This window comes from Aeromonas rivipollensis, assembly GCF_010974825.1.
Taxonomy (GTDB): domain Bacteria; phylum Pseudomonadota; class Gammaproteobacteria; order Enterobacterales; family Aeromonadaceae; genus Aeromonas; species Aeromonas rivipollensis.
Genome location: NZ_JAAILA010000008.1, coordinates 1 through 57,200, shown reverse-complemented (window position 1 = coordinate 57,200; position 57,200 = coordinate 1). Strand labels below are relative to the sequence as shown.

General features: G+C 63.1%; 49 protein-coding genes and 2 tRNA genes (1 of these 51 running past the window's edge). 20 read left to right on the top strand and 31 right to left on the bottom strand.

Translation table 11 applies throughout. The annotated features are described in order from the left end of the window. The 3 genes from cmoB to G4923_RS05500 form a co-directional block, all read right to left on the bottom strand. Positions 1-360, bottom strand: the beginning of a protein-coding gene (gene cmoB / locus G4923_RS05510; protein WP_163135958.1) for a tRNA 5-methoxyuridine(34)/uridine 5-oxyacetic acid(34) synthase CmoB. It extends 618 nt beyond the left edge of the window; the window shows 360 of its 978 coding nt (coding positions 1-360); the start codon lies at positions 358-360; its stop codon lies off the left edge, out of view. Next, positions 357-1,097 carry a carboxy-S-adenosyl-L-methionine synthase CmoA gene (cmoA, locus tag G4923_RS05505; protein ID WP_163135955.1) on the bottom strand — a complete coding sequence of 247 codons (741 nt, stop codon included), beginning with the start codon at positions 1,095-1,097 and terminating at the stop codon, positions 357-359. Before cmoA ends, cmoB begins: the two co-directional genes overlap by 4 nt. Positions 1,098-1,480: 383 nt before the next feature. Beyond that, positions 1,481-2,329, bottom strand: coding sequence for a DUF72 domain-containing protein (locus G4923_RS05500; protein WP_163135953.1), 849 nt, complete (start codon positions 2,327-2,329; stop codon positions 1,481-1,483). 432 nt (positions 2,330-2,761) lie between these two features. Here G4923_RS05500 and aspS point away from each other — a divergent pair, with 432 nt between their 5' ends. From aspS to G4923_RS05480, 3 genes are all read left to right on the top strand, one after another. Further along, on the top strand, positions 2,762-4,540 hold the full coding sequence (gene aspS, locus G4923_RS05490; protein ID WP_163135951.1) for an aspartate--tRNA ligase: 1,779 nt from the start codon (positions 2,762-2,764) through the stop codon (positions 4,538-4,540). Between the two features lie 69 nt (positions 4,541-4,609). Further along, the gene (locus G4923_RS05485) at positions 4,610-5,350 is read left to right on the top strand and encodes a YebC/PmpR family DNA-binding transcriptional regulator (RefSeq protein WP_005325689.1); all 741 of its coding nucleotides are present in this window, start codon (positions 4,610-4,612) and stop codon (positions 5,348-5,350) included. 270 nt (positions 5,351-5,620) lie between these two features. Continuing rightward, positions 5,621-7,246 (top strand): phosphoethanolamine transferase, encoded by a 1,626-nt coding sequence (locus tag G4923_RS05480; protein ID WP_163135949.1) that lies wholly within the window; start codon positions 5,621-5,623, stop codon positions 7,244-7,246. 186 nt (positions 7,247-7,432) lie between these two features. Here the strand turns inward: G4923_RS05480 and nagC are convergent, their stop codons facing one another. Genes nagC through nagB form a run of 3 tightly spaced genes read right to left on the bottom strand, consistent with a single transcriptional unit; the run spans position 7,433 to position 10,607 of the window. Then, on the bottom strand, positions 7,433-8,647 hold the full coding sequence (gene nagC / locus G4923_RS05475) for a DNA-binding transcriptional regulator NagC (RefSeq protein ID WP_162519201.1): 1,215 nt from the start codon (positions 8,645-8,647) through the stop codon (positions 7,433-7,435). Positions 8,648-8,651: 4 nt separating this feature from the next. Further along, the gene (gene nagA, locus G4923_RS05470; RefSeq protein WP_111911259.1) at positions 8,652-9,797 is read right to left on the bottom strand and encodes an N-acetylglucosamine-6-phosphate deacetylase; all 1,146 of its coding nucleotides are present in this window, start codon (positions 9,795-9,797) and stop codon (positions 8,652-8,654) included. A 9-nt stretch (positions 9,798-9,806) separates the two neighbouring features. Continuing rightward, positions 9,807-10,607, bottom strand: a complete 801-nt coding sequence (nagB, locus tag G4923_RS05465; protein ID WP_163135947.1) for a glucosamine-6-phosphate deaminase — start codon at positions 10,605-10,607, stop codon at positions 9,807-9,809. Between the two features lie 271 nt (positions 10,608-10,878). Between nagB and nagE the strand changes: the two genes are divergently transcribed. Both nagE and G4923_RS05455 read left to right on the top strand, forming a co-directional pair. Next, positions 10,879-12,333 (top strand): N-acetylglucosamine-specific PTS transporter subunit IIBC, encoded by a 1,455-nt coding sequence (nagE, locus tag G4923_RS05460; protein ID WP_106887386.1) that lies wholly within the window; start codon positions 10,879-10,881, stop codon positions 12,331-12,333. 123 nt (positions 12,334-12,456) lie between these two features. Beyond that, positions 12,457-15,120 (top strand): beta-N-acetylhexosaminidase, encoded by a 2,664-nt coding sequence (locus G4923_RS05455; RefSeq protein ID WP_163135945.1) that lies wholly within the window; start codon positions 12,457-12,459, stop codon positions 15,118-15,120. 242 nt (positions 15,121-15,362) lie between these two features. Here G4923_RS05455 and G4923_RS05450 read toward each other — a convergent pair whose 3' ends face one another. Genes G4923_RS05450 through G4923_RS05430 form a run of 5 tightly spaced genes read right to left on the bottom strand, consistent with a single transcriptional unit; the run spans position 15,363 to position 21,473 of the window. Beyond that, positions 15,363-15,929, bottom strand: a complete 567-nt coding sequence (locus G4923_RS05450; protein WP_111911265.1) for a nucleotidyltransferase family protein — start codon at positions 15,927-15,929, stop codon at positions 15,363-15,365. Next, positions 15,919-16,908, bottom strand: coding sequence for an XdhC family protein (locus G4923_RS05445; protein WP_163135943.1), 990 nt, complete (start codon positions 16,906-16,908; stop codon positions 15,919-15,921). The genes G4923_RS05450 and G4923_RS05445 overlap by 11 nt, the downstream gene beginning before the upstream one ends. Next, complete coding sequence (locus G4923_RS05440; RefSeq protein ID WP_163135942.1) at positions 16,901-18,118, bottom strand: c-type cytochrome; 1,218 nt, start codon at positions 18,116-18,118, stop codon at positions 16,901-16,903. The genes G4923_RS05445 and G4923_RS05440 overlap by 8 nt, the downstream gene beginning before the upstream one ends. Next, the gene (locus G4923_RS05435; protein ID WP_163135940.1) at positions 18,115-18,645 is read right to left on the bottom strand and encodes a (2Fe-2S)-binding protein; all 531 of its coding nucleotides are present in this window, start codon (positions 18,643-18,645) and stop codon (positions 18,115-18,117) included. The genes G4923_RS05440 and G4923_RS05435 overlap by 4 nt, the downstream gene beginning before the upstream one ends. Further along, complete coding sequence (locus tag G4923_RS05430) at positions 18,642-21,473, bottom strand: xanthine dehydrogenase family protein molybdopterin-binding subunit (protein ID WP_163135938.1); 2,832 nt, start codon at positions 21,471-21,473, stop codon at positions 18,642-18,644. The genes G4923_RS05435 and G4923_RS05430 overlap by 4 nt, the downstream gene beginning before the upstream one ends. 121 nt (positions 21,474-21,594) lie before the next feature. Here G4923_RS05430 and G4923_RS05425 point away from each other — a divergent pair, with 121 nt between their 5' ends. Both G4923_RS05425 and glnS read left to right on the top strand, forming a co-directional pair. Beyond that, positions 21,595-21,876: a hypothetical protein gene (locus G4923_RS05425; protein ID WP_162627273.1), complete on the top strand. Its 282-nt coding sequence runs from the start codon at positions 21,595-21,597 to the stop codon at positions 21,874-21,876. A gap of 120 nt (positions 21,877-21,996) precedes the next feature. Next, positions 21,997-23,658: a glutamine--tRNA ligase gene (gene glnS / locus G4923_RS05420; RefSeq protein WP_163135936.1), complete on the top strand. Its 1,662-nt coding sequence runs from the start codon at positions 21,997-21,999 to the stop codon at positions 23,656-23,658. Positions 23,659-23,775: 117 nt separating this feature from the next. On the opposite strand, the gene fur is transcribed toward glnS, so the two are convergent. After that, a complete protein-coding gene (fur, locus tag G4923_RS05415; RefSeq protein WP_111911275.1) occupies positions 23,776-24,204 on the bottom strand; it encodes a ferric iron uptake transcriptional regulator in 429 nt (142 codons plus the stop codon). A gap of 244 nt (positions 24,205-24,448) precedes the next feature. On the opposite strand from fur, the gene G4923_RS05410 reads away from it, so the two are divergent. Continuing rightward, positions 24,449-24,949 carry a DUF4442 domain-containing protein gene (locus G4923_RS05410; RefSeq protein WP_163135934.1) on the top strand — a complete coding sequence of 167 codons (501 nt, stop codon included), beginning with the start codon at positions 24,449-24,451 and terminating at the stop codon, positions 24,947-24,949. Positions 24,950-24,995: 46 nt separating this feature from the next. Here the strand turns inward: G4923_RS05410 and fldA are convergent, their stop codons facing one another. From fldA to G4923_RS05390, 4 genes are read right to left on the bottom strand one after another with little or no spacing between them, the layout of a single operon-like run. After that, on the bottom strand, positions 24,996-25,520 hold the full coding sequence (gene fldA, locus G4923_RS05405) for a flavodoxin FldA (RefSeq protein ID WP_005325673.1): 525 nt from the start codon (positions 25,518-25,520) through the stop codon (positions 24,996-24,998). A gap of 38 nt (positions 25,521-25,558) precedes the next feature. Next, positions 25,559-25,855 carry a LexA regulated protein gene (gene ybfE, locus G4923_RS05400; protein ID WP_005325670.1) on the bottom strand — a complete coding sequence of 99 codons (297 nt, stop codon included), beginning with the start codon at positions 25,853-25,855 and terminating at the stop codon, positions 25,559-25,561. Positions 25,856-25,875: 20 nt separating this feature from the next. Continuing rightward, positions 25,876-26,097 (bottom strand): DUF2788 domain-containing protein, encoded by a 222-nt coding sequence (locus G4923_RS05395; protein WP_106887376.1) that lies wholly within the window; start codon positions 26,095-26,097, stop codon positions 25,876-25,878. Between the two features lie 55 nt (positions 26,098-26,152). Next, on the bottom strand, positions 26,153-26,917 hold the full coding sequence (locus tag G4923_RS05390) for an alpha/beta fold hydrolase (protein ID WP_163136119.1): 765 nt from the start codon (positions 26,915-26,917) through the stop codon (positions 26,153-26,155). 288 nt (positions 26,918-27,205) lie between these two features. Between G4923_RS05390 and seqA the strand changes: the two genes are divergently transcribed. After that, positions 27,206-27,712 (top strand): replication initiation negative regulator SeqA, encoded by a 507-nt coding sequence (seqA, locus tag G4923_RS05385; RefSeq protein WP_163135932.1) that lies wholly within the window; start codon positions 27,206-27,208, stop codon positions 27,710-27,712. A 54-nt stretch (positions 27,713-27,766) separates the two neighbouring features. Beyond that, positions 27,767-29,431: a phosphoglucomutase (alpha-D-glucose-1,6-bisphosphate-dependent) gene (gene pgm, locus G4923_RS05380; RefSeq protein ID WP_163135930.1), complete on the top strand. Its 1,665-nt coding sequence runs from the start codon at positions 27,767-27,769 to the stop codon at positions 29,429-29,431. Between the two features lie 84 nt (positions 29,432-29,515). Here the strand turns inward: pgm and G4923_RS05375 are convergent, their stop codons facing one another. Then, on the bottom strand, positions 29,516-30,397 hold the full coding sequence (locus tag G4923_RS05375) for a DMT family transporter (protein ID WP_163135928.1): 882 nt from the start codon (positions 30,395-30,397) through the stop codon (positions 29,516-29,518). A gap of 94 nt (positions 30,398-30,491) precedes the next feature. Between G4923_RS05375 and G4923_RS05370 the strand changes: the two genes are divergently transcribed. Beyond that, positions 30,492-30,974, top strand: coding sequence for a MarR family winged helix-turn-helix transcriptional regulator (locus G4923_RS05370; RefSeq protein ID WP_139745994.1), 483 nt, complete (start codon positions 30,492-30,494; stop codon positions 30,972-30,974). Positions 30,975-31,018: 44 nt separating this feature from the next. Here G4923_RS05370 and mltB read toward each other — a convergent pair whose 3' ends face one another. The 10 genes from mltB to G4923_RS05320 all read right to left on the bottom strand — a co-directional run bounded on the left by mltB (position 31,019) and on the right by G4923_RS05320 (position 40,722). Beyond that, entirely contained in the window at positions 31,019-32,116 is a 1,098-nt protein-coding gene (gene mltB / locus G4923_RS05365; protein WP_139745993.1) for a lytic murein transglycosylase B, read from the bottom strand. A gap of 128 nt (positions 32,117-32,244) precedes the next feature. Beyond that, complete coding sequence (locus G4923_RS05360) at positions 32,245-32,847, bottom strand: CDP-alcohol phosphatidyltransferase family protein (RefSeq protein ID WP_139745992.1); 603 nt, start codon at positions 32,845-32,847, stop codon at positions 32,245-32,247. After that, positions 32,840-33,502, bottom strand: a complete 663-nt coding sequence (locus G4923_RS05355; protein ID WP_163135926.1) for an ATP-binding cassette domain-containing protein — start codon at positions 33,500-33,502, stop codon at positions 32,840-32,842. Before G4923_RS05355 ends, G4923_RS05360 begins: the two co-directional genes overlap by 8 nt. 2 nt (positions 33,503-33,504) lie before the next feature. Beyond that, positions 33,505-35,160 (bottom strand): ABC transporter permease, encoded by a 1,656-nt coding sequence (locus G4923_RS05350; protein WP_163135924.1) that lies wholly within the window; start codon positions 35,158-35,160, stop codon positions 33,505-33,507. A 3-nt stretch (positions 35,161-35,163) separates the two neighbouring features. Next, on the bottom strand, positions 35,164-36,336 hold the full coding sequence (locus G4923_RS05345) for an ABC transporter substrate-binding protein (RefSeq protein WP_163135922.1): 1,173 nt from the start codon (positions 36,334-36,336) through the stop codon (positions 35,164-35,166). A gap of 18 nt (positions 36,337-36,354) precedes the next feature. Then, positions 36,355-38,508: an FAD-dependent oxidoreductase gene (locus G4923_RS05340; RefSeq protein ID WP_163135920.1), complete on the bottom strand. Its 2,154-nt coding sequence runs from the start codon at positions 38,506-38,508 to the stop codon at positions 36,355-36,357. After that, complete coding sequence (locus tag G4923_RS05335) at positions 38,505-39,086, bottom strand: carboxymuconolactone decarboxylase family protein (protein ID WP_163135918.1); 582 nt, start codon at positions 39,084-39,086, stop codon at positions 38,505-38,507. The genes G4923_RS05340 and G4923_RS05335 overlap by 4 nt, the downstream gene beginning before the upstream one ends. Then, a complete protein-coding gene (locus G4923_RS05330) occupies positions 39,076-39,786 on the bottom strand; it encodes a DUF1499 domain-containing protein (protein WP_163135916.1) in 711 nt (236 codons plus the stop codon). Before G4923_RS05330 ends, G4923_RS05335 begins: the two co-directional genes overlap by 11 nt. A gap of 203 nt (positions 39,787-39,989) precedes the next feature. Continuing rightward, a complete protein-coding gene (locus tag G4923_RS05325) occupies positions 39,990-40,268 on the bottom strand; it encodes a peptidylprolyl isomerase (protein WP_005325619.1) in 279 nt (92 codons plus the stop codon). A gap of 79 nt (positions 40,269-40,347) precedes the next feature. Further along, complete coding sequence (locus tag G4923_RS05320; RefSeq protein ID WP_025326375.1) at positions 40,348-40,722, bottom strand: hypothetical protein; 375 nt, start codon at positions 40,720-40,722, stop codon at positions 40,348-40,350. A 529-nt stretch (positions 40,723-41,251) separates the two neighbouring features. Here G4923_RS05320 and tamA point away from each other — a divergent pair. Continuing rightward, on the top strand, positions 41,252-43,027 hold the full coding sequence (gene tamA / locus G4923_RS05315; protein WP_106887362.1) for an autotransporter assembly complex protein TamA: 1,776 nt from the start codon (positions 41,252-41,254) through the stop codon (positions 43,025-43,027). Positions 43,028-43,103: 76 nt separating this feature from the next. Continuing rightward, positions 43,104-46,883: an autotransporter assembly complex protein TamB gene (tamB, locus tag G4923_RS05310; RefSeq protein ID WP_163135913.1), complete on the top strand. Its 3,780-nt coding sequence runs from the start codon at positions 43,104-43,106 to the stop codon at positions 46,881-46,883. Between the two features lie 122 nt (positions 46,884-47,005). On the opposite strand, the gene G4923_RS05305 is transcribed toward tamB, so the two are convergent. Both G4923_RS05305 and G4923_RS05300 read right to left on the bottom strand, forming a co-directional pair. Continuing rightward, positions 47,006-47,090, bottom strand: a tRNA-Tyr gene (locus G4923_RS05305). A 30-nt stretch (positions 47,091-47,120) separates the two neighbouring features. After that, positions 47,121-47,205 (bottom strand) — tRNA-Tyr (locus G4923_RS05300). A 126-nt stretch (positions 47,206-47,331) separates the two neighbouring features. Between G4923_RS05300 and G4923_RS05295 the strand changes: the two genes are divergently transcribed. Then, positions 47,332-47,841: a VC2046/SO_2500 family protein gene (locus tag G4923_RS05295; RefSeq protein WP_163135911.1), complete on the top strand. Its 510-nt coding sequence runs from the start codon at positions 47,332-47,334 to the stop codon at positions 47,839-47,841. 75 nt (positions 47,842-47,916) lie between these two features. Here G4923_RS05295 and hpf read toward each other — a convergent pair whose 3' ends face one another. After that, on the bottom strand, positions 47,917-48,255 hold the full coding sequence (gene hpf / locus G4923_RS05290; protein ID WP_005325604.1) for a ribosome hibernation-promoting factor, HPF/YfiA family: 339 nt from the start codon (positions 48,253-48,255) through the stop codon (positions 47,917-47,919). Positions 48,256-48,645: 390 nt separating this feature from the next. On the opposite strand from hpf, the gene G4923_RS05285 reads away from it, so the two are divergent. From G4923_RS05285 to yciA, 5 genes are all read left to right on the top strand, one after another. Next, positions 48,646-51,162, top strand: coding sequence for a putative bifunctional diguanylate cyclase/phosphodiesterase (locus tag G4923_RS05285; RefSeq protein WP_163135908.1), 2,517 nt, complete (start codon positions 48,646-48,648; stop codon positions 51,160-51,162). An 86-nt stretch (positions 51,163-51,248) separates the two neighbouring features. Continuing rightward, complete coding sequence (locus G4923_RS05280) at positions 51,249-53,165, top strand: transglycosylase SLT domain-containing protein (protein WP_163135907.1); 1,917 nt, start codon at positions 51,249-51,251, stop codon at positions 53,163-53,165. 177 nt (positions 53,166-53,342) lie between these two features. Beyond that, a complete protein-coding gene (locus G4923_RS05275) occupies positions 53,343-54,341 on the top strand; it encodes a LacI family DNA-binding transcriptional regulator (RefSeq protein WP_106887359.1) in 999 nt (332 codons plus the stop codon). 246 nt (positions 54,342-54,587) lie between these two features. After that, positions 54,588-55,403: an NAD-dependent epimerase/dehydratase family protein gene (locus tag G4923_RS05270; protein ID WP_163135905.1), complete on the top strand. Its 816-nt coding sequence runs from the start codon at positions 54,588-54,590 to the stop codon at positions 55,401-55,403. 142 nt (positions 55,404-55,545) lie between these two features. Next, complete coding sequence (yciA, locus tag G4923_RS05265; RefSeq protein WP_005325590.1) at positions 55,546-55,944, top strand: acyl-CoA thioester hydrolase YciA; 399 nt, start codon at positions 55,546-55,548, stop codon at positions 55,942-55,944. Between the two features lie 6 nt (positions 55,945-55,950). Here the strand turns inward: yciA and G4923_RS05260 are convergent, their stop codons facing one another. Further along, positions 55,951-56,175 (bottom strand): hypothetical protein, encoded by a 225-nt coding sequence (locus G4923_RS05260; protein ID WP_025326386.1) that lies wholly within the window; start codon positions 56,173-56,175, stop codon positions 55,951-55,953. A gap of 111 nt (positions 56,176-56,286) precedes the next feature. On the opposite strand from G4923_RS05260, the gene G4923_RS05255 reads away from it, so the two are divergent. Then, positions 56,287-57,132 (top strand): endonuclease/exonuclease/phosphatase family protein, encoded by an 846-nt coding sequence (locus tag G4923_RS05255; protein ID WP_106887356.1) that lies wholly within the window; start codon positions 56,287-56,289, stop codon positions 57,130-57,132. Positions 57,133-57,200: the final 68 nt, after the last annotated feature.

Here is a 57,200-nt window from a genome sequence, read left to right as displayed (position 1 = left end):
GGGGCTGATGTGGGGCAGCACCCGATCCCACTTCCAGTCGGAGCGCCACTCGGTGTCGATGTGGATGCCGTGTACGGTAAAAGGCCCCTTGCGCCAGGGCATGAAGTGGCGCAGCAGGCTCTCGGTCTTCTTGCGCTCCCCCTCGTTCATGCTCTCAAGGCTGCCGATCTCGACCCGGTTCTTGAGCTCGACCTGGCCTGGGGCGACCGTGGGCAGCTTGTTGAGGGCCCGGTTCCAGCGCGGCAGATCCCCGTGCAGGTTGTCGTGCTGCCAGGCGTGCAGCTGGGCAGGCAGGGTGTGCAGCCAGTGGCTCAGCCGGTTCTTGGCGATCAGTTGATAAAAGTTGGCGAAATCGATCATGGCTGGGCGTCGCTTGATTTGATGGCAATCATGGAGCCGAAGTTGAAGCACTGGAACCAGAGATCCTGATGGGTGAAACCGGCGTCCCGCAGGCGGGCACGGTGGGTCTCCAGGCTGTCGGTACGCATCACGTTTTCCAGCGCCGTGCGCTTCTGGCTTATCTCCAGCTCGCTGTAGCCGTTGGCCCGCTTGAAGTCCAGATGCAAGTCGATGAGCAGGGCGTTGACCTGCTCGTCCTCGAAGCGGAACTTCTCGCTCAGGATCAGGATGCCACCGGGGCGCAGGCCGTCATGGATGCGCTGGATGAGGGTGGCCCGCTTCTCGGGCGGGACGAACTGCAGGGTGAAGTTGAGCACCACCACCGAAGCGTTCTCGATGGCGATGTCGCAGATGTCCGCCTCCACCAGCTCCACCGGCACCTCGGACTTGAAGCCCGACAGGTGGGCGCGGGCGCGCTCTATCATGGGGTGGGAGAGATCCACCGCCGTGATCTGGCAGCCGGGCTGGTTGACATGGCGGCGCATCGCCTGGGTCGCGGCGCCAAGGGAGCAGCCGAGATCGTACAGGCGGCTCTGGGGCTGGGCGTAGCGGGCGGCCATCATGCCGATGGCGGAGATGATGTTGCTGTAACCCGGCACAGAGCGCTGGATCATGTCGGGGAAGACATCGACGACCTGTTCGTCAAAGCAAAAATCCCCCAATTGGGCGATGGGGGCGGCAAAAATCTGATCGTGCATGCTGGCGCAACCTGACAGCCGGTGCGCGAACCGACTGTGTGTTCAATGGAGTCGTTGGGTGACGCCCGTCCGGGTCGTCACCGGTTTACGAACGGGGTGGCTGGCCTTGAGATCCTTCGGGCCCGCCCCGTTCGCAATGGACCATCATCCTGGTCCTTTATGGGGATGAGCCGTCTGCGGCAGGTGTTGCCATGGACAGCGGTCAGAGCCCTTTACCGGGAGCCGGACGGTCGCCTGCAACACTATGCAATGGCGGGCGTCCGGGTCCTTACTTGGGGCGGTAGTGTAGAGGAAAGGTGGGCGTTTGTCTTGACGCCGAGCCCCGTGGGGCCACAAAAAAACGGCTTTTTTTAGCGGTGAAACAGGGGCGGGGAAGGGAGCGGCTAAAAGGGCAGCAGGCCCTGGCGCGCGCGATCGTTTTCCCCCGGCCAGGGGGCCATCTCCTGACCGAGCAGCCGACTGACCTGACGGGCCAATTCGGGGGCCCGGGCGTTGTCGGCGGTATGGATAAAGAGGTAGAGATCCTTCCCCTCTGCCAGCCATTGTTTCCAATGGGGCAACCAGGAGGGCAAAAAGGGGTGATTGTCCTCGGGATGAGGAAGGCCGATGAGGCGCACCACAGGGCTGTTGGCCGTGGCGAGCAGGTGCACCGGCAGGCGCGGCTTCTTGCCCTGGGCATCGACGAGGGCCGGCGTGGTTGCGGGCACCGAGAAGAGCGGTCGGCTGTCGAGCATGATGCGGTTGATGCCTTTGTCCATCAGCAGCCGGTTAAGGGTGCGCTCCGCCTCCCCCTTGGCGAAGAAGTCGGGGTGGCGCACCTCGAGGGCATAGGTGAAATCCGGCGGCAAGCCCTCGAAGAAGGCGGCGAGGCGTGGCAGGCCGGCGGGGCCGAAGCGGGCGGGCAGTTGCAGCTTGAGCAGCCCCAGCTTGTCGTGCAGGGGCGCCAGCAGCTGAATGAAGTCCGTCACCTGTTTGTCGGCGCTCACCAGATCGCTCTGGTGGCTGATGGCCTGCGGGAACTTGAAGCTGAAGCGAAACTGGGGCGGCACCGCATCGGCCCAGCGGCGCACCGTTTCCGGGGTGGGGGAGGCGTAGAAGGTGGTGTTGCCCTCCACCGTATTGAACACCCGGGCATAGTGGGCGAGGTGTTCGGCAGGCTTGGCGCCCACCCCCAGTAGCTGGCCGGGCCAGGCCGGGTGTGACCACTGGGGCAGACCCAAATAGAGGCTCATGTTGGTTCCTGTCTGCGGATTTATGCTGTTTTGCTCCCCTTTTTGCGCCAGGACAACAAAAAACAGGGCAAAGGAGGCTGCGGGCCATTTTACCCAAATGGGGGTTTTCCTCTATAATGCCAGCCCTTTTGTTTGCCAAATCGTTGTGACTCACGGGGTTGTGCGCCTAAGGTGGCGATGACCGGGGTCACAAGGTTGCCAGACAACGACGCTTGCCGATGTTCTCGCCTCGCGCGTCGACCCCTCAAGGGGCCACTCGGCGCGAGCCGGCATTGGCGGCAAGTATCCGGCTCGGGGAGCCGGATGATATGAGACTGATTTCAAACCGGGTAAGAACCAGGATCTGGCCAGCTGTGAGACAGACGGTGCTTGCCAGTCGTGCCCGGCGACCCAAGGTGAACCGTCTCTCTACCATTTCGAAGGAAGAAGTCCATGCGCTCTATCTATTGCGGACAGGTCAATGAGGCCCATGCCGGGCAGACCATTACATTGTGCGGTTGGGTCCATCGTCGTCGCGATCTCGGCGGCCTCATCTTTATCGACATGCGCGACCGGGAAGGGATCGTGCAAGTCTTCTTCGACCCGGACAAGCCGGACGCCTTCGCCCTGGCCTCCGAGCTGCGCGGCGAGTTCTGCATCCAGGTGACCGGCGTGGTGCGTACCCGTCCGGACTCCCAGCGCAACAGCGACATGGCCACAGGTGCCATCGAAGTGTTCGCCCACGAGCTCATCATCATCAACCGTGCCGAGCCGCTGCCGCTGGACTTCAACCAGGTCAACAGCGAAGAGGTCAGCCTCAAGTATCGCTACCTGGACCTGCGTCGCCCCGAGATGGCCAAGTACCTGAAGACCCGTGCCAAGGCCAGCGCCTTCGTGCGTCGCTTCATGGACGAGCAGGGCTTCCTCGACATCGAGACCCCCATGCTGACCAAGGCGACGCCGGAAGGGGCCCGTGACTACCTGGTGCCGAGCCGGGTGCACAAGGGCAAGTTCTACGCCCTGCCGCAGTCCCCGCAGCTGTTCAAGCAGTTGCTGATGATGTCCGGCTTCGATCGCTACTACCAGATCGTCAAGTGCTTCCGCGATGAAGACTTGCGTGCCGACCGCCAGCCGGAATTCACCCAGATTGACGTGGAGACCTCCTTCATGACTGCGCCCCAGGTGCGCGAAATCATGGAAGAGATGATCCGCAAACTCTGGATGCACATCCTGAACGTGGATCTCGGCGACTTCCCCATCATGACCTTCGACGAGGCCATGCGCCGCTTCGGCTCCGACAAGCCGGACCTGCGCCTGCCCATGGAGCTGGTGGATGTGGCAGACCTGCTGACCGCCGTCGAGTTCGCCGTCTTCGCCGGCCCCGCCAACGACCCCAAAGGCCGCGTAGCAGCCCTGAAAGTCCCGGGCGGCGCCGAGCTGTCTCGCAAGCAGATCGACGAGTACACCAAGTTTGTCGGCATCTACGGTGCCAAGGGCCTGGCCTGGATGAAGGTCAACGCCGCCGCCAATGGCCTCGAGGGCGTGCAGTCCCCGGTGGCCAAGTTCCTGTCCGACGAGATAGTGCGCGAGATCCTGGCCCGTACCGGTGCCGCCGACGGCGACATCCTCTTCTTCGGCGCCGACAGCAAGAAGGTGGTGTGCGACGCCATGGGCGCCCTGCGCCTGAAGGTGGGCCGCGATCTGGGTCTGGTGGAGAACGTCTGGAAGCCGCTCTGGGTCATCGACTTCCCCATGTTCGAGGAAGATGGCGAAGGTGGCCTGGCTGCCATGCACCACCCCTTCACCGCCCCGAGCAACCTGGGCCCGGCCGAGCTGAAAGCCAACCCGGTGAGTGCCTATGCCAACGCCTACGACATGGTGATCAACGGCTACGAAGTAGGCGGCGGTTCTGTGCGTATCCACAACAGCGAGATGCAGTCCACAGTGTTCGACATCCTGGGGATCACCCCGGACGAGCAGCGCCTGAAGTTCGGCTTCCTGCTGGATGCCCTGAAGTACGGTACCCCGCCGCACGCCGGTCTGGCCTTCGGTCTGGACCGCCTCAGCATGCTGCTGACCGGTACCGACAACATCCGGGACGTGATCGCCTTCCCGAAAACCACGGCAGCGGCCTGCCTGATGACGGACGCTCCGAGCTTCGCCAACCAGGCCCAGCTGACCGAGCTGGCCATCGCCACCGTTGCCAAGGCTGATGCCAAGGCTGACGCCTGAGAAGATTGAAGAACGGGTCGCCATGCGACCCGTATCCCATTGATTTCAAAATTATAACGGAGAGTTTTTATGGCAGGTCACAGCAAATGGGCCAACATCAAACACCGCAAGGCGGCGCAAGACGCCAAGCGTGGCAAGATCTTCACCAAGCTGATCCGCGAAATCACCACCTCGGCTCGCCTCGGTGATGCTGATCCCGCCAACAACCCGCGCCTGCGCGCGGCGGTAGCGGCTGCCCTGACCGGCAACATGACCCGTGACACCATCAACCGTGCCATCCAGCGCGGCGCCGGTGGTGGCGATGGCGAGCAGCTCGAGACCATCGTTTATGAAGGTTACGGCCCGGCGGGCTCCGCCGTCATGGTGGAGTGCCTGACCGACAACCGTAACCGCACCGTGGCCGAAGTGCGTCACGCCTTCAGCAAGTGCGGCGGCAACCTGGGCACCGACGGCTCGGTCGCCTACCTGTTCAGCAAGAAGGGTCTGCTGACCTTCGTGGGCGTGGACGAAGATGCCCTGATGGACGCGGCCCTGGAAGCGGGTGCCGATGATGTTGTCACCGAAGAGGATGGCTCCATCGAGGTCTACACCACCCCGAACGATTTCGGCACAGTGCTCGATGGCCTGGAAGCCGCCGGCTTCAAGCCCCAGAGCGCCGAAGTGACCATGATCGCCTCCACCGAAGCCGAGCTGGACGCCGACACCGCCCCCAAGCTGATGCGTCTGATCGACATGCTGGAAGACCTGGACGACGTTCAGGAGGTCTACCACAACGGCTCCATCTCCGACGAAGTGGCCGCGCTGCTCTGATCTGATCGCACCGCCCCTGACTGGGGATAAATACCAGACGGCAGCCTCAGGCTGCCGTTTTTTTATCTTACTGACTCTCCTCTGGCCCCATTTCCTTCGCTTTGCCTCCCTTAATGCCCGCTTAAGTTTGCCTTTCTAGGATCAAATTGCATCCGGGCCGCTGTGCCCATCACCGCGTTGTCTGCTCGGGAAGAGAGACGGGTGACAGGGATGCCCACAACGGAGCCCCCATGCAGGGTCTCCAGATCATTGGTTTGTCGGAGTCTTCTTATGCGCCTCACTCTGGGAGTGATGAAGGTCAATCTGTTGCTGGTGCTGCTGTTTGCACTGGTGTTCAACTGGCCCATTTTTCTGCACTTTTACCGCATTCTCAGCGCCCTCGAGCACGTCAAGGCGGGGTTTGCCCTCTCTATCCCCCTGGTGCTGGTCGCCGCCCTCAATGCGGTCTTCCTGCCGTTCACCTTCCGCTATCTGCTCAAGCCCTTCTTCACCTTCCTGATCGTCACCGCCTCCCTGGTCAGCTACGCCATGCTCAAATACGGCATCATCTTCGATGTGGGCATGGTGCAGAACATACTCGAAACCAACAGCGGGGAGGCAAGCTCCTACCTCAATGGTTCAGTGGTGCTCTGGTTCCTGCTGACCGCCGTGCTGCCGGTGCTTGGCCTCTTGTGGCTGAAGATCGAATACCCAACCCCCTGGTACAAGGGGCTGGGCATGCGTCTGGCGGGGATCGCCCTCTCCCTGCTGTTCCTGGTCGGCGTCGCCGCCCTCTATTACCAGGATTACGCCTCAGTCGGGCGCAACAACCATACCATCGTCAAAGAGATAGTCCCCTCCAACTACGTGCGCGGTCTCTATCGCTACGCCAGGGATATTCTCTTCGCCACCCCTGTCCCTTATCAGCCGATAGGCACAGATGCCAGGGTGGTGGACAAGGGCGGCAAGCCGACCCTGATGTTCCTGGTGGTGGGGGAGACGGCTCGCAGCCAGAACTACTCCCTCAACGGCTACCAGAAGCAGACCAACGGCTTCACCATGAAGGAGCCGGATCTCGTCTCCTTCAGGGACGTGCGCTCCTGTGGCACCGCCACCGCAGTCTCGGTGCCCTGCATGTTCTCCAACCTCACGCGCCGTGGTTATGACGAGACCCTGGCCAAGTCCAGGGACGGCCTGCTGGACGTGCTGCAACACGCCGGTGTCTCTGTGCTGTGGAAGGAGAACGACGGCGGCTGCAAGGGGGTATGCAATAACGTGCCCACCCTGGAGATCGAGCCCAAGGCCTTCCCCCAATACTGTGAAGGGGACTCCTGCTATGACGAGGTCTTGCTGCAGGGGCTGGATCGGCAGATCGCCGGGATGAAGGGCAAGCAGGGCAGCAAGCTGGTAGCCTTCCACCTGATGGGCAGCCATGGCCCGACCTACTATCGCCGCTACCCGGCCGGGGATCGCGTCTTCCTGCCGGACTGCCCGCGCAGCGACATCGAGAACTGCAGCAACGAGGAGCTGGTCAACACCTATGACAACACCATCCGCTATACCGACAAGGTGCTGTCCCAGCTTATCGCCAAGCTCAAGACCCTGGAGAGCCAGTACAACGTGGGGCTGGTCTACCTGTCGGATCACGGGGAATCCCTGGGGGCGCTGGGGCTCTATCTGCACGGCACCCCCTACAAGTTCGCCCCGGACGATCAGACCCGGGTGCCCCTGCTGACCTGGCTCTCTCCCCAATTGCAGCGGGATCGCGGGCTCAATCAGGATTGCCTGCGCCAGGAGGCGGGCAGCAAGCGCTTCTCCCACGACAACCTGTTCCATTCGATGCTCGGTATCATGGACGTGCAGACCCAGGTCTATGACGGCGCGCTTGATCTGTTCAAGCCCTGTAGGGCGGGGTGAGTCAGGCTAACCGAACGCGACAACCTGTTGCCCCGCACCATGCTCGGTATCATGGATGTGCAGACTCAGGTCTATGACGGCAAGCTTGACCTGTTCAAGCACTGCCGGGCGGGGTAAACCGGCGAAAACAGACCATAAAAAACGGCAGCCACTGGCTGCCGTTTTTGTTTCTCAAGGCTTGGACCTTTACTTCTGCTCCATGATGATCTGCAGCAGATCCCCCTCCAGCAGGGAGCGCTTCACCAGGGCGAAGCCGCCTATGGTGGGCTGGTTCTGGAAGCGTGCCTTTACGATGGGCAGGCCACGGTGGAAGCTTGGCAGGGACTGGTGCTCGACGCAGCGACGGATGGCCGGGATCAGGATCTCTTCGGCGGCGGTGATTTCACCGGCGATCAGCACCTTCTGGGGGTTGAACAGGTTGACCGTGATGGCGATGGCCCGGCCCAGGTGTTCTCCCACGTTCTCGATCACGCTGCGGGCCAGTTCATCCCCCGCCACGGCAGCCTTGCACACCTCCTGGATGGTGATGTGCTTCTCCTGCAGCGAGCTCAGGTGGCCGCGGCTGATGAGCTCCTTCACCTTGTCGACGATGGCCTCGTTGGAGGCGATGGTCTCGAGGCAGCCGAAGTTGCCGCAGTGGCAGCGCTTGCCGAGGGGTTCGACCTGGATGTGGCCTATCTCGCCGACGTTGCGGTTATGACCGAGGAATACCTGCCCCTTGGTGATGATGCCGGAGCCGGTGCCCTGGTGCACGCTCACCAGGATGGAGTCCATGCAGTCGCGGGACTCGCCGAAGAAGTGCTCCGCCAGCGCCAGGGAACGGGTGTCGTTGCCCACGTAGCAGGGGAGGTTGAAATGGTGCTCCAGCAGCTTGGCGAGCCCCAGGTTGCGGATCTGGTAGGTGGGGGTATAGATGACCATGCCGGATTCCGGGTTGACCAGACCCGGCATGGTGAGCGCTATGCTGATGAGGTTGCGGCTGCGCTCGGTATTGGCGTCGATGAAGGCGCCAATTTCCCGCAGCAGCATGTCGACCACGGGCTGTTGCTCTATCTCTGTCACCTGGGTGATGTGCTGATCGAGCTCCTTGCCGTCGAGATCATACAGGGAGAGCTGCAGATAGCCGCGGCCAAGCTTGGCGGAGACAAACTGAAAGCGATGCTTGATGGTGGTCAGGGAGATGGCGCGTCGTCCGCCGGTTGACGCCTGGGGCGACGTCTCCCTGATCAGCCCATGCTCGATCAGTTGCCGGGTTATCTTGGTCACGCTGGCCGGGGCCAGCTGACTCAACTCGGCAATTTTGACCCGCGAGATGGGCCCCTGCAGGTCAATGAGTCGATAGACGACGGCACTGTTCACCTGCTTGATAAGATCTACGTTTGCTATTTGTCCGCCAGTCATAGTGTCACTGTGTTGTGTAGTGTCCGTTAACCACGGTCCCGCAGACCGTGAAGGCCTGATCAAAGACGGTGAGGTTGGCAATTTTTCCGACCTGGATACTACCGAGACGTGAGTCCCATCCAATGGCGCGAGCGGGGTAAAGGGTGGCCATTCTCAGTGCTTCATCGAGCGGTAATCCGACCTGTTTGACCAGATTCTCCACCCCTTCAATCATGGTGAGGGCGGAGCCGCCGAGTGTACCATTCTCATCGACGCACTGACCATCGCGGAAATAGACGGTTGCGCCACAAAAATCAAACTGCTCAAAGCCTTCCGGTGCACCGGCCGCGGCGGTGGCATCGGTGACCAGCACCAGTTTCTCGCCGAGGATCCTGTGTGCCAGGCGCACGTTGGCCCAGTGCACGTGGTGACCGTCGACAATGACACCGGCATAGACATCCTTGCGATCATAGATGGCGCCCACCACGCCAGGCTCGCGACCGTTCAGGGTCGGGGTCATGGCGTTGTAGAGGTGGGTGGCAAAGCGCATGCCGTTGTCAAACCCGGCCATGGCCTGGTCATAGCTGGCGGCGGTATGGCCGGCGGAGACCAAGATGCCGGCCTCCACCAGGCGACGGATGTGCTCCGGCTTGTTGCGCTCCGGCGCCAGGGTGATCTTGGCGATGGCGTCGCTGTTGGCGCAGAAGAAATCGATCATCTCGTCGACGGGCTGACGGATCTGCTCGGCCGGGTGTATGCCCTTGCGCTTGAGGTTGGTGTAGGGCCCTTCCAGATGGACCCCCAGCACCTCGTTCGGACGGGCGGCCATGTAGTCGCGGGTCACCGCCACCGCCAGCTTCATGTCGGCATCCGGACTGGTGATCAGGGTCGGCAGGAAGCTGGTGGTACCGGACTTGAGATTGGCCGCCTGCATGGTGGCCAGGGTCTCTGTTGTGATGTGACCGTTGAACATGACGCCACCGCAGCCGTTGAGCTGGACATCGATGAAGCCGGCGCTGAGGTTGGCGCCCTTGAGATCAATCTGCTCAATGCCCGCTGGCAGTTCGGCCAGGTGGGAGATGGCGACAATCTTGTCGCCTTCGATCAGTACGCCGTGGCCGGTCAGCACGCAGCTGCCGGTATAGAGGGTGCAATTAGTCAGTGCGTACATGACGGCTCCTTACAGGCGGTCGATGTTGGCGGCTTCCAGCTGCTGGAAGTAACGGACCGTCTTGACTTTCAGCTCCATGGTGGAGGGCTCGTCGCACACCATCATGCCCTTGGGATGCAGTTGCAGGGTGGAGATGGTCCACATGTGGTTGACGCAGCCTTCCACCGCGGCCTGCAGGGCCAGGGCCTTGGCGTGGCCTGTCACCAGGATCATGATCTCTTCGGCATCCATCAGGGTGCCGACACCCACGGTCAGCGCCAGCTTGGGCACCTGCTCCATGTCGCCACCGAAGAAGCGGGAGTTGGCGATGCGGGTATCCTCGGTCAGGGTCTTGACCCGGGTACGGGAGGCCAGGGAAGAGGCTGGCTCGTTGAAGGCGATGTGGCCGTCGTTGCCGACGCCGCCCATGAAGAGGTGGATCCTGCCGTAGGACTTGATCTTGTCCTCGTAGCGCTTGCACTCGGCCACCAGATCCTCGGCATTGCCGTTGAGGATGTTGATGTTTTCCGGGCGAATGTCGACGTGATTGAAGAAGTTGTTGTACATGAAGCTGTGATAGCTCTCCGGGTGCTCTTTGGGCAGACCCACGTACTCATCCATGTTGAAGGTCACCACGTGCTGGAAGCTCACCTCGCCGGCCTTGTGCAGCTCGATCAGGCGCTTGTAGGTCGTCAGCGGCGTGCCGCCGGTGGGCAGGCCCAGCACGAAGGGGCGGTCGGCTGTCGGTTTGAACGCATTGATGCGGTCAACGATGTAACGGGCAGACCAGAGACCCACCTGGCTGGCAGACTTCAACGGGATCAGGCGCATTTTATATACCTCAGTACGGTTGCCGCACAGGATTGACGGCAAGGGACCAAACACGGATTCAAGTTGTTTTATAGCGTAAATAAAGATTGCGAACTAAGCCACATCTATCCGCTACCTTTATCTCTGTTGAGTGATAATGATCACGAAAGCTGGTTTATTAATTTGCGCAGCGAAATAAAACACATAGACTGCCAATCAAGCCTTGATGGCTTATGCGTCGAACGTGATAAGCACTTAATTTCTAGAAAAACATCAACTAAGGAGAGGAACCGTGAACATTCTCGGTTATTTGCAAAAGATCGGCCGTGCCCTGATGGTGCCGGTAGCGGTATTGCCTGCCGCAGCGATCCTGATGGGGATTGGCTATTGGATTGACCCGAACGGCTGGGGCGGTGGAAGTCCGGTCGCAGCTTTCCTGATCAAGGCGGGTGCCGCCATCATCGACAGCATGCCCGTGCTGTTTGCCGTGGGTGTCGCCTATGGCATGTCCAAGGATAAAGACGGTTCCGCCGCGCTGGCCGGTCTGGTCGGCTTCCTGGTGGTCACCACATTGCTGAGCCCGGGCGCCGTTGCCCAGATCAAGGGTATCCCGGCCGACCAGGTGCCGGCAGCCTTTGCCAAGATCAGCAACCAGTTCGTCGGCATCCTCTGCGGTGTCATCGCGGCTGAGCTGTACAACCGCTTCAGCAGCGTCGAGCTGCACAAGGCGCTGGCCTTCTTCTCCGGCCGTCGTCTGGTGCCGATCGTGACCTCCGTTGTCATGATCGTTGTCTCCTTCATCCTGATGGCGGTCTGGCCGGTTATCTATGGTGGCCTGGTGAACTTCGGTGAATCCATCGTCAGCATGGGCTCCACCGGTGCCGGCATCTACGCCTTCTTCAACCGTCTGCTGATCCCGGTCGGTCTGCACCACGCCCTGAACTCGGTGTTCTGGTTCGACGTGGCCGGCATCAACGACATCCCGAACTTCCTGGGTGGCCAATCCTCCATCGACGCCGGCAAGGCTGTCGTGGGCGTGACCGGCATGTACCAGGCTGGCTTCTTCCCCATCATGATGTTCGGTCTGCCGGGTGCAGCACTGGCCATCTACCACAGCGCGAAGAAAGAGCACAAAGAGAAAGTTGCCTCCATCATGATCGCAGCCGCCTTTGCTGCCTTCTTCACCGGGGTGACCGAGCCGCTCGAGTTCTCCTTCATGTTCGTGGCGCCGGTACTGTACGTCATCCACGCCCTGCTGACCGGCCTGTCCGTGTTCATCGCCTCCAGCATGCACTGGATCGCCGGTTTCGGTTTCAGTGCCGGTCTGGTGGATATGGTGCTCTCCAGCCGCAACCCGCTGGCGACCCAGTGGTACATGCTGCTGGTACAAGGCCTGGTATTCTTCGGTCTCTACTACGCCATCTTCCGTGCCGTTATCGTCAAGTTCAACCTGAAAACCCCGGGTCGTGAAGATGACGAAGCCGTGCCGGTACAGGCTCAGACCACCGACCGCACCGAGCTGGCTCGCCAGTATCTGGAAGTGCTGGGTGGCCAGGACAACCTAGTGACCATAGATGCCTGCATCACCCGTCTGCGTCTGACCCTGAAAGATCGCAGCATCGTCGATGAGCGCAAGCTCAAAGCCCTGGGCGCGGCCGGTGTGGTCAAGCTCGGTGAGCAGAACCTGCAGGTGATTCTGGGCCCCTTGGCCGAAATCATCGCCGGTGAGATGAAAGCCCTGCGTTAATCGAGCGACTCGCTCACCTCAAGTCTAAGTCCATTGTTGACATAACTAAGGGCCCCGTTGCCGGGGCCCCATATAAAAAAAGCCAAGAAAATCCAACCTTTACTTCAAATGAGAGCAGCAGTTATGAACTTGAAACATTCTCTGTTAGCCATTGCCATGTCTACCGTTTTCGTCAGCCAAGTGCAGGCAGCCGATGCCGCCAAGCAAGCCGTGGTCGATTCCCTCGCCAGCAATCTGGTCGTCAAGTACGAAGTCGTCACCAATGACGGTGCCGGCGCCGGCCTCGACTGCCAGGCCCTGGGCTCCGAGTGGGCGAGCTGCGGTGTTGCCAAGCTGCACCTGACCAATACCGGTGCCGACGTCACCTCCAAGGACTGGAGCATCTATGTCTCCTCCATCCGCCGCATCCAGCGGGTGGACAACGACCAGTTCACCATCACCCACCTGACCGGCGACCTCTATCGTTTGACGCCAACCGAGAAGTTCCAGGGCTTTGCCAAGGACGCCACGGTCGAAGTGCCCCTGGTGGTGGAGTACTGGGTATTGTTCGAATCTGACATCATGCCGAACTGGTATGTCGCCAGCGAAGGGGCCGAGCCGAAAGTGCTGGCCAGCATGAGCAACATCGACGATGCCACCACCTATGAGAAGCCGATGCCGGCCGATGGCTGGAAACGCACCAAGGATGACAACAACATCCTGATGAACAGCGAGACCCGTTTTGCCGCCAACCAGACCAGCACCCTGCTGCCTGCCGGCAAGATTGACGACCAGATACTGCCGACCCCGATGAAGCAGGTGGTCAAGGCCGGTCCCCAGGTCGATTTCTCCACCATCAAGCTCAATGCCCTGGACCTGCCAAGCGATCGCGCCGAGGCCATCAAGGCTCAACTGACCAAGCTGGGTGTTACCCTCTCCGACACCGGCTACCCGGTCACCATCAAGCTCGGCAGCAAGCTCAAGCAGGCCGAAGGCTATGACATGACCATAGGCGCCAAAGGCACTGTGGTGCAGGGTCATGACATCGACGGGGCCTTCTGGGGCGCCCAGTCCCTGATCTCCCTCTTGGGGGTCAACGACAAGCTGGTGAGCCAGATGAGCGTCGAGGATGCACCGCGCTTCGAATACCGCGGCATGCAGACCGACGTGGCCCGCCACTTCAGAAGCACTGAGACCATGAAGAAGCTGGTTGACCAGATGTCTGCCATGAAGCTCAACGTGCTGCACCTGGGCCTGACCAACGATGAAGGCTGGCGCATCGAGATCCCGGGCCTGCCGGAGCTGACCGACGTCGGCAGCCAGCGTTGCCACGATCTCTCCGAGACCCAGTGCCTGATGCCGCAGCTCGGCTCCGGCCCGACCAGCGACAACATGGGCTCCGGCTTCTACAGCAAGTCCGACTACATCGACCTGGTGCGTTACGCCAAGGCCCGTGGCGTGACCGTGATCCCCGAGATCAACATGCCGGCTCACGCCCGTGCCGCCGTGGTCTCCATGGAGGCGCGCTACAAGCGTCTGCTGGCGGAAGGCAAGGAAGCGGAAGCGAACCAGTTCCGTCTGACTGACCCGGATGACACCTCCAACGTCACCTCTGTGCAGTTCTACGACAAGATGTCCTTCATCAACCCCTGCCAGCCGGGTGCTGCCACCTTCGTGGCCAAGGTGATGGATGAAGTGGCCCAGATGCACCAGGCCGCCGGTCAGCCCCTGACCGCCTGGCACTACGGTGGTGACGAGGCGAAGAACATCATGCAGGGCGGCGGCTATCAGGATCCGGCCGTCACCCAGAAAGCCGATCTGGTCGCCTGGAAGGGCAACGTCGACTCCAGCAAGCAGGACAAGCCGTTCGGCAAGTCCCCGATGTGCCAGAAGATGATCGACGATGGCAAGATCAAGGACGTGGCCGAGCTGCCTGTTCATTTCGCCAAGGAAGTGAGCGAGATGGTCAAGGGCCACGGCTTCTCCACCCTGCAGGCGTGGGAAGATGGTCTGAAGTACGCCACGGACGCCAGCGTGTTCGCCACCGACAAGACCCGGGTCAACTTCTGGGAAACCCTCTACTGGGGTGGCTTCAACGAGGCGATGAAGTGGGCGCACAAGGGCTATGACGTGGTGCTCTCCAACCCCGACTACCTCTACTTCGACTTCCCGAACGAGGTACACCCGGCCGAGCGTGGCTACTACTGGGCGACCCGCTTCAACGACACCCGCAAGGTGTTCGCCTTCGCCCCGGAAAACCTGCCGCAGAACGCCGAGACCTCGGTTGACCGCGACGGCAACGCCTTCGTGGCCAAGGGTGACCAGGATCCGGTCAAGTTCAAGGGGATCTCCGGTCAGCAGTGGAGCGAAACCGTGCGCACCGACGCCCAGTACGAGTACATGGTCTACCCGCGGATCTTCTCTGTGGCCGAGCGTGCCTGGCACAAGGGCGGCTTCGAGCTGGATTACGTGAAGGGCCGCGAGTTCTCCGGTACCTCCAAGCACGTCAACAAGGCCACCCTGAACAAGGAGTGGAACCAGTTCGCCAACCTGCTGGGTCAGCGCGTGCTGCCGAAGCTGGATCAGGCCGGTGTTGAATACCGCCTCTCCGTGCCGGGCGCCAAGGTGGTGAACGGCAAGCTGGAAGCAAACGTGGATCTGCCGGGTCTGCCCATCCAGTACAGCCTGGACGGCACCACCTGGACCGCCTATGACGCCGCGGCCAAGCCGAGCGTGACTGGCAAGGTCTATCTGCGCACCACCAGCTTCGACGGCAAGCGCGCCAGCCGCGTCACCGAGCTGAACTGATAACGTATCGTCACTGACACAGGGCGGGTCGCAAGACCCGCCTTTCCCAAGGCCGATATGTCATCGGATTTGGGAAAGGTTGACTGTGCGTGTGAACCTTTGTTGTGTGTGTATTGTCTGTTTTTCATCACTTGTGACCCCGCCTAGTGCGGGGCTTTTTTTGTCTGGCGATCAGCCAGGCCGCAGGCGGCATAGGGTGGGGAGGCAGGAGCGGGGAGAGGCGGGTCTGACGGGCTGGCGGCTCAGAGCGGATCCTCTGGCCAGTCGATGTCTTGCACGCAGCCGGGATCGTCCAGTGGCAGGGTGCGCAGGCGCCCCTGATGGCGCAGTAATACGCCTTGCGCTCCCTGTTCCCCCTCCAGGCTCGCCAGCTCGGGGAACAGATCGGCGGGGAAGCTGACGGGATGGCCCGGCTGCCCCTGATGGAGGGGACGCACTATCTCCCTGCCCGTCTGGGCGGCTTGCAGCGCCCGCAGGCTGGCGGGGGAGAGGTGGGGCATGTCGGCCAGGGTGATGAGCAGGCTGTGGATGGGGCGGCCGCTTGCCAGCAGGGTGCGCACCCCGTGGGCCAGGCTGTCCCCCAGACCGCCGTCCCGTGGCACCTGGGTCAGCTCGGCGCCGGAGTTCGCCAGCAGGCGACGCAGTGTCTCGTCGCGTTGCCTGAGCACCACCAGCACGCTGTCATGACAGGGGAGCAGGGTGGCCAGGGTGCGCAGGATCAGGGGCGGGGAGCCCGCGAGGCGCTTGTCACTGCCGTAGCGACGGGAGAAGCCGGCCGCCAGCAGCAGGGCGACGCGCTCAGGCTGCATCTGTGGCGTCTCGCAATCGGATGCCCTGGCGCACGGCGATCACCTCGGCCAGCACGGCGATGGCGATCTCAATGGGGGTCTTGCTGCCGATGGGCAGCCCTATGGGGGCGTGGATCCGCGCAAGCTGGGTCTGACTCGCCTCGGCAATTCGCTGCAGCCGCTCCAGCCGACGGGCGCTGGTGCGCACCGAGCCCATGGCGCCGAGGTAGAAGGCGTCGGATTCGAGCCCCGCCATCAGCCCGGCATCGTCGATCCTGGGGTCGTGGGCCAGTGCCAGCACGGCGCTCCGGGCCGTGGCATGGCGCTCGACGAAGCGCTCGGGATCGCACCACTCCACCGCTATTCCTCCTTGCTCCGGCCCCCAGTGCCAGTCGCGGCGGTACGGCTCACGGGTATCGCATAGCCGCACCTCGAAACCGGCGGCCTGACCGAGCCGCGCTACCTGCTCGCTCACCTGGCTGATGCCGAGCAGCAGCAGGCGCCAGCGCTGGGCATAGCTCAGGCGTACTCGGCCTGGCGCCTCTTGCTCGCAGGGATCCATCGTCTCTTCGGCCAGATAGGTGCGTTTCCCCTGCTCGAGCAGCACCTCCCGCACGAAGGGGTGGCCCCCTTGCAGTCTGGTGAGCCACTCATCGAGATCCGCGCTTGCCGCGTCCCCTTCGAGGCGCTCCACCAGCAGCCGGATGCGGCCGCCGCACGGCAGCTCGAACGCACTGCCATCGGGGGCCAGGTGGGAGCCATAGTCCAGCAGGCTCAGGGGGGCATCATGCTCCCCCCTGGCCAGCATGTCGACGAAGGCATCCTCGATGCAGCCGCCGGAGATGGAGCCGCTGCGGTGGATGCCATCGGTGGCGAACAGGGCACCCTTGGGGCGGGGGGCCGAGCCGTAGGTCGCGACTATGCTGCACAGCCAGATGCCTTTCCCCTGGGCCAGCCAGACGAGACTCTGACGCAGCACCTCCTGCTGAGCGTCACTCATCGTGCGCCTCGACGATCTCCTTCTTGAGCGTCTTGATGTCGTCGGCACTCAGGGCGGAGGGCTGATGGGCCCAGGTCTGGCGCAGGAAGTTCACCAGATCCGCCAGTTGCTGGTCGTTGAGCTCTTTGGCGTAGCTGGGCATGGGGGCGAAGCGCTCGGTCTGGCTGTAGCTCTGGGCCGGGATCCCGCGCAGCAGCACCGCCAGGGTGTTGGTCGCGCTCGCCTGATCCAGGGTGGCATTGGTGTACATGGATGGCGTCACGTTCGGCTTGCCCTGGCCCTCCTGGCCGTGACAACCGGCGCAGTAGTCCCGGTAGAGCCCGTAACCCGGGTGCGATGCGTTCATAGTGACCTGCTTGGGTGCAGGCTCCGGCAACGGGGTGTCGCTGCCCAGCAGGTAGCTGGTGACGGCATGCATGTCCTCGTCGGTCAGGTAGGCGAAGCTCTTCTCGACCACGGGATACATGCCGGCGAAGACGCCGCCCTTGACCGAGTAGCCCTTGCGCAGCAGCCGGGTCAGGGAGTCATGGGTCCAGCCCTGGCGCCTGAGCTCGGTGGCGGTGATCTCCGGGGCCATCACTCCCTCTATCATGGCCCCTTTCAGGTAGCGTGAGCCGTCCATCGCCATGAAGGTATCCCGCGGCGTGTGGCACTCGCCGCAGTGTCCCAGCCCATCCACCAGGTAGCGGCCACGGTTCCAGTTGCTGCTCTTGGCCGGATCCGGTTGGAAGGGACTGTCCTCGTGGGCCACCAGGTTCCAGAACACCAGGCCGGTACGCACGTTGAAGGGGAAGCCGACCTCGTTGTCGCGGTTCGGGGTGGCGGCCGGCCTGGTCTGCATGAAGTAGGCGTAGAGCGCCTTCATGTCCTCATCCGTGACCATGTGATAGGAGGTGTAGGGCATGGCGGGATAGAGGCGTCCCTTGGGGGCGTTGCCGTTGTGCATCACCTCATAGAAATCCTCATAGCTGTAGCTACCTATCCCCTGGGCCTTGTCGGAGCTGATGTTGGTAGAGTAGATGACGCCAAAGGGTGTCTTGAACGCCAGCCCACCGGCGTATTTCTGGCCCCCCTCGGCGGTGTGGCAGGCGGCGCAATCACCCACCTTGGAGAGGTATGCCCCCTGTGCCACCAGCGGATCCCGGGTGTCGGCCGCGGATACGGCGCCTGCGCCCAGCAAGAGCGCGAATGTGAGTCTGGAGAGCATCATGTGCGTACTACCCCCTCCGAGATCAGCATGGCCTTGACCCCCTCGTAGTACTTCTTGTAACCGGTGCAGCGGCAGACGTGATCTTTAAGCGCACCCTCTATGGTGGATTCAAGATCGGCCATGGCCACCGGCTCTTTGCGCAGCCGCTCCAGCAGCACAGTGGTCTCGTTGACAAAACCCGAGGTACACCAGCCGCACTGGAAGGAGAAGTGATCCAGGAAGGTCTTCTGCACCGGACTCAGGGCGATGATCTTGCCCAGGTTGTTACGCTGGGCATGGCCTTCCACAGTGCGGATGCGCTGGCCGTTGAAGCGGCCCACCCCGTTGATGCAGGTGCGCACGCTCTCGCTGCTGCCATCCGCCCCGTCGACCACTATGGTGCAGGCATGGCAGACGCCGACGCCGCAGCCGAACTTGGTGCCGGTCAGGTTCACATACTCGTGCAGGAAGTCGATCATCATGGTGTTGTCATCCACTTCGATCGGGCCAATGAGACGGTCGTTGATGGTCATGTTTACGGTGATCATTGGATGGCCTTCTGAATGTCGGTTGCAGTGACGGGAAGATGATAGAAACGGGTGCCGGTCGCCTGATAGATGGCTTCGACCAGGGCGGCGACCACGGGGATCATCACCACTTCGCCTATGCCCTTGGTGGCATCGGTCGGCGAGAGGGGATCGAGCAGGGTGTGGGTCAGGTTCCAGACCGGCAGCTGGTGCGCCAGGGGGACCTGATAGCGGTTCAGGTTCCAGGTGCCGTTGCCCGGCCCGTCCTGCCCGGCGGGCAGGTATTCATAGAGGGCGTGACCGACCCCCATGGCCAGGCCGCCCTGGATCTGCCCTTCCACCAGTTCGGGGACTATGACACGGCCGGCGTCCAGCCAGCTGTGGGCAGACAGTATGTGCACCTTGCCGGAGCCCTTCTCCAGCGCTATCTCGACCAGGGTGGCGCAGGGGGCGTAGTAGGTCACCATGGCGTTGTTCAGGCTGGTGCTGGGGTAGTGGGCCTGGGTGCGATCGAGCAGCTGGTAGCCGTTGGCATCCGCCTGTGCACGTTTCTCGCTGCTGGCGCCGTCGCCGTAGCGCAACGCCAGCGCATCTATGGGCAGGCGCTGGCTCTGACCCTCTATGGTGAAGTCGCACTCGGCCCAGGCCCAGCGGTTGAAGCTGTGGACCATGGCGCCGGTAATCAGGCCGTTGGCGTGAGCGTGGGCCGCCAGCAGGGCGAGCGGCAGCGGCGGCATGCCACGGGTCGTCAGCCCCGCCGGGGTCCAGCTCGCCTCGCTGGCGGGGCCCAGATCCAGGCCTGCCTGACCGACGAAGTACTGCTTGCGCCAGATGGCGGTTGCCGCCGGCCAGAGCGTCTGCTCGAACAGGATGCGGGCCGCGGTGACGGTGGCATGGCTCTGGAAGTAGGAGGAGATGGAGGCCGAAGAGGCCTGCGGAATGGCCAGGGTCCAGCGCGGGTTCTTCTGCATCTCGTCCTGGCGTTCCTGCGAGATGGTGTAGGGGTTGTCGGTCGAGACCAGCTTGAAGCTATCCCAGAGGGCGATTTCGGCGAGCGCTATGGTGTCGGCCGGTTGGCCCAGGTAGCGGCTGACGATCTCGGCCTGGGAGGTCTGGATCCCGGTGCCCATCTCCATGCCGCTGATCTTGAGGAGTATCTCCCCCTTGCTTGTTAGCTCGACGCAGGCGGAGGGGGCCACGGCGCCGGTGCCATAGTCCTTGGTGGTGATGCCAAAGCCAGTGCCGTGGAGGCGATCCGGATGCCGGGCCTCGTAAGCCTGCTTCCTGGCCTGGCGCTGGGCCCAGATCTCGTGCTGCCCGGCCATCGCCAGGATCTCGGGGTAACGGTTGTTGCCCTCGGGAATGGCCCCCTGGGTATTGGGCTGGCCGGGCTTGATCAGGTTGCGGCGCCGCAGCTCCAGCGGATCCATGTTCAGCAGTGCGGCGGCCTCGTTGACCATCATCTCCATGGCCGCCATGGTTTGCAGGGATCCATATCCTCGCATGGAGCCGCAATCCGGGTTCTCGGAGGGCAGGGCGACCGCCGTGATATCGTTCTTGGGCAGGTAGTAGACCCCCTGGATGGCGCTGGCCCCCACGCTGGCCACCGAGCCGGTGAAGTTCAGGCGGCCGCCGCCGTCCACTGTCATGGCGCTGATCAGGGCGCGGAACTGGCCGCTCTGCTTGTCGATCACCAGCTTGTTGTGCATGTTGAACGGATGACGCTTGAGGCCACCCTGGAACTGTTCGAAACGATCGTTGGCCAGACGCACCGGGCCCTCGCCATAAAGGGTCGCGAGCAGGCCATAGAAGGGGAATATGGTGTGATCCTTGGCCCCGAAGCCACCCCCGATGAAGGGGGAATGCACCACCAGCTTGTCGACCTTGCCGGCCAGCGGCCCCTTGGCCAGCATCTCGGCGGCTTCGTAGTAGAAGTCGTGAGGGGACTGGGTGCTCACCACCAGGTGCATGGTGCGCGCCTTGGCGTCGAACCAGCCGTTAAAATTTTCCGGCTCCATCATCATGGGCTCGATGAACTGGGTCTGGTAGCTGCGATCCAGCACCAGGGCGTCCTCGGCCTCCAGCTCCTTGTGCACCTGCTCGGCCTGATACATCCCCTGCTCACCGGCGTTGCCATCGGCTCTGGCCGTCGGCCATACCGGCTGGTGGCTGACGATGGCCGGGAAGAAGAGGCCGTTCTTCAAGGTACTGTATTGATCTTCCCTGCCGAGCTTGCCCTCGATCCGGATGATGCGCCAGCAGGCCCAGGGATCCCGGGTGGTGGCGACCAGGGGGGTCACATCACCGTAGCGCACCACCTTGTTGTTGAACTGCAGGATCTGCTTGGCCCGGTTGAAGGTGGCGAAGTCAGCGAAGATCAGCATGGCGGCCGCATGACCCAGATAGTCCGGGGTGGCCCCTTCGCTGACCATCATGTTGATGCCGTAGAAGGCGGGTAGCTCGACACCGTCGCGTACCAGGTCGGTGGCCGTGATCACCCGGCGGGGCTGGGCATTGGCGGGCAACATGGAGAGATCCAGCCCCAGATAGACGCGATCCGCCTTGTCGAGCCGGATCAGCAGCGCATGTTGCTGCTGGGACGGCCAGCCAGCCAGATCCTGCGCACGATAGTCCCGGCTGTAGATCTTCTGGCCGGTGACCTTGGCCAGGCCATCGCTGCGAAACTTGATCTTGCCCCCCTGCTTCCACTGGCCGAGCAAGGCGGGATCGAAGACCTCGTCTTCCATGCCGGACAGTGAGAGGTTGGCGAGGAGGGGGGCGCTGTAGACGGCGATGCCGGCTATGACGCACTGCTTGATGAAATCACGTCTTGATACGGAGTAGGACATGGCTCAGCTACCTGTGTGAGGATGAGGCGAGTGGCTCGGGGGAAAGGGAGGGGACAGGTGTTGTCGACCATCTTCCCTGATGTCGCAGCAAAAATGACAAAGTTGTAAATAGGATACTAGGATGATGCAGTTTGGAAAATGCCTGGTTTCTGTTGGTTCCAACTCTGTTCAGCTTGGCGAGGTGATTCGCCAAATGTTACAAGATTGTTTCAAAACATTGAAGTGTGATCTCGCCGCAATATCAAGCAGCTATGTGTTTGTGCTCACAGGACACCTTTATGCCCAGGTGCGTCCCACGCTTCTCAGTGGGAAAGTCGCTTGCCCGAGAGCCGATGGCGGCGACATAAAGGAAGCCTGTGGCCGGGAAGCGACCCCCCGTCGATGCAAATGGCGTCTGGCGTAACGTCAGCCAGGGCGCGGCGGCAAATTCCTGTTGAGCCTCATGGATGAATAGTGGATCATTGTCGGTTTCTAAGCGGGGGCGCGCGGTTGCCCCATGAGCTGAGACATTCGAGGTGAATTCATGAGCGAGGCGAGCAGCCCAACCAACTTTATCCGTCAGATCATCGATGAAGATCTGGCCAGCGGTAAGCACAACCACGTGCATACCCGTTTTCCGCCGGAGCCGAACGGTTATCTCCATATTGGCCACGCCAAGTCCATCTGCCTGAACTTCGGCATCGCCCGTGACTATCAGGGCCAGTGCAACCTGCGCTTCGATGACACCAACCCGGCGAAGGAAGACATCGAGTTCGTGGAGTCCATCAAGCAGGACGTACAGTGGCTCGGCTTCCAGTGGAGCGGCGAGATCTGCTACTCCTCCGACTATTTCGACAAGCTGCACGGCTATGCCATCGAGCTCATCGAGAAGGGTCTGGCCTATGTGGACGAGCTCTCCCCCGAGCAGATGCGCGAATACCGCGGCACCCTGACCGCACCCGGCAAGAACAGCCCGTTCCGCGATCGCAGCGTGGAAGAGAACCTGGCGCTGTTTGCCAAGATGAAGAGCGGCGAACTGGCCGAAGGCAGCGCCTGCCTGCGCGCCAAGATCGACATGGCATCCCCCTTCATGGTGATGCGGGATCCCGTCATCTATCGCATCAAGTTTGCCCACCACCACCAGACAGGTGACAAGTGGTGCATCTATCCGATGTACGACTTCACCCACTGCATCTCGGACGCCCTGGAGGGGATCACCCACTCCCTGTGCACCCTGGAGTTCCAGGACAACCGCCGTCTGTATGACTGGGTGCTGGACAACATCAGCATCGACTGCCACCCCCGTCAGTACGAGTTCTCCCGTCTGAACCTCGAATACACCGTCATGTCCAAGCGCAAGCTGAACCTGCTGGTGACCGAGGGGCACGTCAGCGGTTGGGACGATCCGCGCATGCTGACCGTCTCCGGGCTGCGTCGCCGTGGTTACACGCCGGCCTCCATCCGCGAGTTCTGCCAGCGCATCGGCGTGACCAAGCAGGACAACATCGTCGAGATGAGCATGCTGGAAGCCTGCATCCGTGACGATCTCAACGAGAACGCTCCCCGTGCCATGGCGGTGCTGCATCCGGTGAAGGTGGTCATCGAGAACCTGGCCGGCGACGAGGTGCTGACCGCACCGGCTCACCCGAACAAGCCGGAGATGGGCAGCCGTACACTGCCCTTCACCCGCGAGATCTTCATCGACGAGGCGGACTTCAAAGAGGAAGCCAACAAGCAGTTCAAGCGTCTGGTGCTGGGCAAGGAAGTGCGCCTGCGCAATGCCTACGTCATCAAGGCAGAGCGGGTCGAGAAGGACGCGGACGGCAAGGTCACCTGCATTTACTGCTCCTACGATCCCGAGACCCTGGGCAAGGATCCTGCCGATGGCCGCAAGGTGAAGGGGGTGATCCACTGGGTCAGCGCCACTCAGTCTCTGCCTGCCGAGATCCGTCTCTACGATCGTCTGTTCAAGATGCCGAACCCCGGTGCCGAGGACGACTTCGAAGGGGCGCTCAACCCGGATTCCCTGGTGATCATCGAGGGTGCCCGGGTCGAGGCTTCCCTCAAGGACGCCAAGCCGGAGTTTGCCTACCAGTTCGAGCGTGAAGGGTATTTTTGCGCCGACAACAAGCTCTCCAGCCCGGAGCAGCTGGTGTTCAACCGCACAGTTGCCCTGCGCGACGTCTGGGGCAAGGCCGAGGCCTGATCGCTGCGGTCTGACAAGAAGAGGGCAGGGGAGACCCTGCCACTCTGGTCCGGATTGCGGACACAAAAAAAGCCAGCGTGATGCTGGCTTTTTCATGGCTGCTCGCGGCCGACGGCGTTATTCGTCGTGCTTGCAGTCACCGTTGGCGCAGTGACCATACAGATAGAGGCTGTGGTTGGTCAGGCGGATGTTGTGGTGCTTGGCGATATCGCGCTGACGCTGCTCGATCACCTCGTCGGAGAACTCGATCACCTTGCCACAATCGAGGCAGACCAGGTGGTCGTGATGTTCCTGGGTCGCCAGCTCGAACACCGACTTGCCCCCTTCGAAGTGGTGACGGGTGACGATACCGGCATCATCAAACTGGTTGAGAACGCGATAGACGGTAGCAAGACCAATCTCCTCACCCTGGTCGATCAGCCGTTTGTACAGATCTTCCGCACTGGTGTGCTGGCAGTCCGGCTGTTGCAGGATTTCCAGGATCTTGACGCGGGGCAAGGTGATCTTGAGCCCGGCCTTTTTTAACGCTTGGTTGTTGTCTGCCATATTCTATTTATTCGCATTCTCGAAGGTGTGGTTATTCTGATTGACTGCCGAAGGAATGGCAACCACGAACTCGTATGGCCTGACATTATAGGTCGTAGCCAAGCCAAAAATAAACCCAGTAATTCAAGGGGTTTAGCACATTTCTCACCTGTGGAAGATTAATCTGGCCGACCCGGACCGGGCTTGCTCCGCGAGGGAATGTTGATACTATGTCACTTCTCTATAGTCTGGTCGGATGAGATCCATGGATTGGCTTTTTGGCAACGCGGCCTGGGTGCGCCACGCCCTCAACGCCTGGCCCCCCTTCTGGGGAGCAGGCATCAAGATAGAAACATTGAGCCCGGATTTTCGCTTCTGTCGGGTCACCCTCAAGTCCCGCTGGTGGAACAAGAATGCCAACCGGACCCAGTTCGGCGGCAGCATGTTTGCCATGACGGATCCCATCTATCCGCTGATGCTGATGGGCCATTTCAAGAACCGCTATTACGTCTGGGACAAGGCGGGCAGCATCAATTTCATCAAGCCTGGCAAGGGGATGCTGGTGGCGGAGTTCAACCTGACCGACGCCAAGCTGGCATCCATAGTGGCGGCGACCGAGGGGGGCAACAAGCATTTCCCCGAGTTCGAGGTGCAGGTGCAGGACAAGCGGGGCGAGCTGGTGGCCCAGGTCAGGCGCACCCTGTATGTGAAACCCAAGCCGGAACACAGAACGCAGGGCCAGGCAGCGCCAGCCAGTAAGGAGTAGAAACAACAAGGGCCCCAGCGGGGCCCTTGTTGTCAGAGGAGGGAGATCACTCCAGCTCGCTCAGACACATCTCTTCGTGCAACTGTTTGCACCAGCCCTTGACGCGCTCGGCGGTCAGCTCCGGCTGGCGATCCTCATCGATCCCCAGACCGACGAAGTGCTTGTCATCCACCAGTGCCTTGGAGGCCTCGAACTCATAGCTCGCGGTTGGCCAGTGGCCGATGATGATGGCACCTTTGGCTTCGACTATGTCACGCAGGGTGCCCATGGCGTCGAGGAAATATTCAGAATAGTCTTCCTGATCGCCGCAGCCGAAGATGGCGACCAGCTTGTTGTTGAAGTCGATCTCTTCGAGCTCGGGGAAGAAGTCATCCCAATCGGCCTGGGCTTCGCCGTAGTACCAAGTCGGGATACCGAACATCAGCAGATCGAAGCTGTCGATGTCGGCCTTGCTGCTCTTGGCAATGTCACGGACTTCAATCAGTTGTTTGCCCAGTTCTTTCTGGATCATCTTGGCGACAGCTTCGGTATTACCGGTATCGCTGCCGAAAAACAGACCTACACTAGCCATAGTGTTTAGTTACCCGTATCTGGTTAATGCTTAACGGTTCAGATTGCGATGCCTGCTGCATGCGCAGACTCAATCTGTTGCTTCAGGATAGATTGGATCAGCTCGGCTCGGCTGACGTTCTGTTGTAGCGCAAGTTGGTTCAGGCGCTCCAGCAATTCGGCCTCCACCTTTAACTCTACCCGCTTCAGGCCGTTCTCCCGATCGCGCTTGAGCTGGTTGCGCTTGTTGATCTTGAGTTGGGTCTCACGGGGGAGTGGATTGGTCTTTGGCCTGCCGGGGCGCTTCTCAGTTGCGAACAGATCCAGTGTTGTTCGATCAGTTTGCTGTTTGGCCATACATCACAGATGAAAAGTAGTTAGCCGATCCCAGAGCCTTCCCAGCCCATTTCGATCAGCCCCTTGGCGACAAAACCCGCGCAACCCAGAAACAGAACCAGCCAGACGATAAAGCGGCCGAAACGGGGCACGTTGCCGCGTTTGAGCACGTCGTGAATGGCCAGACCAATCAGCAGGAAGATGGCCACGAAGAACAGCTTCAGGCCCAGACTCTCGATCAGATCGATATGTTCATACAGCATGGATTGCGCACACTCCTTATGACGGGCGCACTATATCACAAAGGATTTGAAACTGTTAACCGCCTGTCGACAGGAAATCCACAACCAGCTTATTGAACAAAACCGGCTTTTCGGCGTGCAGCCAGTGGCCGGTTCCGGCGATGACACGGGCCTTGGCGGCCGGGAATTGTGCCATCACCGTCTCGGTATATTGAGGCTGCACATAGTCGGAATCCCCCCCCTTGATGAACAGGGTCGGCCCCTCGAAGCGGGTCTGGTCGTCGGGCCAGCCCATGATATTGGCGTAGTTGCGCTCAAGGGCCGGCACATTGAAGCGCCAGGCCCAGCCCGCCTCGGTTTTGGCGAAGGATTTGAGCAGGAACTGGCGCACCCCGGGGATCTCGACGTACCGGGCCAGCAGGGCCTCGGCTTCGGCACGGCTCTGGGGGGGATTGGCCAGCGTTGCGTTGAGCCCGGCAAACACATTCTGGTGGCGGGCATGGGGATAGGCCACCGGGGCTATGTCGGCCACCACCAGCCGGTCGACCTGGGAAGGGGCCAGCTTGGCGACCTGCATGGCGACCTTGCCCCCCATGGAGTGACCGACCAGGGATACCTTGTCCAGCGCCAGGTGATCCAGCAGGGCGATCACATCCGCTCCCTGCTGCGGGTAGCTCATCTCATCCGAGTGAAAGGAGGCACCGTGGTTGCGCAGATCGACGCTGATGACCCTGCAGTGTTCGCTCAAGGGGCGGGCCAGCAGGCCGAGGTTGTCCAGGCTGCCGAACAGGCCGTGGATCAGCACAACGGCAGGGCCTTGTCCCTGATCCTTGAAATTCAATAATGAGTTTTGTTGCAAAATGACACCTTGTCGGTCGTGGGCTGTTTCGCCAGATTTTTAACACACTGAAAGAAAAGGATTTCATTCCTCGCAGGGCATTTTTTTGTGGTTTTTTTCCAAAAAAATGGCCCGGGATCGGCTATCAGTGCGGGGGATCACACACTTGGCCCGCCATTATGCCGTATTCTCACCGAGATTCATGCACATCTGCCAGCCCCTCCCTTGGGCTGCCGGGTCTGCCTATGTATAATCGCCGCATCCGAATTTCGACGAGTCCAGCGCATCCCTATGAAAACCATCGAGCTTGATGACGATCTCTACTTCTTTATCGCCAGCCAGACCCGGCACATCGGCGAGAGTGCTTCCGATATCCTGCGCCGTCTGCTGGAACAACCCGTCAAGGCGGGGGCGACAGTGCCGGCCGCGCCTGTGGCCCAACCTCAGCCCCTGGCCGATGCCATGGGACTGGAGGCCCTGCTCGATTCCGGCGAGCTGCAAAAAGAAGAGAAGTCCATCAACCGCTTCATGCTGGTGCTCAGCACCCTGTACCGGGACAACCCGGAGAGCTTCACTCAGGCGACCGAAATAAAGGGGCGCAAGCGCGTCTATTTCTCCCAGGATCCCGAGGCGCTGCGTGCCAGTGGCAGCACCACCAAGCCCAAGCAGGTGCCGGATACCCCGTTCTGGGTCATCACCAACACCAACACCAGCCGCAAGCAGAACATGGTGGCCCAGCTGATGGCCAGCATGGGTTATGACGAGGATTTGACCGCTCGGGTGTGCGGCACCGTTTAACGCATCAACGACTCAAGGCCTTGCCGGGCAAGGCTTCTGCTCAAGGAAAACGCCATGGCACAGCATCCCCACGCCGGTCAGCCGGCCCGTTTAAGCGACTTGACCAACATTCCCCGTCTGGTCAGCGCCTACTACCTCAACAAGCCGGACATGAGCCGCCCCGAGCAGCGGGTCGCCTTCGGCACCTCCGGCCATCGGGGCAGCGCCCTGCACAGCGCCTTCACCGAATCCCATATTCTGGCGGTGACCCAGGCGCTGGTGGAGTATCGCCAGCAGGCCGGCATCACGGGCCCGCTGTTCGTGGGCATGGACACTCACGCCCTCTCTGAATCCGCCTTCTCCAGCGCGGTGGAAGTGCTGGCGGCCAACGGCGTCGAAACCCGCATCCAGGCAGGCCTCGGCTTCACGCCGACCCCTGTCATCTCCCACGCCATCCTGCGCCACAATTCTGGTAAAGAAGGGGCAGGCAAGCCGGCGGCCCTGGCGGACGGCGTGGTGATCACCCCGTCCCACAATCCGCCGGAAGACGGTGGCTTCAAGTACAACCCGCCCCACGGCGGTCCTGCCGAAGGGGAGATCACCAAGTGGGTGGAAGACAGAGCCAACGCCATTCTGGAAGCCGGCCTGGCCGGCGTGAAGCGGATGCCGTTCGCCGAGGCCCTGGCCAGTGAGTTCGTGGTCGAACACGACTATGTCACCCCCTATGTGGATGATCTCGAGAACGTGCTGGATCTGGCCGCCATCAAGCGGGCTGGCATCAAGATAGGGGTGGATCCCCTCGGCGGCTCCGGCGTGGCCTATTGGGACGTGATCGCCAAGCGCTACGATCTCGACATCGAAGTGGTCAACTATCGCGTCGATCCGACCTTCTCCTTCATGACCCTGGATAAAGACGGCAAGATCCGGATGGACTGCTCCAGCCCCTTCGCCATGGCGGGCCTGATTGCCCTGAAAGACAAGTTCGACATCGCCCTTGGCAACGACCCCGACTACGACCGTCACGGCATAGTCACCAAGGCGGGTCTGATGAACCCGAACCACTACCTGGCGGTGGCCATCCAGTATCTGTTCACCCACAGAACCGGCTGGCCCAAAACGGCGGCGGTCGGCAAGACGCTGGTCTCCTCTTCCATGATCGACCGGGTTGCCGGCGAGATCGGCCGCACCCTGAAAGAGGTGCCGGTCGGCTTCAAGTGGTTCGTGGATGGCCTCTACAGCGGCGAGTTCGGCTTTGGCGGCGAGGAGAGCGCAGGCGCCTCCTTCCTGCGCAAGGACGGCACCGTCTGGACCACCGACAAGGATGGCTTCATCCTGGCGCTGCTGGCCGCCGAGATCCTGGCCGTGACCGGCAAGGATCCTCAGGCCCACTACGACGCCCTGGAAGCCAAGTTCGGTCGCTCCAGCTACCGCCGCATCGACGCCCCGGCGAGCAGCGCCCAGAAGGCGGTGCTCTCCAAGCTGGATCCGGCGCTGGTGGAAGCCTCGACCCTGGCCGGTGAACCCATCATCGCCAAGTTGACCAAGGCGCCCGGCAACGATGCCGCCATCGGTGGCCTGAAAGTGGTGACCGAGAACGGCTGGTTCGCGGCGCGCCCCTCGGGCACCGAGTCCATCTACAAGATCTACATGGAGAGCTTCAAGGGCGAGGCGCACCTGGACCTCATTCAGCAGGAGGCTCAGCAGATAGTCTCCGCGGCCCTGGCCAAGGCTGGCGTCTGAGCTTGAGGTAAGTTTTTGAAGCGCATAAAAAGGAGCCTACTTGGCTCCTTTTTGCTGGGTGTCTGGTGAGGTTCTGGTGCCCGATCAGCCATTTCCCGGCTGGTCGGGGCAAGCCTTGGCAGCCTGCCCGCCCTTGAAGAGAGGCCGGGTCGGCAGCTTCATCAGGAACAGAGAGAGCAGGATCACCGCTATGCCGAGCCACTGGCGACCATCCAGCGTTTCTCCCACCAGCAGCACACCGAAGGAGACAGCCACCATGGGGTTGGTGAGGGCCAGCATGCCCATCACCTCGGGGCCGTGGCGCTTGAGCCCCCAGAGCCAGGCCCAGTAGGCCAGCGCCGTGTTGAGCAGGACAAGCCAGAGCAGGCCGGGGGCACTCGCCGGTTGCGGCAGTGGCATGGGGCCCGCCAGCCACCAGGCGAGCGGGATCAGCATCAGGCCCCCGAGCAGCAGTTGCCAGGCGGTCAGCGCCAGCAGATCGCTCACCGGCCAGCGCTGCATCCAGCGGCTGGACTGGCCGATGAGCAGGGTGGCCAGCAGGGCACACGCCACGCCGACGGGATCCAGGTTGGCGGAGGGGTTGAGCAGCAGGAGCACACCCGCGAGCCCCATCAGACCCAGCAGCAGCCACTTCAGGCTGGGTCGCTTGCCATCCTGCCACCAGGCCAGCCCCATCAGGATGAGGGGCAGGGTGGCACCCAGGGTGCCCGCCACCGCCCCCGGCAGGCGATAAGCCGCCACGAACAGCAGGGCGAAGAAGGCGGTAATGTTGCAAAACGCCAGCAGGAACTGCCGGCTCCAGGTGAGCGGTGGTCGGCGGGGATGGAGCAGCAACAGCAGTATACCGGCCGGCAGCGCCCGCCACACGGCCACCCAGTAGGGGGAGTAGTCGGTCAGGTAGAGGCTGACGACGGCATAGGTACTGCCCCAGAGCAGGGGGGCGAGCAGGGCAATCAGCAGTGGCATGGTTGTCTCGCAATAAAGTATCTTGAAGTAAAGATAAATTAGCCGCGAGTTAGTTTATTATCAAGTATCTTTTCGAAAAGATAATGGAGCCGGAATGGATAGTGATCATGTAGACCTGTTGCTGGCCCAGTGGGCGCGGCAGCGACCGGATCTCGACTGCTCCCCCATGGGGGTGCTGGGGCGGGTGGCGCGCATGGCGGCCATCGCCGGGCGCGAGGTGAGTGAAGAGCTCAAGGCATGCGGCCTGCTGGGCTCGGACTTCGACATACTGGCGACCCTGCGCCGGGCCGGTGAGCCGCTGACTCCGACTGCCCTCTACCAGTCCGCCATGCTGAGCTCGGGGGCCATGACCGCCCGACTCGACAAACTGGAAGAACGGGGCTTGATCGAACGCCAGGCCGCCCCGAGCGATCGGCGCAGCCTCTTGGTCTGCCTGACGGAGCCGGGGCGTGAGCTGGTCGACCATGCGGTGGAGCGCCACGTGGCGAACGAGCGGCGTCTGCTGGCCCCGCTGACGGACGAGGAGCAGGGGCAGCTGGCCGCTCTGCTCAAGCGCTGGCTGCTGGAAAACGAATAGCAAAACGGGCCCTGGGGCCCGTTTTGCATTGGCAAGGCGCGGTTTCAATAACCGCCTCTGGCGTCCTTGACCGCCAGACCCAGCTGCCACACCGCCATGGCGTAGTGGGTGCTGTGGTTGTAGCGGGTGATGGCGTAGAAGTTCGGCAGGCCGTACCAGTATTGATAGCCGGTGCCCACATCCAGGCGCAGCAGGCTCGCCTCCTTGTGGTTGCCGAGCGAACCTGTGGGGGCAAGCCCGGCCCCGCGCAGGGTGGCGACCGGGTAGCGGGTCTGGAAGCCGTGCTCATAGCCGGGCAGCTGGCCCTGACCGCGCACCGCCACCGGTTGACCCTTCTCCCAGCCATGGGCCTTGAAGTAGTTGGCCACGCTGCCGATGGCATCCACCGGATCCCACAGATTGGTGTGGCCATTGCCGTTGAAGTCCACCGCATAGCTGCGGAAGCTCGACGGCATGAACTGGCCATAGCCCATGGCGCCGGCGTAGGAGCCCTTGGGTTCGGTGGGATCCATGCCCTCATCCCGGGTCATCACCAGGAAGGCCTCCAGCTCGCCGGTGAAGAAGGTCGCCCGGCGCGGGTAGTCGAAGGCCAGGGTCGCCAGGGCATCCAGGATGCGGGTCTTGCCCATCACCCGGCCCCAGCGGGTCTCCACCCCTATGATGCCGACGATGATCTCGGGGGGCACCCCGTAGATCTGCTGCGCCCGATTGAGCTCGCTCTCGTACTCACGCCAGAAGCTGACGCCGTTTTGCACATTGTCCGGGGTGATGAACTTGGCGCGGTAGCGATTCCAGGCGCCGGTCGGCCCTGTGGGCGGCGTGGTGGTGGGCGCCTGGGCGTCCATCAGCCGGATGATCCAGTCGTAGCGCTCCGCCTGGGCCAGCACCCGGTGCAGCTCGGCGCCGTTGAAGCCGTGCTTGTCGACCATGCGCTGCACGAAGTTGTCCACGTTGGTGCGGTTGGCGAAGTCTCCCTTGCTGACTCCCTGGCCGCTCCCCTGCTGGTAGAAGGGTTTGCTCGGCGGCGTCTGATTGATGAAGGCGCTCTGGGGCTGCGGCTTGACCACGGGCTTGGGGGCCGGTGTGCTGCTGCAGCCATAGAGCAGGGGGAACAGGGAGAGGGTGAGGAGAAGGCGACGCATACGGTTCTCGTGAGCCTGAAAAAGAGTGTCGTCATGGTAAAACATTGGCGTCCATGCGCAAGTGCTCAGTGCAGGGCCGGGGGCCCATATTCATCGGCCGCTGAATTCGCCGACAGGCCCGCCCCCTCTCAACGCAGGGTGTGGTAGCCGCTCCAGAGCCGGGTCAGGGTGGTGATGGCGCAGAGCAGGGCGAAGCCGTAGGCCAGCGGGGCGAAGGCGGCGGGCCAGAGGCACATCAGCACGAACAGGGCTATGGTCTCGCTCCCCTCGGTCAGGCCGCCCAGGTAGTAGAGTGACTTGTGGTGGTAGACCGGATTCTCGATGCCGCGCTTGCCCGCCATGATGGCAAAGGCGAGGAAGCTCGAGCCCGTGCCCATGAAGGCGAACAGCAGGGTGGCGGCGGGCAGGGCGTTGGCGGGGTCGCTCAAGGCAAAGCCCAGCACCACGGCGGCATAGAAGATGAAGTCGAGGCTGATATCGAGGAAGCCGCCGCAGTCGGTGATCCCGCTCTGGCGCGCCACTGCCCCGTCCAGGCCGTCCAGCAGCCGGTTGATCAGGATGGCGAGCAGCGCCCAGCCGTGCCATCCCAGCGCCAGCAGCGGCAAGGCCAGCATGCCGATGGCAAAGCCGGTGAGGCTTATCTGGTTGGCGCTGATCCCGGCCCGGCACAGGGGGACAGCCAGCAGCTGGAGGGGGCGGCGAATGAGGGGGATCAGATGGCGGTCAAACAAGGTCTGTGTCCTCTTTGATCAAGCAGGGCGTGGTCAGGGTGAGGATAGCCCCCGGGGCATCCTCCTCGTCGTGGGTGACCAGCAGGGCGGGCATCCCCAGCGCCTTGAGCCGCTCGAACACCAGGGTTCTGAAGGCCGCGCGCAGCGGCTTGTCCAGCCGGGAGAAGGGCTCGTCCAGCAGCAGGGCCTCTGGCTCTGCCAGCAGGGCCCGCAGCAGGCTGACGCGCGCCTTCTGACCGCCGGAGAGCTGGCCCGGCAGCTTGTCCGCCTGTCCTTCCAGTCCCACCTCTGCCAGCGCCTCCAGGGCGCTGGCCCGCCTCGCCGGTATCCCCCTGAGATGAGCCGGCATGCCGAACATCAGGTTCTCAGCCACCGTCAGATGGGCAAACAGCAGGTCGTCCTGAAACAGCATGCCGATGCGCCGTGCCTGGGGCGCCAAGGGGGTGAGCAGCCGCTCGCCGAGCCGTATCTCCCCCGCCAGCCGGATAGGCCCCCCCGGGGGCAGCACCCCCGCCAGGGCCGCCAGCAGGGAGCTCTTGCCGCAGCCGCTCGGGCCCATCAGGGTCAGCACCTCGCCGGGGGCCACCGTCAGGGGGGGCAGCGTCAGCAGGGGCTGCTCATCCAGGTAGAGGGTGAGCGCGGTGGTATGCAGCATGATCAAGGCCTCAGTGCAGGATTGATACGGCGGGGCAGCCAGAGCACCAGGCCGTAGATGAAGAGTGGCAACAGCAGTTGCAGCAGGCCATAGAGGCCAGCCAGTCGCCGGTTGAGGCCGCTGCCTATGGCCACCGCCTCTGTGGTGATGGTGACCACGCGGCCCGCACCGAACAGCAGGGTGGGCAGGTATTGGGCCAGGCTCACCGCCGCCCCGACCCCGAAGGCGAACAGCAGCGGCCGCGCCAGCAGCGGCCCCTTCACCCGCCACCAGGCGCGCCAGGGGCTGGCCCCGAGGGAGAGTGCCGCCCGGGTGAGGCGATCGTCGAACTGGCGATAGGGGCCGTGCAGGCAGAGATAGACATAAGGGAAGACGAACAGCAGCTGGCTCCAGAGCACCCAGCCAGGTCCTATGCCGTCGACGGCGTCGAGCCAGTCGATCTGCAGGCGCAGCCCGAACAGCAGACTGGCCTGGGGCAACAGCAGTGGCAGGCAGATGAGCCAGAGCGGCCACTGGCGGTCAGGGGTGCGGCGGCCCTGCTGTGCCTCCAGGGCGAGCACCGCCAGTAGCAGCGAGAGGGCGGCGCAGAGCAGGGCCAGCCACAGGCTCTGCCACAGCAAGGGCCCCAGGGTGGGTAGCAGCTCCAGCCAGTGACGGCCGCTCCATTCGCTGGGCCAGAGTGCGGGGAAGGACCAGCGCCGGGCCAGGGACCAGAGCAGCAGGGAGGCCAGCACCAGCAGATTGGTGAGGATCAGCCCCCACACGGCGGTGCGGGCGACTAGCGCAGGCCAGGGCGCGGCGGGGGCGCGTCGCCCATCCAGCCAGCGGGCCTTGCCAAGCGCCCCCTGGCCCCACTCCAGCAGCCGCAAGGCGGCGAGCAGCAAGAGGTTGAGCGCCAGCAGCAACAGGGCGCCGCTGGCGCTGGCCCCGCGCCACTGGAGGCCCGGGTCCTGATACCAGAGCCAGAGCCGCACCGCCAGAGGGGCAGGGGCATCGGGCCCCAGCAGCAGGGCGAGATCCACCACTCCCAGGCCATAGGCCGCCACCGCATAGAGGGGCAGGCGCAGGGCGGGCCAGAGCGCGGGCAGCAGCAGGCGCCACCAGATCTGCGGCCCGCTGAAGCCCATGGTTTGTCCCAGCCACTGCTGGCGGCTGACCCGGGCGGGGTCGAGAGCCGAGAGCGCCATCAGCAGCAGAAAGGGGGTCTCTTTCAAGATGAGCGCCAGGATGAGGCCGAGCCCCCAGGGATCTTTCAGGGTCTGCCAGTCGGGCGGCAAGTCAAAGCCGGTGAGGGCTGGGGAGATCAGGCGCAGCAGCCAGCCGGAGGGGGCGAGCAGGAAGGCCACGCCAATGGCGAAGGCGACGTGGGGCAGGGCCAGCAGGGGGGAGAGCAGGCGGCGAAGCCAGCGCATCCAGGGCCGCCCCTCCCCCTGGGCGAGCAGCAGGGCGGTGAAGATCAGGGCCCCCAGGGTGGAGGCGCCCGCTACCCAGAGGCTCAAGCCCGCCGAGTGCCAGAGCCCGGGCTGGGGGAGCAGCAGGCTGACATGGCCCCTGGTCAGCCCCTCGAGCAGCAGGAGCAGCAGGCCGCCGGCAACAGGGGCGGCCAGCGACAGGGCACACAGCAGGAGAAAGAGGCAGCGCCAGGGCCGGATGCTCATGGTTTAGTGGCCGTAGCGTTCGGCCCAGGCCGCTTCCAGCCGGGTCTGCCAGCTGGGGTGGGGTTCGGCCACCGCCTTGAAGCGCAGGGCCGGCTGACTGTTCCCGGGCAGGGCATCCTGGCGCAACACGCTGGGGTCGCCCCAGAAGGCGGGATCCGCCTTGCGGGCCTGGGCGGTGGGGCTCAGCAGGAAGTTGGCCACCACCTTGGCACCGGCCCGGGCGCTGGCGTTGAAGGGGATGGCGAGGAAGTGGCTGTTGGTCAGGGCCCCCTTGCTCATGGCAACGGCCCTCACCGCAGGGGGCAGGGCGCCATTTTGCACCGAACTCTGGGCCTCGCCCGGGTTGAAGCTGATGGCCATGGCCAGCTCGCCGTCATCGAGCAACTGCCTGGTCTCGGCGGCGCTGGTGGGGAACAGCTTGCCCTTGCGCCAGAGCGCGGGGTGAAGCGCATCGAGCCAGACCCAGAGCGGGGCCGTGAGGCGGGTAAAGTCGGCGTCGTTCGCCTCCCGATACAGTGGCGCGGGATCATCGGTCAGTTCCAGCAAGATCTGCTTGAGAAAGCTGGAACCATGGAACTGGGGCGGCTTGGGATAGGTGAAGCGCCCGGGATGAGCCTTGGCCCAGGCGAGCAGCTCGGCCGCCGAGGTGGGCGCTGTGGTGACTTCCTCCGTGTTGACCATCAGATTGAGCTGCCCTATGCCCCAGGGGGCCTCGAGCCCGGCGACCGGCAGGGTGAAGTCCTCGTGCACCGGCAGCTTGGTGTCCACCAGAGCCATGTTCGGCAGCTCCTGGGTGAAGGGGGCCCCCAGCAGCCCCTGTTCCTTGAGCGCCTTGAAGTTCTCCCCGTTGACCCAGAGCAGGTCTATGGGGCCGCCCGACGTCTTGCCCGCCTGCTTGCTGGCCAGCAGCTGGCTGACGCTCTGGGCTATGTCATCCACCTTCACCTGCACCAGGGTGACCTGATAGTCGCGCGCCAGCTCCTGCTCGGCCCACCCCAGGTAGGCGTTGATCTCCGGGCTGCCGCCCCAGGCATTGAAATAGACGCGCTGGCCCTTCGCCTCGGCGAGGGTTTGCTGCCAGGCCTCCTGGCTTGCGTGGAGCTGGGTCGCCAGCAGCAGGGGGAGGGCTGCGACGAGCAGGGGGTGGAGCAGGGCGCTTAGCCGGGTCTTGAACATGATGAGGGTCTCGTGGGCTCAGGCGCCGCGGCGCCAACTGTGATAACGGGCCAGCAGGGCCAACAGGCGGGTGGGTTGGTGGGCCCGCTTCCACTCACCGGCCAGATACTTGTTCCCCTCCATCAGGGTGGGATAGGCGTGTATGGTGCTAAGGATCTTGCCAAGCCCCAGACGGTGGCGCATGGCGAGCACAAACTCGGCGATCCGCTCGCCGGCGTGAGCGCCCACTATGGTGGCGCCGAGGATCCTGTCCTTGCCCGGCACCGTCAGCACCTCGATAAAACCGTGGCGCTCGCCGTCGGCGATGGCGCGATCCAGCTCGGCCAGATTGAAGCGGGTCGCCTCGAAGGGAATGCCTTGCGCCTCGGCCTCCTTGCGATTGAGGCCGACCCGGGCAATCTCGGGGCTGGTGTAGGTGGCCGCCGGGATCACGCGATAGTCCGCCTTGAAGCGCCTGAACTGGCCAAAGAGGGCGTTGACGGCGGCATACCAGGCCTGATGGGCGGCGAAGTGGGTGAACTGATAGGGGCCCGCTACGTCCCCCACCGCCAGTATGCTGGGGTAGTTGGTAGCCAGGAAGCCGTCGACCTTGACGGTGCCACGGGGGGTCAGCTCCACCCCCAGCTCTTCGAGCCCGAAGCCGCTCACGTTGGCCACCCGGCCTAGGGCCAGCAGCAGCTGATCCCCCTCAAGCACTTGCATCTCATCGCCCCGGCGCAGTTGCAGCCGGATAGGCAGGGCGCCTTCGGCCGCGGGCTCATAGTCGGCGCGCTCTGCCCGCCAGCCGGTGAGTAGCCGCACGCCGTCGCGGGCCATCTGTTCGGCCAGCGCTTCGGCCACCTCCCGCTCTTCCCGGGGCAGCAACTGATCGGCCAGCTCCACCAGGGTGACGGGAATGCCGAGCAGGGCAAGGCTTTGAGCCAGCTCGCAGCCGATGGGGCCGCCGCCGAGCACCAGCAGGTGGCGGGGAGGTTCGCGCAGTTGCCAGAGGCTGTCCGAGGTGAGGTAGGGCACCTGCTCAAGACCCGGCAGCTTGGGCACCAGGGGCCTGGCGCCGGTGGCAATCACGATGTGACGGCTGCTAAGGCGCCTGCCGTCCACCTCCAGCTCCCAGGGGGAGACGAAGCGGGCCCGGCCCTGAATGCACTCCACCCCCAGCCCCTGATAGCGCTCAACCGAGTCGTGGGGCTCGACCTCCTTGATCACCGTCGCCACCCGCTCCATCACGGCGGCAAAATCGGCCCGGGACTGGCTGGGGCTGAAGCCGAGTTCGCCAGCCTTGCGCTGATCAAAGGCGAAGCGGGCGCTTCGGATCAGCGCCTTGGAGGGGACGCAGCCGATGTTGAGGCAATCTCCCCCCATCTTGTGCTGCTCGATGAGGGCCACCCTGGCCTTGACCGCGGCGGCTATGTAGCTGGTGACCAGGCCCCCGGCACCGGCGCCTATCACCAGCAGGTTGTAGTCGAAGCTAGCCGGTTTGCGATAGGGGGCGTGCAACCGGCGCAGGGCGAGCCGGCGTTGCAGCCCTCGCATCAGCCAGGGCATCAGGCCGAGCAGGGTCAGGGCCGCCACCAGGCCGGGGGAGAGGATATTGCCCGTGCTGGTGAGGCTGGCGAGCTCGCTGCCCGCCAGCACATAGACGAAGGTGCCCGGCAGCATGCCGAGCTGGCTGACCCAGTAGTAGGTACTGACTCTGATGGGGGTGAGCCCCATCAGCAGGTTGATCAGAAAGAAGGGGAAGAGGGGGATGAGGCGCAGGCTCAGCAGGTAGAAGGCGCCATCCTTCGCCATGCCGGCCTCAAGGGTGGCCAGCTTGTCCCCAAAGCGGCGGCTCACCCAGTCGCGCAGCAGGAAGCGGGCGCTGAGAAAGGCCAGGGTGGCGCCCAGGGTGCTGGCAAAGGAGACCAGCAGTAGCCCCCAACCGACGCCGAACAGGGCGCTGCCCCCCAGGGTCAGCAGGCTGGCGCCGGGCAGGGAGAGGGCAGTGGTGACCACGTAGAGGAGGGTGAACAGCAGGGCCGCCTGGCCGAAGTGGGCCTGCACCCAGGCCGAGGCTTGCTCCTGGTGTGCCTGCAACCGGGAGAGGCTGAGGTAGGCATCGAGATCCAGGGCGAAGAAGGCGCCGACCAGGCACCCCATCACCAGCAACAGCAGCAGGCGGCCCCGGCTCATTGGCCATCCCTGTCGGAGGGTGCCGGGCGCTCGGGCTGTACCGGTAACTGGCAGAAGCCCTGGGGGGCTATGTCGAGGGCGGCATTGAACTTGGCCGACATGTTCTGGAAGGCGATGAGGCCGGTCAGCTCCACCAGGGCATCGTCATCGAACCAGGGCTTGAGTCGCGCGGCCTGCTCGTCGCTCACCCCATCCAGCCCCGTCATGGCCTCGGTGTAGTCGAGCACTGCTTTCTCCCGCTCGTCAAACAAGGGGCTGGTGCGCCACTGGGCCAGCGCCTCCACTTTCTCGCTGGAGCCCGCCCGCTTGATGAGGGTCATGGCGTTGATGTCGACGCAGAAGCGGCACCAGTTGAGCTGGGAGACCCGCACCGTCACCAGGGAGCGCAGCACGGGGTCTATGGGGGAGCGCTTGCGGTTGATGACGCCGTAGAGGGTAGCGACGGCGGCAAACAGGCGCGGCGATCGACCCCAGCACTTGCCCGGGATCAGCACCTGACCGTAGTTGCGTTGCTGCAGCCAGAAAAAGGGGCGGATAAACCAGGCATATTCCCGATCCGGCTTGACCTCAATGCGCATGTTGTTCCTCGTCGAGTCTCTGCATCTTGGGTTTGTAGGCCCCCCCCAGCCGTTCGTTGAGCCGGTTCAGGAAGTTCAGGATCCGCCCCCGGTTGACCCCCAGATCGCTGCGCCCCTGGCGGGAGGCTGAGCGCATGTCGACCCGGGTCTCCTTGGGGCCCGTAAAGACCCGCAGCGCCACGTCATCCTCAAAGCCGAACCAGCCGGTGGTGACCACGGCATCGAGGCCGTCCGGGCCCGGACGTACCCGCCAGCCGAGCTCCGTCATCAGCTCCTCCGCCTCGGCGAGCACCTCGGCCGGGGAGGCGTGGGTATAGAGAGGACCGGGGTTGCCGGGAAAAACTTGCAAGGGGGGGACATTGACGGGGAGATCCTGCGCCGTCCTCAGCTGCTCTGCCCACAGCAGACGGGGCGGATGATGGGGATCCGTGCTGACGTCGTTGGTGAGGGGCGAGCGCAGCGCCTGAATGACAAACAGCAGGGGCAGCAGCAGGGGGGCTATGCCCCAGGCATCAGCCCACAGACTGGGGGAGCTGCGGTAGCGCCAGGGCAGGCGCAGCAGGAGCCAGAGGCTTATCAGGGCGCTCGCGAGGCAGAGGGCGAAACCGACCCACCAGGGCCAGAGATGAGCCCGGCTGCCGAGGGCGCCCCCCAGGGGTAGCAACCAGGCCAGCAGGGGCCACCACAAATAGCTGTGCATATGCAGGATCCACTGGTTATGATGGAGCAATGCCCAGAAGGATAAACTTAATTACCTGATAACGTTAGTAAATTATCTTTATCTTGGCGCTTTTTGCCGCCCTGCACGCAGGGGCTGCAGGGCGGTGGCCAGGGCCCGGCCGGGCAGGGAGCCGGCGGGCGCCCTTGTCAGGGCAGAGGGGACACGGGTAAGGGCTCCGGCCCTCAGTTGCGGTAGAGCACCTTGATGAGGTGGAAGCCGAACTTGGTGCGCACCGGCCCCAGCACGGTCAGCAGCTCCCCCTTGAAGACGGCATCGTCGAAGGACTTGACCATGTCCCCCTTGGAGAACTCCCCCAGATCGCCGCTGCGCTTGGCGGAGGCGCAGGTGGAGAAGCGCTTGGCCATCTGGCCGAAGTCGGCACCCTTGGCGAGTTTTTCCTTGATCTCGAGACACTCTTTCTCGGTCTTGACCAGGATGTGCTGGGCACAGGCTTTTTTCATCGGAACGCTCCTCGGCGAGGGTAAAGGGGGCGCAAGCGTACTCCAATTCGGCGCGCGCGTCAGCCCCGCCGGCGGCACATCAGCCGCGGGTATGGGTCGCCAGACGTGCCCTGGGGCGAGACTGCCACAGGATCTCCAGTCCCAGCAGGGCGTAGAGGCTCCAGATCGCCAGGGGATTGAGCCAGTCGCCACCGAGCTGCAGGGTGAGCAGGGCGCCGCCGACCAGCAGCAGGGCTATCCCGGGCAGGCGCCAGTGGGCCGGCAGCGGCGCCAGTATGGCCAGCCCCAGCAGCAGGGCGAGACCGAAGGGCAGGTTGAGGGCGGTGAAGGCCAGGGCCTGCTGGCCGTTCATGCCGGTCAACAGGGCCAGCAGGGCACTGCAACAGGCCAGGAAGGTGACGAATTCGAGTCTGTCGGCTATGTAGTCAGCCAGTTGTTCGCTACGTAAGGGCATGGGATCTCTCCTGCGATTGATGACATCAGTGTGGGGCAGGGAAGGAAGCAGTGGCAGCGGGATAAATCGATTGGATTGAACGAAGCTTTAGTGCCACCTATTCAAGTTGTTGATTTAAAATTATTTTCCTGTTCAATAGCAGGATATGGCAATGGGGGCCCCAGACGATGATGTCAAGCCTGCCAGGGCATTCGGGGTCTCAAGGTCCGGGGCCGTCCGACAGGGGCTGTCGCGTGGCGAGCACTGCAGCGCCGCGGGCGGCGACGGGAATGAACCGCTGGCATCGGACTTGAGTGCCGTTTTTTTGTACGCCCCTTGCCGGGAGAGTGCGCACTTTCCCCCGCTGGCGGGCTGTTTTCCCTGTCAGACCCCAGTGAAAGCCGGCCCCGGAAGAGGACGCCAGCCCCGGGGGAGAGGGGGATTTCGCGACTGCGGTTATGCTAGGATGAGCCGCGCTCGCCTGGGGTGAGCCCCATTATCATTCTAAATCGAACAGTTTTTTACTTATGTTATTCGGGGAAATTGACGTTTGACAGGATGCCATCCTATTTTGCCTGCCGGGTTCAGCTCACCCGGGCGAACCGGTCGCCGTGGGCTCGGTACCTTGCTGCTCGCCCTCTGTCTGTGGCTGCTGGTGACTCCCGCCATGGCGGCCAAGCTGACCTATCAGATCAAGGGCATCAAGGGGGAGCAGAAGGATAACGTCGAGGCCTACCTCAATGCCCTGCCGGTCTACCAGGAGCGTCAGTATCGTCCCGCCCGCGCCAAGATCACCGAGAGCGTGCAAAAAGCCCTGCAGGTCTATGGCTACTACCAGCCGAAGGTAACCCTCAAGCGCGACAAGAAATCCCCCGCCAAGGTGGTGATCGAGATAGCGCGGGGGGAGCCAGTGCTCATCTCGCGCCTCGATATCCTGCTGGAAGGGGAGGCGGGCAGCGACGAGGTCTACAGCGAGCTGCTGGACAAGCTGCCCCTGAAGGAGGGGGATCCCCTCAACCACGGCAAGTACGAGTCCATCAAGGCGGATCTCGGCAGCCTGGGGCTGGCGCGGGGCTACTTTGACGCCAAGATCAGCAAGAGCCAGGTGAAGGTCTTCCCGGATCAGGGCAAGGCCGAGATCTATATCCTGTTCCGCTCCGGTCCCCGCTATCACTTCGGCGAGATCCACTACGATGCGACGCCGGAGGCCCTGCGCCTCATCCGGCCGCTCATCAACATCAAGAGTGGCGACCCCTATCTGGCGATCCGGCTGGCCGAAATGTCCCAGGACGTCTCCTCCACCAAGCTGTTCAAGCAGGTGGACATCAAACCCATGATCAGCCAGGCCGAGGGCAATAGGGTGCCGGTGCAGGTGACCCTCTCGAACCGGGTCGACCACGAGATCGAAACCGGTATCGGTTATGCCACCGACGTGGGGCCGCGTCTGAGTGCCACCTGGGAGAAGCCCTGGGTCAACCGCTATGGCCACAGCCTCTCCAGCACCGCCAAGGTCTCGGCCCCGGAGGCGGAGCTCAGTTTCGATTACCAGATCCCGGTCGGCAACCCGCTGCGGGACTACTACTCCCTGCAGGCCGGCTACCAGTACACAGACAACAACGATACCCGCTCCGATCTGGCCACCCTGGGGGTGCACCGCTGGAAGCGGCGGCCGGAGAGCTGGGACAGGGACGTCTTCATCCGGCTGGAGAACGAGCGCTACGTGCAGGGTAACGACGAGGGGAACAGTCTGCTGCTGATCCCCGGGGTCTCCTGGTCGCGGTTGCGGGTGCGCGGCGGTCTGGTGCCGGACTGGGGGGATCGTCAGCAACTGACGACGGAATTCTCCAGCCCTTACTGGGGATCGGACATCAACTTCATGCGGGTGTGGGGGCGCAGCAAGTGGCTGCGCACCCTGGGGGAGGATCACCGCTTCCTGATGCGGGTCGAGCAGGGGGCCATCATAGGGGATGACTTCTCGCTGGTGCCTCCCTCCCTGCGTTTCTTCACCGGTGGCGATCAGACCATACGTGGCTACGGCTATGAGACGGTCTCGCCGAAGGACGAGGATGGCAAGCTCACCGGCGGGCGCTACACCAGCGTGGGCAGCCTGGAGTACAACTACCGCTTCAGCGACAAGTGGCTCGGCGCCCTGTTCGTGGATGGAGGCACGGCCACAGTCGACTACAGCGAGGCCTGGAAGATAGGCACCGGGGTCGGGGTACGCTGGGTGACGCCCATAGGTCAGGTCAGGCTGGATCTGGCGGTGGCCATCTCCGAGGAGGACAAGCCGTTGCGGCTGCATTTCGCGCTGGGGCCTGAATTATGATCCGGTTTGAACCCACTCATCCTCTTTGTTCTCTCTCCTGGCCGCTGCGGCTGCCTCTTTCTCGGGGGTCTGCGCTGTGATCTGGGTAAAGCGTATTTTCTTGTGGCTCATGGGGCTCTTCTTCCTGCTGCTCATCGGTGTCAGCCTGCTGGGCTTTACCCATCAGGGCAACAAGTGGCTGTGGCAGCAGGCCAGGGGGGCGCTGCCTTCTCTCAAGGGGGAACTGGTGGCGGGCCAGCTCGGCTATGGCTGGACCCTGGAAGGGGTCGGCTGGCAGGACGAGCTGGTGGATGTCACCGTCGAGCGGGCCGTGCTGGACTGGGATCTCGGCAAGCTGCTGCAGGGCAAGCTCTGGATCAAATCCCTGACGGTCACCCACCCTGTGGTGAAGGTCGCCGACGCTGAGCCTGTGCCAGAAGAGCCCACCGAGCCCTTCGTCTGGCGCCCGTTGCCACTGCGCATCCAGGTGGACAGCCTCAAGGTGACGGATCTGGATCTGGCCGTCCCCGGGGTGGGGGTGACCCTTAAGGATCTGGAGATAGGCGCCACCCTGGATCGCAAGGGGCTCATAGTGCGCGGGCCCGTGCTCGATGGCCTGAACGTGACCCTGGCCGAGGCCCCTCCTGCCGACGAGGCAGCCAAGCCGGCCGCCAGCAAGACGGCCAAGGCGCAGGGCGCAGCCAAGGCCAAAGTCGATACCCCCAAGGAGACCAGGACCGCCAAGGCGAAGCCAGAGGCGGCCGCCCCCATAGCGCTGCCCGAGATCCGTCTGCCATTCCCCATCCAGCTGGAAGGGCTGGCGGCGACCCGGGTGCGCTATCAGCAGGGGGAGCTCATCGAGGGGCTCGACAAGTTGCTGCTGTCTGCCCGCGCTCAGGATGCGCGCATCGACGTGCGGGAGCTCTCCTTGCGCCACGCCATGGCGGATCTGGCGCTCAAGGGCCATGTCACTCTGACCTCGGATTATCCCCTCGCCCTGACCCTGGAGGCCAAGGCGCGCAAGGGGTTGCTTGACGGTGAGCTCAAGGGGGAGCAGGCGAATCTGACCCTGGATGGCTCTGTGGGCAAGCTGGGGCTGTTGCTCAAGGCCAAGGGGCCGGTGAGCGCCAATCTCAAGGGGACGCTGGCGACGCTGGATCCCGACTTGCCCTTCGATCTGGCGCTGGACTGGAAGAGCCTCGGCTGGCCGCTGCACAAAGCAGCCAAAGACGAACCCAGCTACCGGCTTGACAAGGGCAGCCTGAGCGCCAAGGGCAAGCTCTCGGGCTATCAGTTCGCACTCAAGACCGCCGGCAAGGGCACGGATCTGCCCCCCTTCAAGCTGGCGCTCTCGGGCAAGGGGGATCTCGGCCAACTGAGCCGTGTCGAGCTGCTGTTGGGTGCCCTGAAGGGGGAGCTCAAGCTCGATGGCAAGCTGGCGTGGCGCAAGGGCGTCCAGTGGCAGGGGACCACAGAGTTCAAGGAGATCAACCCGGCCGAGCTGGTGCCCGAGATCAAGGGCAAGCTGGCGGGCAAGATAACCAGCCGCTTCGAGCTTGACGAGGCGGGCCATTGGCAGCTGGCGCTGCCGGAGCTCAGGGTCGAGGGCAAGCTCAACCAGTATCCCTTGGCGCTCAAAGGCGCCCTCAGCGGCAACGACAAGATGGAGTGGACCATCCCGGCCCTGGCGCTGCAAAGCGGCCCCAACCAGTTGCAGGCCAAGGGGGCGCTCACCGCCCAGGCCTGGAAGCTGGATGCGCAGATAGATGCCCCCAAGCTTGGCGGCATCTACCCCGGCCTTGGCGGCGACCTTAAAGGGCAGGTGCGTCTTAGCGGCAGCCAGCAGGCGCCGAGGGTGAATGCGGATCTGGTCTCGAGCCGCCTCTCCTATGCCGGAACCGTGCTGAAGGAGACTGTCATCAAGGGCAACGCCCTGGTGGGGGACAAGCCGGCCGGCGAGCTGGCCCTGACGGTGGCGAGCCTGGTGCAGGGGACGACGACGCTCTCCCAGATAGCCCTGAACCTGAGCGGCGATCTCGATCGCCACGGGCTCACCTTGACCATGAAGGGGGATCCGGTGGCCGCCGATCTGAGCCTGAATGGCAGCCTGCGCGGGGATCGTTGGCGCGGCGCCCTCTCTGAGCTCAAGGTCAAGACCCCGTTCAAACGCTGGACGCTGGCCGCACCCTGGTCCCTGGATCTGGACTTGCCCAGACAGCAGCTGACCATGGGGGATCTCTGTCTGGGTTCCCAGGGGGCCAGCCTCTGCGTCAAGGGCAGCCAGGTCTCCGCCGCCCAGGGTAGCCTGGAGTTTGCCCTGAACGAATTCGATCTCAAGCGGCTGCGCCCCTGGCTGCCGGACAACTTCCGCTGGCAGGCGGTGCTGTCGGCCGACGGCCGCGCCAGCTGGCGCGGCAATCAGCCGACCCTGCATGCCAGGGTGAGCACCACGCCGGGTACATTGGTGGCCGACGAGATCAAGACCGAGTACCAGCGCCTGGAGCTCGGGGTCGATTTCGAACGCCAGCAGGCCGCCATCCGGCTCGATTTCGCCTCCAGGCAGATAGGCAACATAGACACAGATCTGCTGATAAAGGAGCCTGCGGGCCCTGGCCTGCTGTCGGGGCAGCTCAAGTTTGACGACCTCAAGCTGGCGACCTTTGCCCCCCTGATCCCGGAGGTGCGCTCCCTGCAGGGCTTCATCTCGGCGGATGCCCGCTTCGATGGCACCCTGGCCGCGCCCCTGCTGTACGGTGAGCTGAACCTGCTGGAGGGGGAGGTGCAGACCCACTCCGACATGGTGACGCTCTCCAAGCTGGTGACCCGCCTCAAGATAAACGGCAACCGGGCCGAACTCGACGGCTCCATGCTGGTGGGCAAGGGGCCGCTCGCGCTGGGGGGATGGCTGAGCTGGGCCAAGCTGCCGGTGACCGGCAGCCTCACCATCCAGGGCAAGGATCTGGAAGCCCAGTACCCGGGCATGGGTCGGGTCAGGGTGACACCTGACATCGCCATCTCCCTGGGAGAGGAGACCAGGGTGAGCGGTCAGGTGGACATCCCCTGGTCGCGGATCCTGGTCAAGACATTGCCGGAGAGTGCGGTGGCGGTCTCCGATGACGTGACCGTCATCTATGACGATCTGCCGCCCGTGCCCAAGACGGCGCCCCTGCCGATGGAGATCAAGCTCGCCATCCGGCTCGGTGACGATGTCCGGCTGGAGGCCATGGGGCTCAAGACCAAGGTGACGGGGGCGCTCGGCATTCGCCAGGAGCCCTCCAAGCCGCTGTCGGGCAATGGTCAGCTGGAGCTCAAGGATGGGCGCTTCAAGGCCTACGGTCAGAACCTCATCATCAAGGAGGGGCGGATCCTCTTCTCCGGCCCCATCGACCAGCCCTATCTCAACATAGAGACTTACCGGGATCCCGACACCATAGAGGACAACGTCACCGTCGGGGTCCGGGTGACGGGGCCGGCGGCCAAGCCGAAGATCACCGTCTATTCCGAGCCGCAGATGGCGCAGTCCGAGCAGCTCTCTTATCTGCTGCGTGGCAAGGGGCTGCAGACCAGTGGCGAGGATGGCGGCTTCAACGGCCTGCTGGTGGCGGGGGCGGTGAGTCAGGCGAGTGGCGTTGTCTCCAGTATCGGGGAGTCCCTTGGCATGAGCGATGTGGCACTCGACACCGCAGGGAGCGGCGACGACACCCAGGTGACCCTGTCGGCCTACCTGCTGCCCGGCCTGCAGTTCCAGTACGGGGTCGGGGTGTTCAGCCCCATCGCCGAGTTCAAGCTGCGCTACGAGCTGATGCCCAGACTCTATCTGCAGGCCATGAGCGGGGTGGCCCAGGCGGTAGACATCTTCTATCGCTTCACCCTGTGAAGGGGATGAGCACGAAAACGGGAGGACTTGGCCTCCCGTTTTTCATGGTGCTGTCTGGCGGGGCGGGAGCGAGATGGCCAGGAAAAGCAAAAACCCGGCGCGAGGCCGGGTTTTCTGAATGATGGTGGAGGGAGAAGGATTCGAACCTTCGAAGGCAGAGCCGTCAGATTTACAGTCTGATCCCTTTGGCCGCTCGGGAACCCCTCCACGGGGCATGACCTGATTGTTGCACTTGAATGGTGGAGGGAGAAGGATTCGAACCTTCGAAGGCAGAGCCGTCAGATTTACAGTCTGATCCCTTTGGCCGCTCGGGAACCCCTCCCCAAGTGCGAGCCGCATACTAACAGATCTGTCGCGCTTGTGAACCCCTTGGCTGGGATTTTTAATGCTTAAAGGATTGGGTTGACGGCCGATAAACAATGAAACCCTCATTTCCAAGATTTATCCCATGCTGCCCAGTGCTATTCGTGATCGCCTGCTCGTCGATGAAGCCCAGTTGGGCCAGCGGCTCAACCAGGATCTCCGCCAGGGGGACAGGGCCGACTTCAGGCTGCACCTGGCGCTGCTGACCGACGCGGTCGAGGAACAACCCTGGTTTGGGGCCGCCCCGGCGGCGGCGCCGCAAGCGCAGGCATGGCGCAGTCGCTTCGGTTTGATGCCTCAGGCTGCCTTGGAGGGCGAGCCGGGGGACGCCGACGCCTGGGCACTCAACGAGCGGTTGCAGCAGGGGGGCTGTATGGCCGATGTGCGGCTCTGGCTGGCGCTGCGATCCCCTGCGCTGGTCAATCGGACACCGGCGCTGGATCCCGCCGTGTATGACAACCTGTCGGCGCTCGGGCGCGAACGCTGGCAGGGCAAGCTGGCCTCCCAGCCCAGAGGGGAGGATCCCTTGCTGATGCTGCCGTTGCTGGAGGATTTGACGCGAGGGGTGGATGCTCGCTTGCGCTGGCTGGCCTAATGCCAGAGGCGCAGGGAGAAGATGCAAAAAGGCGGGATGACCCGCCTTTTTGCGCAATGGATAGGATAACCGGGATCAGGCGTCGGCTTCGTCCACCTCGGGAACGTCCTTGCCTACGACAGCCGCGCGGCGGGCGAGGGGTTTCTCGATATGGCGATTGAGCTGACGCTCCAGCTTCTGGCCCAGATCCGTGATGGCGGCATACAGATCCTCGTGCTCTGCCTGCGCAAACAACTTGCCGTTGGGAATGCCGGCGGTGGCTTCGACGATATACATCAAACGCTCTTTGGAGATGATCACATGGGGTGTGATAAGAGGCACCTGAAGACGCTCGAGCTTTTCAAAACGGGATTCAATGCGCTCGCGGATGGCTGGGGTAATGTCGATGATTTTACTGGTCATTTCGATTTTCATATTGGCCCCCTTCGGGTCGTCTTGCTTGTGTCTTCACCCTCAGATTACCCATGTGGCCGGATAGAAATGTGATCCGTATCACAAAATATCCCCTTGGTGATCCGGCAATCCCTAAATTGTGAGCTTTTCCCGTTTCATGCCAAAAACCGCTTGAGCTCAGCGAAACGGGCAGGCAGTATGCGCGAATAGGATCGTTTCTGTCCCCCCTTGGCAGCGCCTTGTGTCGACCCGATGTCTGGTTTTCACCGCTCAGTCTCGCATTTTCTCTACCCACATCGTTTATCGCATCGCAAAAGGATTGCCATGCGCCGGTGGAGATATGCGCACAAACGGATATGCTTTTCTGCATGTGTCGGGGTGGATAACGTGGTTGTAGTGTTGGAGTCGTAAATGAAGCAACAAGCCACCCAGATGATGTGGTTTTATGATCGGCAGCATGAGCAGTGGAGTCTGTCTGATCATCTCTCTTGCCAGCCCTGGCAAGGGGAAGGGGCTCATCCCTGGGCCAGCCAACTGGCGCCAGAAGATGAGTCCGGTTTCGCCGATTTTCTCGCAAGACTCCACCATTCGGGCCAGCCCGGCCAGTTCATCGGTCACCTCTGCGATGAGGCAGGCACAGTGCATCACGTGCTCTGGTACGGCCAATATGTGCCGGCCCAGCAGCTCTGCTGCGGCTGGCTGGCGCCCCTGGAGATGGCTCACAACGCCGCTAGCCGCGTCGAGCCGCCCGCCAGTCTGGCCCCGCCGCTTCCCCTGCTGCAAGCCCCCTTGCTGGCCCAGCTGGCGCAGGCGCTCTCCGCGAGAACGGGCCTCGATTTCTGCCATACCCTGGTCAACGAGCTGGCCCATATCCTGGGGGCCAACGCTGTCTGGCTGACGGAGCGGGTGGGCCTTGACCGGCTCAGGGTGCTGGCGAGCCACGGCATCGACTTCAAGGAGTACGCCCTGGCAGACATGCCTTGCCAGCAGCTCTATCGGGGCGCCGCCAGTGCGACCCCCATCAGCGAACCCCTGACCGGCTGTACCTGCCTGCCCCCGGGCCAGCACTACTATGCCCAGCCCCTGCTGGATCGCAGTGGCCAGATCCTGGGCCATCTCGCCCTGTTGTTCCCGAACCAGACCCAGACTGCCGATCTGGGATCCGTGCTGACCATCTTCTCGGTGCGCATGGTGGCCGAGCTGGAGCGCCTGCAGAGCGACGCCCTGATGCGCCTGTCTGCGGTGGCGTTCGAGACGCACGAAGGCATCATCATCACGGATCCCGACTTCAAGATCCTGAGGGTCAACTATGCCTTTAGCCAGATCACCGGCTTCGACAGCCAGGGGGTGATAGGCCAGCACCTTGGCAACGACCTCTGGTCCGGGCTCGGGGGGCTCGGCTATGAGCTCAACGCCCTGGATCGCTGGCAGGGTGAGACCCTGCGTCTGCACGCCGACGGCCATGTCTATCCCCAGTGGGAAATCGTCACGCCGGTGCAGGATGACAAGGGGGGCATCAGCCACTACGTCATCTTCTTCGAGGACATCTCCGAGCGTAAGGCGGCGGAGCGCCGCATCCAGGATCTCGCCTATTACGACGAGCTGACCGGTTTGCCCAATCGCCGCCAGCTCCACGAGACCCTGGCCCAGGCATTCAGCGAGGCGAGCCGCGAGCACCTGATCGGCGCTTTGCTGTTCATCGACCTCGATCACTTCAAGACCATCAACGACTCCCTCGGTCATGCCACCGGCGACTGGTTGCTCAAGGAGGTGGCCAACCGCCTCAAGCGGCTGGTGCGGCAGGGGGATTGTCTGGCCCGGCTCGGCGGCGACGAGTTTGTGTTGCTGCTGCCCGGTCTCTCCATCAGCCCGCCCCAGGCGGAGATGCAGGCCGATCTCATCGCCGAGCGGCTCATCGGTGAGATTGCCGCCCCTTACAGTCACGGGGGCCAGGTGCTGCACATCGGTGCCAGCGTCGGCATCACGCTCTTCCCCGGAAGGGAGCAGGAGGCCGGGGATCTGCTCAAGCAGGCCGACACCGCCATGTATCAGGCCAAGTCGGCGGGCCGCAAGACCCGGCGTTTCTTCGATGCCTCCATGCAGTTGCAGGCGGACAGGCGTCTGCTCATTCACAACGAGCTGCGCAGCGCCCTCAACAATCAGGAGCTGACCCTCCACTATCAACCCCAGCACATGGTCGAAGGGGGAGACATCATAGGGGTGGAGGCGCTGATCCGCTGGCAGCCTCCGGGCCGGGCGCTGGTCTCTCCCGCCGAGTTCATCCCCATCGCCGAGGAGACGGATCTCATTGTCGATATCGGCAACTGGGTATTGCATGAGGCCTGCACCCAATATGTCTCCTGGGAGGAGAACGGGATCCACGTGCCCCAGCTGTCGGTCAACGTCAGTGCCAAGCAGTTCCATGCCCACGATTTCGTCGATCGCATTCACGATGTGCTGGCCGCCACCGGCATGGATCCCTCCTGCCTGAACCTGGAGATAACCGAGTCCGTGGTGCTCGGTCATGCGGAAGACACCATCAGCAAGATGGCCGAGCTCAAGACCCTTGGCATCAGCTTCGCCATCGACGATTTCGGCGCAGGCTACTCCTCCCTGAGCTACCTCAAGCGGCTGCCCGCCGATGAGCTCAAGATCGACAGATCCTTCATCCAGGACATCCCCAAGGATGGCGACAACATGGCCATAGTGGAGGCGGTGATCGCCATGGCCCGTCACATGGGATTCAACGTGACGGCCGAGGGGGTAGAGTCCCGCCAGCAGCTGGAATTCCTGCAGGCGCAGGGCTGTCATTTCTTCCAGGGCTATCTCGCCTCCAAGCCGCTGCCCGTGCCCTATCTGGAGCGCTACATCAGCCGCCTGACCCGCCATGATCGCGCCGCCCCTGCCGACAAAAATAGTGTGGCGTAGCGCCCATCTTTAACGGGTAGAATGAAGGTATCTCACCACCGCCAGCGGGCGGTGGTTATGCCTCTTCTTAAGGGAGAATGCCTTTCGTGAAAGCCGTGCAGGGAATCATCTTTTCGGCGCTGTGCGTGCCAGGGCTTGTGGCACCCGTCTTTGCGCAAACCATGGAGCAGTCCCTCTATCGTGAGGGTTATGACGCCGTGCGTGCCAATGATCAGGAGCGTTTCCAGCAGATCCGCGCCCGCCTGAACCATTATCCGCTGCTGCCCTATCTGGATTACTACCAGCTGGCGTTCCGGCCCGGGGCGGCAGATTACAACGACGTGACCCGCTTCATCCGCCAGCACGGGGATACCCCCCAGTCCAACCGTCTGGAGCGTAGCTACCTCACCTACCTGGCCCAGAGCCAGCAGTGGTCCCAGTTCCTGCGCTTCTACCCGGCCAAGCCGAACTCCACCGATCTGCTCTGCATGCACTACCAGGCCCGCTATTACACAGGCCACAAGAGCGAGGCCCTGCAGGAAGCGGGCAAGCTCTGGCTGACTGGCCAGTCCAGGCCAGATGCCTGCGATCCCCTGTTCCAGCTCTGGCAGAAGGCGGGTCTGCGCACCCAGGATAAGATCTGGCAGCGGATGAACCAGGCCTTCGAGGCGCAGAACCCCAATCTCATCCGCCACCTCGGCGCCCAGCTGGGGGGCAGTCTGAAACCCTATGGGGATCAGATGATAGCCCTGTTTGATCAACCGGCCAGGGCGATGAACCCGGCCTCCTTCTCGACGGCGCCGCCGTCGAGACAGCTGCTCTCCCTCGGGCTGGCCCGCTATGCCAACGAGCAACCCGAGCCCGCCCTGCGTCAGCTGGGGGAGATGAAGCGTCGCTTCGGCCTGAACCAGGCCGAAGTCGCTCGGGTGGAGCGTGCCGCCGCCCGCCGCCTGCTGCTTGACAGATCCCTCGCCCAGCGCAACTGGCTGGATGCGACCCTGGTGCGGATGAAGGATGCCGAGCTGGTGGAGCTGCGGGCACGCCTCGCCATCTGGGAGCAGGATTGGCGCGGCCTCGAAGGCTGGGTCAAGCGGATGCCCATGGCACTGCAGAAGGAGGATCGCTGGCGCTACTGGCTGGCGCGTTCCCTGGAGGTGCAGGGCCGGCAAAAACCGGCGCGGGAGCTCTATCTCGAGACTGCCAACCTGCGCGGCTTCTATGGCTTCATGGCGGCGCAGCGCACCGGGGTGCCCTATCGCATCAAGAACCAGAGCGTGGGGCACAAGGTGCCGGACTGGCGTACCGCCAGCAGCCGCTGGCCTTTCCTGGTGCGGGTACGCGAGCTGCTGGCGATGAACGAGATCACGGCGGCGCGCTCTGAGTGGATCCACAACATGGATCGCAATCCTGTGGCCCAGCGCCTGGAGTTTGGTCATATCGCCCTCAACCAGGGTTGGCACGAGCTGGCGATCCTCTCCAGCATCCGGGCCGAGGCCTGGGATGCGATCGACTTGCGCTTCCCCTTGCCCCTCAAGCGCACCTTCTCCCAGATGGCGCAGGAGCGCACCATGAACACCAGCCTGCTCTACGCCATCTCCCGTCAGGAGAGCGCCCTCTATCCGCTGGCGCAGTCGCCGGTCGGGGCGCGTGGCCTGATGCAGCTGATGCCGGCGACTGCCAAGGAGACGGCCGCCAAGCTAGGTGTACCCTATCGCAATGAGCAGCAGCTGTTCGATCCCACCATGAACATCCGCCTCGGCAGCGCCTACCTCAAGCGGCTGCTGGACGTCTATGACGGCAACCGGATCCTGGCGGCGGCGGCCTACAATGCGGGGCCTGGCAGGGTCAAGCGCTGGCGGGATCAGAGCACCAACAAGCCGATGGATGTCTGGGTGGAGAGCATCCCCTATAGAGAGACGCGCAACTACGTCCAGAACGTGCTCTCCTTCGATCTCATCTACCAGCACAAGCTGCAGCAGCCTCTGCGTTTCATGTCGGAACGCGAGCTCAATCACGCCTATTGAGGACAGAGGCAGTCGCGTCAGCGACTGCCTCCCATTCTTGCCTCAGAATGGTTATCATCCCTTAAGCTTTGTTACAAAAGGAAACCTGTCAGGTGATCGGGCGCCGCGTCTTGGTCTGACTGGTTCGATATAATGCCCGATCAACACAGACAGGCTTCCCCAACAAAGGAATTGAGAGTGGCAACGATCAAAGACGTATCTCAGCTGGCGAATGTGTCCATTTCGACGGTGTCGCGAGTCATCAATAACACGGCGCAGGTTGCACCCGAGAAGCGCGAGGCCGTGCTCGCGGCCATGAAGGAGCTGAGTTTTCGTCCAAACAGCTTCGCCCAGGCCCTGGTCAGCAAGCGTTCCAACTGCATCGGTGTCCTGGTTGGGGATCTCTGTGGTGGCCCCTTCTTCGCCCAGATGATGCGTGGCATCGAGAGCATGGTCGACAAGGCGAACAAGTTCACCATAGTGGTCTCCGGCAACCACGACGCGGCCCGGGAGCGTCACGCCATCCAGGCGCTGCTGCAACGCCAGTGTGACGCCCTGATCCTGCACAGCAAGGCGCTGCCGGACGAGGAGCTGAGCGAGCTGGCGTCGGGATCCACCCCCATCGTCTTCATCAATCGTCAGGTGCCGGGTTGCGAGGAGCGCTGCGTCTGGCTCGACAACCAGGCGGGCATCACCACGGCCTGTCAGCACCTGCTGGACGCAGGGCACAGCCGGATCGCCTTCATCACCTCGGATGACGAGGAGTTCGTCGATGGCCAGCAGCGGATGGCCGGCTATCGCTTTGCCCTGCAACGGGCCGGCATAGAGCTGGATCCCGCCCTCATCGGTCGCGCCTTTGCCGACGAGAAGGGGGGTTATGTGGCCATGAGCGAGCTGCTGGAGCGCGGCGTTCCCTTCACGGCCGTGCTGGGCTTCAACGATGCCATGGTGGCGGGGGCCATCTCCTGCCTGCTGGAGCGGGGCTACAAGATCCCGCAACAGGTTTCGGTGGTCGGTTTTGATGACATACCCTATGCCCGTTACATCTATCCCAAGCTCACCACTGTGCGTTATCCCATCGAGGAGATGGGGGAGCGGGCCGCGGAGCTCGCCTTGCGACTGCTGGATCACAAGCCGGTAGAGGGGCTGGCGCTCAAGTTTGAAGCTGAACTGGTGCGTCGGGAGTCCGTGGCCTGAGCCATGAGGTTGGCCCCAAGCGGGCCAGCTTTTTTGTCAAACAGTGAAAGCGCTTTCAGAAATCCTTTTCAACTGTGATCCGCTTCAAAGCTTTTTGACCGCGCTGCCACTAGGATAGGCCCACGAATTAGGAGCGTGCGCTCCCGATTTTCCCGCTGTGGGAGGTAACCGGTTCATCCGGCTATTTCCTTCGTTACTTTCGACGGTCATCATGGATGGCCGTTTTTTTTTGTCAGGATTTTGCCAATGACGACCGAAAATGAATATCAGACGGGAATAGTGGGAGCAGGTTGGCTGGGATTGCCCCTGGCCAGAGCGTTGCAGGCGCAGGGTCAGTCCGTCGCCGTGACGGTCAGCTCCCTTGAGAAGGCCACCCGGTTGTGTGACGGGGGCATTGCGGCCTGGCCGCTCCTGCTGGCCCCTGACATGACGGGCCCGCTGCCCTTTCGTTGCCGCGATCTGGTGATCTGTGTGCCCCCCAGCAAGACCGAGGACTACCCGGCGTCGGTGGCGCGGTTGTGCCAGCTGGCCAGGGAGGCAGGGGTTGGCAAGGTGCTCTTTATCAGCGCGACCTCGGTGTGGGCGCCCGGGCAGGGGGAGGATGAGATCCCGCACCCGGCCAGCGCCAGGGGAGAGCGGATGCGAGCGGCAGAGCGGGCGGTCCAGGAGGGCGGCTTCGCCTGCGCCATGGTGCTGCGCCCGGCCGGCCTCTACGGCCCGGACAGGCATCCCGGGCGCTTCCTCGCGGGCAAGACGCTGGCGGGGGGAGGGCAGGCGGTGAACCTGGTGCATCTGGACGACGTGGTGGCAGCCTGCCAGCTGATGCTGGCGGCGGGGCGGGAGGGAGACGCCTATAACCTGAGCGCCCCGGTACATCCGCGCAGGGAGCAGCTCTATCCCTTCGCGAGCCGTCTGCTCGGGCTGGCGCCCCCGCAGTTCATCGAGCCCGCCGGCGTCTTTGCACCCATAGAGGGACAACGCATCTGCCAGCGACTGGGTTTCGTCTACCGCTGGCCGGATCCGGCCCACTGGTTTGCCGAGCAGGCCACCTTGCAAGGCTGAGTCAGAATGGGCTTCAACCTGGTCTTCTTTGCATGGGGTTGGGCACGGGAGCCCCGTGCGGCGCGGGTTCGCTCGGCAATTGAGGTTTGCCAAGGGCGGGATCGCCCCCTATCATGCCGCCATCCATATAGAGAGAGCGGTAATGATGGAAGAGACAAAGCGTCATCCCGATGGGGAGCTGTTGCTGAGAACCCTGGCGATGCCAGCCGATACCAACCCCAATGGCGATATCTTCGGGGGGTGGATCATGTCCCAGATGGATATAGGTGGGGGCATCATGGCCAAGGAGCTGGCAAAAGGACGCATCTGTACCGTCTCGGTGGAGGGCATGACCTTCCACAGTCCGGTCAAGGTGGGCGACGTGGTGTGTTGCTATGGTCGCTGCCTGAAGGTCGGGCGCAGCTCCATGCGCCTCAAGCTGGAGGTCTGGGTCAAGCCGGTGCTGCGGGAGAATGAAGCCCAGCGTTACTGCGTGACGGAAGGGGTCTTTACCTACGTGGCCATCGACGATCAGGGCAAATCCCGTCCCGTTCCGGTCTGAATCTGCTCAGATGAGCCGGGCGTTGATGATGGATATTTCCTGCTCAAGCCCGGTTTTTTGCCGTATCATGCGTTCCAGCATCTCTTCCGAACCGACGCACTGATCCGTGTCGAACAGGCAGAGATCGCACTGGGGATCCCGTCTGATCTGATAGACGGTGGAAAGCTCCACTTGATGACAGGTTCCTTGTTGATCATAAAATGTCACGCGGTACTGGTGCTGTCTCGCCATTGCGGGATCCCTCATGGATGAGTCGGGCCGGACACGAATAATGAGACTAGTCGGCGTCCATGACCTCTGTGAGGATCATGGCGCCTTGCAGAGGCAGGTGATTGTTAGCCAATGAAAAATAGTTATCGGATTCTGGGGACTTCCCTGCTGACGCTGGGACTGGTTGGCTGTTTCGAGGTACCGGATCAGGATCACCTGGTCACGGCGGCGGGCATAGTGCCCGGCGTCGATTGCCAGAAGCCCCCCCTGGTGGCGCTGGCCACCACCGCCTTGCCCCGCGAGTTTGGCATCACCGTCTGGAATCTCTACAAGGGGCAGCGCAAGAACTGGCGCGAAGGGCTGGACGAATATGCCAAGTCCCAGGATCTGGTGTTGCTGCAGGAGTCGGCGACCCGGCCCGAGATGCTGCAATGGCTGCGTGCCGGCGACTTCCAGTGGCAGCAGTTGCAGGCGTTCACCCAGGGCGGTGTCTCCTTCGGTGTCATGACGGTGGCCAAGACGCCGCAGGCCTTCGTCTGTGGCGTGCGCTCCCCCGAGCCGCTGCTGCGCATCCCCAAGTCCGGTCTGGTGAGCCTCTACCCCTTGCAGGGGGATCCTGACGGCGTGCTGGTGGTCAACCTGCATGCGGTCAACTTCGAGCTGGGGATGGCCACCTTCCGCGAGCAGCTCAACGATCTGACCGCCTTGATCCATCGTCATCAGGGCCCGGTCATCCTGGGGGGAGACTTCAACACCTGGAGCGACAAGCGCGAGTTCTGGCTGAACAAGCTGGTCGGCGAGCTTGGCCTGCAGGAGGCCATCCCTGTGCCCGACTTGCGCCGTACCGCCTTTGGCCGTCCGCTGGATCACCTCTACTACCGCAACCTGGACCTGGTGGAGGTGAGCTCACCGGCCACCGATGCCTCGGATCACAATCCCATCATGGCGCGGTTCGCGGCCCAGGCCATCACCCCCTGAGGTTTGATGGATTGCAGGTAAAAAAATACCCCGCATTCGCGGGGTATTTTTTTGGCGCTGTCCCAGTT

Coding starts and splice junctions, on each gene's coding strand:
- nagC (WP_162519201.1), bottom strand. CDS start 8,647: ATGACTGGCGGACAAATAGCAAACGTAGATCTTATCAAGCAGGTGAAC.
- G4923_RS05435 (WP_163135940.1), bottom strand. CDS start 18,645: ATGATCACCGTAAACATGACCATCAACGACCGTCTCATTGGCCCGATC.
- pgm (WP_163135930.1), top strand. CDS start 27,767: ATGGCACAGCATCCCCACGCCGGTCAGCCGGCCCGTTTAAGCGACTTG.
- G4923_RS05500 (WP_163135953.1), bottom strand. CDS start 2,329: ATGAGCCTCTATTTGGGTCTGCCCCAGTGGTCACACCCGGCCTGGCCC.
- yciA (WP_005325590.1), top strand. CDS start 55,546: ATGATGGAAGAGACAAAGCGTCATCCCGATGGGGAGCTGTTGCTGAGA.
- ybfE (WP_005325670.1), bottom strand. CDS start 25,855: ATGGCCAAACAGCAAACTGATCGAACAACACTGGATCTGTTCGCAACT.
- G4923_RS05440 (WP_163135942.1), bottom strand. CDS start 18,118: ATGATGCTCTCCAGACTCACATTCGCGCTCTTGCTGGGCGCAGGCGCC.
- G4923_RS05270 (WP_163135905.1), top strand. CDS start 54,588: ATGACGACCGAAAATGAATATCAGACGGGAATAGTGGGAGCAGGTTGG.
- G4923_RS05425 (WP_162627273.1), top strand. CDS start 21,595: ATGATGCAGTTTGGAAAATGCCTGGTTTCTGTTGGTTCCAACTCTGTT.
- G4923_RS05345 (WP_163135922.1), bottom strand. CDS start 36,336: ATGTTCAAGACCCGGCTAAGCGCCCTGCTCCACCCCCTGCTCGTCGCA.
- hpf (WP_005325604.1), bottom strand. CDS start 48,255: ATGAAAATCGAAATGACCAGTAAAATCATCGACATTACCCCAGCCATC.
- nagA (WP_111911259.1), bottom strand. CDS start 9,797: ATGTACGCACTGACTAATTGCACCCTCTATACCGGCAGCTGCGTGCTG.
- cmoA (WP_163135955.1), bottom strand. CDS start 1,097: ATGCACGATCAGATTTTTGCCGCCCCCATCGCCCAATTGGGGGATTTT.
- G4923_RS05485 (WP_005325689.1), top strand. CDS start 4,610: ATGGCAGGTCACAGCAAATGGGCCAACATCAAACACCGCAAGGCGGCG.
- seqA (WP_163135932.1), top strand. CDS start 27,206: ATGAAAACCATCGAGCTTGATGACGATCTCTACTTCTTTATCGCCAGC.
- fldA (WP_005325673.1), bottom strand. CDS start 25,520: ATGGCTAGTGTAGGTCTGTTTTTCGGCAGCGATACCGGTAATACCGAA.
- G4923_RS05480 (WP_163135949.1), top strand. CDS start 5,621: ATGCGCCTCACTCTGGGAGTGATGAAGGTCAATCTGTTGCTGGTGCTG.
- G4923_RS05450 (WP_111911265.1), bottom strand. CDS start 15,929: ATGCAGCCTGAGCGCGTCGCCCTGCTGCTGGCGGCCGGCTTCTCCCGT.
- G4923_RS05330 (WP_163135916.1), bottom strand. CDS start 39,786: ATGCACAGCTATTTGTGGTGGCCCCTGCTGGCCTGGTTGCTACCCCTG.
- G4923_RS05375 (WP_163135928.1), bottom strand. CDS start 30,397: ATGCCACTGCTGATTGCCCTGCTCGCCCCCCTGCTCTGGGGCAGTACC.
- G4923_RS05395 (WP_106887376.1), bottom strand. CDS start 26,097: ATGCTGTATGAACATATCGATCTGATCGAGAGTCTGGGCCTGAAGCTG.
- mltB (WP_139745993.1), bottom strand. CDS start 32,116: ATGCGTCGCCTTCTCCTCACCCTCTCCCTGTTCCCCCTGCTCTATGGC.
- G4923_RS05370 (WP_139745994.1), top strand. CDS start 30,492: ATGGATAGTGATCATGTAGACCTGTTGCTGGCCCAGTGGGCGCGGCAG.
- glnS (WP_163135936.1), top strand. CDS start 21,997: ATGAGCGAGGCGAGCAGCCCAACCAACTTTATCCGTCAGATCATCGAT.
- G4923_RS05260 (WP_025326386.1), bottom strand. CDS start 56,175: ATGGCGAGACAGCACCAGTACCGCGTGACATTTTATGATCAACAAGGA.
- G4923_RS05295 (WP_163135911.1), top strand. CDS start 47,332: ATGCTGCCCAGTGCTATTCGTGATCGCCTGCTCGTCGATGAAGCCCAG.
- G4923_RS05455 (WP_163135945.1), top strand. CDS start 12,457: ATGAACTTGAAACATTCTCTGTTAGCCATTGCCATGTCTACCGTTTTC.
- G4923_RS05445 (WP_163135943.1), bottom strand. CDS start 16,908: ATGAGTGACGCTCAGCAGGAGGTGCTGCGTCAGAGTCTCGTCTGGCTG.
- G4923_RS05285 (WP_163135908.1), top strand. CDS start 48,646: ATGAAGCAACAAGCCACCCAGATGATGTGGTTTTATGATCGGCAGCAT.
- nagB (WP_163135947.1), bottom strand. CDS start 10,607: ATGCGCCTGATCCCGTTGAAGTCTGCCAGCCAGGTGGGTCTCTGGTCT.
- G4923_RS05350 (WP_163135924.1), bottom strand. CDS start 35,160: ATGAGCATCCGGCCCTGGCGCTGCCTCTTTCTCCTGCTGTGTGCCCTG.
- G4923_RS05320 (WP_025326375.1), bottom strand. CDS start 40,722: ATGCCCTTACGTAGCGAACAACTGGCTGACTACATAGCCGACAGACTC.
- fur (WP_111911275.1), bottom strand. CDS start 24,204: ATGGCAGACAACAACCAAGCGTTAAAAAAGGCCGGGCTCAAGATCACC.
- G4923_RS05335 (WP_163135918.1), bottom strand. CDS start 39,086: ATGCGCATTGAGGTCAAGCCGGATCGGGAATATGCCTGGTTTATCCGC.
- G4923_RS05355 (WP_163135926.1), bottom strand. CDS start 33,502: ATGCTGCATACCACCGCGCTCACCCTCTACCTGGATGAGCAGCCCCTG.
- G4923_RS05325 (WP_005325619.1), bottom strand. CDS start 40,268: ATGAAAAAAGCCTGTGCCCAGCACATCCTGGTCAAGACCGAGAAAGAG.
- G4923_RS05410 (WP_163135934.1), top strand. CDS start 24,449: ATGGATTGGCTTTTTGGCAACGCGGCCTGGGTGCGCCACGCCCTCAAC.
- G4923_RS05255 (WP_106887356.1), top strand. CDS start 56,287: ATGAAAAATAGTTATCGGATTCTGGGGACTTCCCTGCTGACGCTGGGA.
- G4923_RS05340 (WP_163135920.1), bottom strand. CDS start 38,508: ATGAGCCGGGGCCGCCTGCTGCTGTTGCTGGTGATGGGGTGCCTGGTC.
- G4923_RS05430 (WP_163135938.1), bottom strand. CDS start 21,473: ATGTCCTACTCCGTATCAAGACGTGATTTCATCAAGCAGTGCGTCATA.
- aspS (WP_163135951.1), top strand. CDS start 2,762: ATGCGCTCTATCTATTGCGGACAGGTCAATGAGGCCCATGCCGGGCAG.